Raw genomic sequence first — 57,018 nt, 5'->3', positions numbered from 1 at the left:
GCATGCGCAAGGAAGGCTTCAAGCTGGCGATAGACGATTTCGGCGCCGGTCACGGCGAGATGAAGCTGCTCTGCGATTTTCCGCTGGATTACCTGAAGATCGACCGGCATTTCATCCACGGCGTCGACCATCTTCCCCGCAAGCAGCATCTCGTCCGCAACATCGTCAACATCGCCCATGTTCTCGGCGTCCGGGTCATTGCCGAAGGCATCGAAACGGAAGCGGAATTTCTGACCTGCCGTGAATTCGGCGTCGATCTGGTGCAGGGCTGGCTGATCGCCAGGCCCACGGTCTTCACCAGCGAGCTGCCCGAAAGCTTTCCGCATCTCAACCGCATCGGCGTGACGCGGCGCAGCAGCCAGACGCTCGATGAAATCCTCATTCGCCGGGAAATCGAGCGGCTTCCCACCGTCTTCGAACATGATAGCGTCGACAATGTCTTCGAACTGTTCCGCCGAAACCCGCAGCAGGCTTTCTTCCCCGTGCTCAACGCCAATGGCGAACCGCGCGGCGTCATCAACGAATATCACCTCAAGGAATATATCTACCGGCCCTTCGGCCGCGACCTGCTCAAGAACAAGATCTATGAGCGCACCATATCCCATTTCGTCGACCCCGCGCCGATCGTGGGTCTCGATGCCGACGCCGACCAGCTGATGAACATGTTTGCCAGCATGGGTGGCAGCGCCTGCATCATCCTCACCGAAAACATGCGTTACGCCGGCATCGTTTCCGCCGCTTCGCTCATCAAGGTCATCAATGAAAAACAGCTGAAAATGGCGCAGGACCAGAACCCGCTGACGGCGCTGCCCGGCAACCGCGCCATTGGCGGCTTCATTACCGACAGCTGCAGCGATGGCGATGAGGCGCGCTTCTTCTGTTATTGCGACTTCGACAATTTCAAACCCTTCAACGACAAATATGGTTTCAACGCCGGCGACCACGCCATCACGCTGTTTTCGGCCCTGATGCGACGCTATTTCTTCGCCGGCGACTGCTTTCTCGGACATATTGGCGGCGACGACTTCTTCATCGGCGTGCGCGACTGGACTGTGGAGGAGCTGACGGAAATCCTCGAGCGGCTGCTCAGCGATTTTCACGTCGATGTCGCCGAGCTCTATTCGGATGAAGACCGCGCCGCCGGCTGCATGAAGGGCCAGGACCGCCACGGCAACGAGCGGGACTTCGCGCTGTTGCGCTGCTCGATCGGCGTTCTCACTCTACCGAAGGGGCTGATCATCGCCAATCCTGAACGCATCGGCGGCGAGATCGCCGGCATCAAGGCGGCTGCGAAGGAAAATGACAGCGGCCTCGTCATCCGGGTATTCGGCGAGACAAAATGACACTCGTGACAAAGGGACTTCTTCCCTAAGCGGCGCATCTGACCTACATCTTCAGGCGACGCCGACAAGTGAGGAGTTGCCCCTGGCCATGCCCGATACGACGACCCTGCCCGAAAAAATGCGCTTCATCGACCTTCCCTCCCATGGCGGCCCGGAGGTGATGCGGCTGTCGCACGCGCCTTTGCCCAAGCCCGCGAAAGGCGAGGTTCTGGTGAAGGTCGAGGCGGCGGGCGTCAACCGGCCGGATGTGGCGCAGCGGCAGGGCATCTATCCGCCGCCGAAGGATGCAAGCCCGATCCTCGGCCTTGAAATCGCCGGCGAGGTGGTTGCGCTGGGTGAGGGCTTTACCGAATTCAAGGTGGGTGACAAGGTCTGCGCGCTCGCCAATGGCGGCGGTTATGCGCAATATTGCACCGTGCCGGCCGGGCAGGCCCTGCCCTTCCCCAAGGGTTACGACGCCGTCAAAGCGGCGGCTTTGCCGGAAACCTTCTTCACCGTCTGGGCCAACCTCTTCCAGATGGCAGGCCTCACCGAAGGGGAAAGCGTCCTCATCCATGGCGGCACCAGCGGCATCGGCACAACGGCGATCCAGCTTGCCAAAGCCTTTGGCGCCGAAGTCTATGCCACGGCGGGCTCAGCGGAAAAATGCGAAGCCTGCGTGAAGCTCGGCGCCAGACGGGCGATCAACTATCGTGAGGAAGATTTCGCCGCCGTCATCAAGGCTGAAACCGGCGGCAAGGGCGTCGATGTCGTTCTCGACATGATCGGTGCGGCCTATTTCGAAAAGAACCTTTCTGCACTCGCCAAGGACGGCTGCCTGTCCATCATCGCCTTCCTGGGTGGCGCCGTGGCCGAGAAGGTCAACCTCACCCCCATCATGGTCAAACGCCTCACCGTCACCGGCTCCACCATGCGCCCCCGCACGGCCGACGAAAAACGCGCCATCCGCGACGACCTCGTCGCAGAGGTCTGGCCGCTCATCGAAAGCGGTCAGTTGGCACCTGTCATCAACCGGGTCTTCACGCTGGATGAGGTCGCGGAAGCCCACCGGCTGATGGAAAGCAGCAATCATATCGGCAAGATCGTGATGCGGGTGTCGTGACGCCCGGCGCATCCCTGGAAGTAATCCCTCTTGCATTACTGACGAATCGTACTACCTTCTAGTTATGTTCAACGTATCGGAAGGAGGTGATCCAATGTCTAGTGAGATTTCGGTCTCTGGTGCAGGCAATGGAAAGGGTGTGTTTTCGACGGGGCAACCCTCGGCGTAAAACCTCTTCTGCCTTCGGAACGTTGAGAAACAGTCCCGGGTCTGTAAACAGGACCAAACTCATGGAAGGGTCGCTTCGGCGGCCCTTTTCCGTTTTTGCTTATTGCTTCGACGATTGGGGAAATCCGTGCCTCGCGTGCCGGGGCGGCAAGCTCTATGCTCGATGCTACTCGTGACACGTCTCTTCCGTCATGCCGGGCTTGACCCGGCATCCAGCCGGCGCGCGTCTGCGCGACGAGAGGACTCCTTTCAGCCCAAAGACTTGGGCTGGCTGGATACCGGCTCGAGGCCGGTATGACGGAGAACTGGAGAGAGCGCCGAATAATCGACCGTCAACTGCGGTCACCTCTCCCCTATTTCTTCCCGAACACCTTCCACCGCGTCGGGCGGAAGCGCAGTTCCGCCCCCACCGCCACGGCGGCGTTGAGCGGCACCTCGATTTCTAGGTGATAGGGTTCATGGCCGTTATTGGCGATGTCGATTTCGGCGATGCGGGTGCCTGCGAGGCGGCGACAGGTGGTGACCTTGCCGTAAAGCGCGTCCTTCTCCCCAGTCAGCACCACATCTTCCGGGCGGAAGAAAAGCTCGCCCTCGCCAGAGCCGCTTTCATCGATGCCTATGCTTTCGCCCTGGAACAGCACGTGGCCGTCGCGGATCGTTACCGGCAGGCTGGAGGATTCGCCAATGAAGGAGAAAACGAAGGGCGAGTTGGGCGTGTCGTAGACATCGTCTGCCGTGCCGACCTGTTCGATCTTGCCCTGGCTCATGACGACGACACGGTCGGCCAGTTCCAGCGCCTCTTCCTGATCGTGGGTGACGAAGACGGTGGTGTGACCGGTGCGGTCGTGGAATTCGCGCAGCCAGCGGCGCAGCTCCTTGCGCACCTTGGCGTCGAGCGCGCCGAAGGGTTCATCGAGAAGCAGCACCTTCGGTTCGATGGCGACGGCGCGGGCAAGCGCCACGCGCTGGCGCTGACCGCCGGAAAGCTGCGAGGGGTAACGCTTCTCAAGCCCGGAGAGATGCACCATGTCGAGAAGCTCGGAGACCCGCCTGCGGATTTCGGCCTTCGGCGGACGCTTTCCGGAAGGACGGACCTTGAGGCCGAAGGCGATATTGTCGGCCACCGTCATGTGGCGGAACAGGGCGTAGTGCTGGAACACGAAACCGACATTGCGCTCCTGCACCGTGCGGTGCGAGGCGTCCTCGTTGCCGAAGAAAATCTGGCCGGTCGTCGGCTGCTCGAGACCGGCGATGAGACGCAGCAGCGTCGTCTTGCCGGAACCGGAAGGACCGAGCAGCGCGATCAGCTCGCCGGAACGAATGTCGAGCGACACATCGTTCAGCGCCGGAAAGCGATCGAACTGCTTGGTGATGCCGGAAACTTTCACTTCCATGAAGATGCCTTTCAATGCTTGCCGGCTGCGTTGCCCGCGCCAAAGCGTATTTCGAGAATGGTTTTGAGAATGAGCGTCACCAACGCCAGACCGGCGAGCAGCGTCGCCACCGCAAAGGCCGCGCCCATATTGTACTCATTATAGAGTATCTCGACATGCAGCGGCATGGTGTTGGTCTCGCCGCGAATATGGCCCGAGACCACCGAGACGGCGCCGAACTCGCCCATGGCGCGGGCGTTGCAGAGCAGCACGCCGTAAAGCAGGCCCCATTTGATGTTGGGCAGCGTGACATACCAGAAGGTCTGCCAGCCCGAAGCACCGAGCGAAATCGCCGCCTCCTCGTCGCCATTGCCCTGATCCTGCATCAGCGGGATCAGTTCGCGCGCGACAAAAGGAAAGGTGACAAAGATGGTAGCGAGCACGATGCCCGGCACGGCGAAGAGTATCTCGATGCCGTAGCTCTTCAGCCATGGCCCCAGCACGCTGTGGGATGAGAACAGGATGACATAGACGAGGCCCGATATGACCGGCGAGATCGAAAACGGCAGGTCGATGAGCGTGATCAGGAACGCCTTGCCCTTGAACTCGAATTTCGCAATCGCCCAGGCGGCCATCACCCCGAAGACCAGGTTGAGCGGTACCGAAATGGCGGCGACGAGCAGCGTCAGGCGAATGGCGGAGAGTGCATCCGGCTCGACGATCGCCTCCCAGAAGCTTTCCGCACCCTTGCGGAAGGCTTCGAAGAAGACCGAGACCAGCGGCAGAACCAGAAAAGCAGCGAGGAAGACGAAGGCAATCGCGATCAACGCCAGCCGGGCGGGAAAGCTCTCGCTGGCGGGGTCGCGGAACGGCCGGGGGGACGTGCGGGAAGCGGTCTCAGACATAACCGTACCTCTTGCGGCTCCAGGCCTGAATGAGATTGATGAGGAACAGCATGGCGAACGAGATGATCAGCATGATGGTGGCGATGCCGGTCGCGGCCGCATAATTGAACTCCTCCAGCCGGATGACGATGAGGAGCGGCGCGATTTCCGAGACGTAAGGAATATTGCCGGCGATGAAGATGACCGAACCATATTCGCCGACACCGCGTGCGAAAGCGAGCGCAAAACCCGTGAGGATGGCGGGTGTCAGGCTCGGCAGCAGAACGCGGGTGATGGTCTGGAAACGGTTGGCGCCAAGCGTCGCCGCCACCTCCTCCACCTGCCGGTCGATCTCTTCCATGACCGGCTGCACGGTGCGGACCACGAATGGCAGGCCGATGAAGATCAGTGCGATGACGATACCGGTCGGCGTGAAGGCGATCTTGATGCCGAAGGGTTCGAACAGCGAACCGACCCAGCCGCGATTGGCGTAAAGCGTGGTCAGCGCGATACCGGCCACTGCCGTCGGCAGGGCGAAAGGCAGATCGACGATGGCATCGACGAAGCGGCGGCCGGGAAAACGGTAACGCGTCAGCACCCAGGCGACGATGACACCGAAGACCGCGTTGACGAGCGCGGCAAGAAATGCTGTTCCGAAACTGACACGCAGCGCATTCAGCGTGCGGCTATCCGTGGCAATCGCAATGAAATCTGAAAAACCCAGTTTCGCCGTGGACCAGACAAGGCCGCCAAGCGGAATAAGAATGATGAGAAACAGATAGGTCACTGTGTAACCAAGCGTCAGGCCGAAGCCCGGTATGACGCTCGACTGTCGCCATTTCCACCTGTTTCCGGAAGTATTATTGCTCATCAAGGCTCCGGATAATCTTTAGTTTGGTGCATTTCCGAACAGAAAACCGGGGGCCAGTTTTCCTGAAAATGCTCTCTGGGAGCCGGTGTTCCCCGGCGTTTATTATAAAGTATCGACCGGCACGGTGTCCGGTCGATCAGGCTTTTTTTCTGTTGTCTCAGCGAACGGGCGATTTTCAGCCCATCATCCGCTTACTTTGCAGGCTTGTAAATCTGGTCGAAGATGCCGCCGTCACCGAAATGTTCAGGCTGCGCCTTGGCCCAGCCGCCAAACTGCGGGTCATCGATGGTGACGAGCTTGATGTCGGGCAGCTGCTTGAGCAGATCCTTGGAGACCACAGAGGGATTCGACGGGCGATAGAAGTGCTTTGCCGCAATATTCTGGCCCTCGTCGGAATAGAGATATTGCAGATAGGCTTCCGCCGCCTTGCGGGTGCCCTTGGCGTCGACATTGGCGTCAACCACGGCGACCGGCGGTTCGGCAAGGATCGAGATCGGCGGCACGACGATATCGAAAGCGTCAGCGCCGAATTCCTGGCCGGCGAGATAGGCCTCGTTTTCCCAGGCCAGCAGCACGTCGCCGATCTGGCGCTGTGCGAAGGTGACCGTGGAGCCACGGGCGCCGGTATCGAGAACCGGGGCGCGCTTGTAGAGCTCGCCGACATAGGCCTTGATCTTGTCCTTGTCGCCCTTGAATTCTTCATTCGCCCAGGCCCAGGCCGCGAGATAGTTCCAGCGCGCGCCGCCAGACGTCTTGGGGTTCGGCGTGACGATCTGCACGTCACCCTTCACCAGATCGCCCCAATTATGGATGCCCTTGGGGTTGCCCTTGCGCACCAGGAAAACGATGGTGGAGGTGTAGGGCGAAGAATTATGCGGCAGGCGGGTGCGCCAGTCCTTGTTGATCTTGCCGGAATTCTGGACGATGGCGTCGATATCGCTCTGCAGCGCCAGCGTCACGACGTCCGCTTCCAGACCGTCGATGACCGAACGCGCCTGCTTGCCGGAGCCGCCATGCGACTGCTGGATCGTGACGTCCTCACCGGTGTCGGCCTTCCACTTCTTGGCGAAGGCTTCGTTGAAATCCTTGTAGAGTTCACGGGTCGGATCGTAGGACACGTTGAGCAGCTTGGTCTGCGCGGCGGCCGAGCCAGCGCCGCCAAGTGCCAGTGAGAGGCTAAGCGCAACAACGCTCAAACCGGACAGAAGCTTGGACATCGGTATTCCCTCCTGATTGCGATGGCTTAACTCTACCGGCTGAGTAGAGTTGGTCAATGAGGCCGAATACGATCGAAAAAGTGTTTCCCGAGAGCGTTTCCACGGGCAACAAATACAGCGCAGCATAAGCGAAAGGCGCAACAAGCGTCGTGTAAAACTTTTCTGAATGCAAAAGCATTTCACATTTTTGATGATTTTTTGCCGCGATGGCGAAAAATATTATGGGGTTTTAGACGATTTTTTCGTTTGGAAGGAACGAGGCAAGGGGACCATTACAATCTCCTCATCCGTCATTCCGGCCCTGAGCCGGAATCCAGCCAGCCCAAGTCCTTGGGCTGAAGGAGTCGTTTCGCCGCGCAGACGCGCGTCGGCTAGATTCCGGCTCAAGGCCGGAATGACGGACAGGTTGAGGACCCTCGTTGCAAACTCTCGACAGCGAAACGTGAAAAAAGAACGAGTGTCAGGCCGTCAAAAGCTCGGGCACTTCAACACCCGCCACCGCATCGGCAATGGTGGTGTTGAAAAGGATATTGCGCGTCGCATCGGCCACACGGGCGAAGACGTGGCGGATTTCACATTGCTTCTCGCCGTCGCAATCCTCGCAGCGGCGATAGGCGGTCTGCGACAGGCAGGGCAAGGGGGCAAGCGGCCCGTCGATGAGGCGCAGCACCTCGCCGAAGGTGATATCCGCAGCCGGGCGCGCCAAGAGATAACCGCCCTGCTTGCCGCGCCGGCTTTCGACCAGGCGTTCCTTCTTCATTTCGAGAAGGATCTGTTCCAGAAACTTTTTCGGAATGGCCTGTTCGCGGGCGATGTCGGAAATCTGCACAGGACAGGCGCCGTCGGCCTTGGCCAGCGAAAGGAGCGCCCTCAGCGCATATTTTGCCTTCTGCGAAATCATCGTAAAACCAGTAGATCACAAGCCCGGAAACCCGGCAATTCCGGCTTAGCGCAGAAGTTGTCACAATTCAAATCCAAGCTGCAAAGAAGGTGAACGGGCATCTTTTGCTCATACCACGCGCGCGAGAGGCATTTTTGCTCTTAAGCGCAGCGCACAAAGACTGTCATTTCTGTTCCAAAGGCCGGATTTCAACAATAATCGGCCATGGAAATCCCGGACGTGACAATGACGATCAATTCAGCAAATGCCTCTGCCGATACCGCTTCCCTCGATGCCACGCTTGCCGGGCTCGATCTGGCGGGTCGGCTTTCGTTTATCGCAGGCCTCGGCGGACGCGCAGTTTTCACCACCAGTCTCGGCATCGAGGATCAGGTCATCACGGCGGCCATCGGCACGCATCGCCTGCCTATCGATGTCGTGACGCTGGAGACCGGTCGGCTGTTCAAGGAAACCGTCGATCTCATCGATGAAACCGAAGAGCGTTTCGGCATCGAAATCCGCCGCTTTCGTCCCGAACAGGACGATATCGACGCTTACGCCGAAAAATACGGTCTGAATGGTTTTTACGAAAGCGTCGAAGCCCGTCACGCCTGCTGTCATGTCAGAAAGCTCATCCCGCTCGGCAAGGCGCTGGAAGGCGCTTCCTTCTGGATAACCGGGCTTCGTCGCGGCCAGTCGGGCAATCGCGCCACGACGCCTTTCGCCGAATTCGACGCCGAGCGTAATCTTATCAAGATCAATCCCCTGGCTGACTGGGATATCGACCTCATCCGGGCGCATGTCGCCCAGGAGAACATTCCCGTCAATCCGTTGCACCAGCGCGGTTACCCCTCCATCGGCTGTGAGCCGTGTACGCGCGCCATCAAGCCCGGCGAGCCTGAGCGCGCCGGACGATGGTGGTGGGAAAACGACGAGAAGCGCGAATGCGGTCTTCACGTCGCCGGTGCGGAGCAGACATCCGCCATTTCCGCCATCCCGCAACGATAATCCTTCAGTACATCTCCCGGAGTTCACAATGTCCAACGCAGTCCACGAGACGGACAGCAAGAATACTGTCGCATCCAAGCCGCCGCTCGATCCCCATCTGAAGGCGCTTGAAAACGAAGCTATTCATATTTTCCGCGAAGTCGCCGCCGAATTCGACAACCCTGTCATGCTCTATTCCATCGGCAAGGATTCCTCTGTGCTGCTGCACTTAGCGCGCAAGGCGTTTTTCCCGGGTCGCATTCCCTTCCCGCTGCTGCACGTCAATACCGGCTGGAAGTTCAAGGAAATGATCGAATTCCGCGACAATATCGTCAAGGAATATGATCTCGACCTGATTTCCCATACCAATCCGCGCGGTGCTGCGGAAAAAGTGACGCCCTTCACTCACGGTTCGGCGCTTTACACCGACATCATGAAGACCGAAGCCCTGCGCCAGGCGCTCGACGCCGGCCAGTTCGACGCGGCCTTCGGTGGTGCGCGCCGCGACGAGGAGGCGAGCCGCGCCAAGGAGCGCATCTACTCCTTCCGCACGCCCGACCATAAATGGGACCCGCGCAACCAGCGCCCGGAACTGTGGAATATCTATAACGGCATGGTCCGCAAGGGCGAAAGCGTGCGCGCCTTCCCGCTCTCCAACTGGACCGAAGTGGATATCTGGCGTTACATCGAGGCGGAAAACATTCCGCTGGTGCCCCTCTATTATGCCGCCGAGCGTCCTTACATCGAGCGCGACGGCATGATGATCCTTGCTGAAGACGAGCGTCTGGAGCTGCTGCCCGGCGAAGAGATCAAGCATGGTTCGATCCGCTTCCGCACGCTCGGCTGCTTCCCGCTGACCGGCGCGATCCGGTCCGAGGCGGCGACGCTTCAGGAAGTCATCGCGGAACTCGAAATCGCCACCGTTTCCGAACGGCAGGGCCGCGCGATTGACCGCGACCAGTCCGGCTCCATGGAGAAGAAGAAGCGGGAGGGTTATTTCTGATGACCGCCGCAGCTACCACCAACTCCTCTTCCGCCACCATTCTGCCCTTTGCCGAACATTCGAAGGCGGCGCGCGATACGCGCCCGCTTCGTCTCATCACCTGCGGCAGCGTGGATGATGGCAAGTCGACCCTGATCGGCCGTCTTCTCTGGGATACCAAGGCCGTCAAGGAAGACCAGGCCGCCACCCTGCACCGCGATAGCGGCAAGCAGAACGATCTCGGCCTGCCCGATTTCGCGCTGCTGCTCGACGGTCTTCAGGCGGAGCGCGAACAGGGGATCACCATCGATGTCGCCTATCGTTATTTCGCCACCGACCGGCGCGCCTTCATCGTGGCCGACACACCCGGTCATGAGCAATATACCCGCAACATGGCGACCGGCGCTTCCACCGCCGATCTGGCCGTGCTGCTCGTCGATGCGCGCACCGGCATTCTGGAACAGACCCGCCGCCACGCCACCATCGCGGCGCTGATGGGCATCCGGCAATTCGTGCTGGCCGTCAACAAGATCGACCTGACCAATTACGACAAGGCCGGTTTCGAGCTGATCGCCCATGAGTTCCGCGATTTCGCCTCCAATCTCGGCATCAAGCAGATCACCGCCATTCCGATGTCGGCGCTGAAGGGTGAAAACGTCGTGCTGTCAGGCAAGGCCTCCATGCCCTGGTATGAAGGCCCGACGCTGGTGGAGACACTGGAGCTGGCCACCGTTCGCTCCGCGCAATCCGGCGGCTTCCGCCTGCCGGTGCAGCGCGTCTCGCGCCCCGGTGAGAGCTTCCGCGGTTATCAGGGCACGGTTGCCGGCGGTTCGGTGAAGCCGGGCGACAGCGTCGTCATCCTGCCATCCGGCATGGTCGCGAACGTCAAGCAGATCGTCACTTTCGATCTGGTGCGCAATGCGGCTGTCGCGGGTGATGCGGTTACGCTCGTCCTTGATCGTCAGGTGGACGTGTCGCGCGGCGACATGATCGTCTCCATCGAGGCGCAACCGCAGACGGGCCTTGCCTTCGACGCCCAGATCGTGGCCTTGCAGCCGGGGGGTATCGAGGCAGGCAAGCGCTACTGGCTGAAAAGCGGCAGCCGCCGCCAGCGCGTCAGCGTGCAGCCGGTGAGCCAGCTGAACCTGAAAGAAGGCGAATGGCAGGCGCATGAAACGTCGCTCTCCATGAACGCCATCGGCAAGGTACGGCTTTCCTTTGACGAGACCGCGATCTTCGACGCCTATGAGCAGAACCGGGCGACCGGCTCCTTCATCCTGATCGACCCCGACACCAACAACACGGTTGCGGGCGGCATGATCACCGGCAAGCGCAGCGTTGGCGCGACGGAAGAAGCGGGTGACCGGGTTATCCTGTCCCTGCCCGCCCATCTGGCTGAGAAGCTTCTGGCAAGCGAACTACTGGCCAAGCACCGCGACGAGATCGACATTCGCCGCACGGATAGTGCAACGGCCTCACGGCTGATCGGCGATCTGGACTGAGAATGTCGGCATGAACAGAAAAAGGCGACCGCAATACGGTCGCCTTTTTTGTTGCGGAACCTTTGGTCAGGTACCGCTTAAAACACGAACATATAAAGCAGAATGATCACGAAGATCGGAACGCCCATAGCCCACAGTGCAATACCCTTTAGCATGTTATCCTCCATGTGTTGTGAATGGATAACGGCCGAAGAGCCGTTGCGTTCCCTTTCACAAAGGGAGGATTTCAGGTCAACGGCATGAAAGCCCAATGCTTGTGCGCAAACAAACATCGGGCTTCAATCATTATATAGGGCTAAATGCATCAGCTCTTCGACTTGAACTGAAGGACTCTCGCACAAACTTAAGAGAGCGGGGAGAACCACACTTCAAAAGTATTGGGAAGAATCTTCTTGGACTTTCCGTACGTGTCGCTCATGTCGTTCAATTTGGCCGGCACGGCATTTTCTTTCAGAAACTCGACCAGTCCCACACCCAGAGTGTCACACTCTTCCTTCCTGAAACACCTGACCTCGGTTTGGCGCATCGGCGTGTTCACAAACTCGATGCCGGGCACAAAAACGGCCTGCGGGCTTGGTGATACGGCCCGTGCCTCCAGCATCTCCTCGATCGCCTTGGCCTTTGCTCGATCCACCTCCCGGCTGATCTGAAAAAATACGCGGGCGGGAAGCGCGTTCGAAGCCGTCGCCACCTGCTGGGCGACTTCAGGATTGTTTTGCACGATCTCATTGGCGCTGCTTGTGGCCGCCAGGACGAGAGTCTTGTTGCCGTCTTTACCGACGGAGGTCATTACCGAGTCGTAAAATTCCTTGGGGATGCGTTTCTGCGCAAAATAATGCGATGCGAGGGTGACACCTGCAACCGCGGTGCGGTCCTCCTTGGCAAAGGCCAGGTCGACCACGAGCTTGATATCATCGTTCTGCTGTTTGAAGGCGCCGAACTGATAGCTGACATAAGCGGCGATCGCCGCGAGCGCGATCTTGAAGAAAATATCTACACCAGTGACAAAACCAGGCATCTATACGCCCTCCCCGAAAGCTTTCATTGCGCGTTTTGCCCAAGCAAGACGGCTATTGAGGTGGGGAGCGCCGGGCCGTTCGAACTTTTCCATGAAGCTTTTTGTCGCCTCTTCCAGACTGCCCGTCTTTTTGAGATGCGCCAGAGCGCTTTGCTCGCTGCCATTCAATTCATAGACAAGAAAACCGTAATTGGCCTCGTCGGATTCGGGGGCGTATCCCCGCTGCGCGATCCATTGCATAAAGGCGGTACGGCGAACGCCGGTCCACTGGCACCACCCCCAGCCGCCCTTTGGCGGCTTTACACCGATCTCCTGAAAATGCTTGAAGCCGGCGCATTCATGCCCGATATTGCCCAGGATGCCGCCCGCCTGAAAATCGGTGATGCCGACATCCTTCATCAGATCCGCCATGATTCCAGGGGCCTTCTGGTTGAAAAGATCACCGGAGCCGGACCCCGTGGATTTGGTGGTTTCAGATCGGCTATCGGCTATTTCGCCAGCGCGCGCCTTATCTCTTGAAACAGGCCCGCCTTGCTGTTCTTCCAGCTTCGCGACCTGTTCGGCCATTATCGCCGCATTGACATTGTCCTTCTGCTTAGACCCCGAAGAAGAACCGAAGTGAAACCCGATGACGGTCGCGAAAGCGGTGGCCAGGGCACCGAGAGCGATATTGAAGACCTGATTCTTTTCGACATCCTGCGCCGGAGCGTAAAGCAGCAGATAGACAAGCGCTAAAAATCCAAGCGTGATGACGACCGACAGCAAGGGATTGATCCAGGCCGCCGGATTGCCGGACTTTGCAAGGTCGGCATAGAAGCTTCGGGCGTTCTGGATGCTTTGCAATTCCTCGCGGAACCGTATCATCGCGTCTTCGCGCTCGCGGCCCGCCTCAGCGAATTGTTCTTTCAGCGCCTCAAACTCGATTTCGCGTTTTGCTTCCTCGGCGCGATTTTGCTCTTTTGTCTCGTTCAAGGCGGCGTCCACAAGCGCCTTCTGCAATTGCGCTCTCACCTGCGGATCAGCGTCAACCTTGGCTTGTGCCGCCCCGCCGTCATCGGTCTCGGTCTTCTCTTTGACCACAGCGGCTACTTTCTCCGAAAAGGCTCCGGCCTTGTCTCCGGCAATCAATCGAACCAGGTCCGGGACCAGTGCAATGGCAATGGCAACCAATGGATTCATCTCTAATCCTCAAAAATAGTATGATAGAAAATAATGAAGCTCAGAATGACGGCTTAAAAATCAAAAAAAGCGGCAAAAAAGCCGATATTCCCCCTCAAATCGGAGATGTATACTCAGATCTTACAATATTAATTGCGATTTATATTCTGAATCTGGAAATATTCAATAGAAGAGAATAGCAAAAATTCTCTCAGGCCCCGCGCCGTGTCGCGTCAGCATCGCGTGATGTCGATAAACCAGAAATTGTGAAGATGTGGTGACAGTTTTGCCGCCGCGAATGGCGAAGAATGCAAGGGCTCTTTGTTGCCGAAGCCGGGAACTGCTGAGATTGTGAAGAAGAAGCCGTCGGGACAGGGCTTAAGCTGGTCGGAGTGAGAGGATTCGAACCTCCGACCCCCACGTCCCGAACGTGGTGCGCTACCAGACTGCGCTACACTCCGTGACCAGCGGCGCTTCTATAGACCAGCCTCCGGCGTTCGACAAGCGGCATCTTGCATTTTTTATGACAAGTTTTCGCGGTGCGGCGAAGGGCGGCGGCCAAGTGCCTGTTGCGCGGGACAGCATGCTGGAAAACGTTACAAAAAAGCAATTGTGGCAGGAAATTTTCGTCAAGCCGCATACCTCCCCTGCCCGTCGCCGTCAAATCTGCTAGGGGAACGGAATGACCGGCGGGAAGCCGGACACGGCACAAAGGACATTTCACCATGCTATTTCGCAGCGTAACGCTTGCAGCGTTTGCCATTGCGCTCTCGGCCTGCACCACCTCCACGGGCGGCTCCACCCCTTCCTTCACCCAGAAGAGCCCCGTGGAAACGCGGTGGGTCGGTCAGTCGGCAGGTATTTTCTTCGCAAAATTCGGCCCGCCGCTGAGCGACACGGAGACAGGCAGCTCGACCGTCTATAATTGGCGCGGCGGCTACAAGAAGGCCACCATTCCGGCCAAGTTCGAAGAGGGCAAGGACGGCAAGAAGGGTCGCCAGATCTCGCCTGCCCGCACCGCCTCGCTCTCCTGCACGGTGCAGCTCGTCGTTTCCAGCGACTACAAGATCACCTCGGTGCGCACGGTCTCCGACCGTCCCGGCGTCAACGGTCCGAGCTACTGCGCGGAATTCCTCGCCGCAAACTGAGTTTTCAGCCCGAAGACAGAAAACAAGGCCCGCCCGAACCGGCGGGCCTTTCACTTTTTGGGGACTATTGTCATTTTTCTGAAAAAATTTTCGCCCATCGCGGCGCGGCGCGGTCGCCGCCGTCTGGCAAAGGGTGGATCACCCAGCTTTTCGCGACATCCGGCGCGCAGGCCCTTTTCAACCGTTTGAAAGCCGCGCCTAATCTTCGCAACCCTAAAAAATGACGATCGGCAAAGCCGTGAAATTCACCGTTGCGACCTTATGTCCCGGCAAAACCCCTGCAAAAACGCCTGAACTGGAGTGAATGAGTCCGGGTTGTGCCGGTTTACGCTTTGCTATAACGGGGCGTTCGGGAGGAATGTTTTTAACACAAAACAAGAATCAGGTATGGCCGTGACTCCCATCGATCAAGACAAATCCCAGCTCACTGATCTTTCCCAGGAAACCACCCTTTCCCACGCGATCCCGATGAACCGCCGACAGGTTCTGGGCGGTGCGCTCGCCGGGATTGCCGCAGCGGCGCTGCCCTCTTCCCCGCTTCTCGCCAACACGGCTGCCAAGAAGGTCGACGTGCTTCTGATCGGCGGCGGCATCATGAGCGCGACGCTCGGTGTGTGGCTGCGTGAACTCGAACCCACCTGGTCGATGCAGATGCTGGAGCGGCTGGATGGCGTGGCGCTTGAAAGCTCGAACGGCTGGAACAATGCCGGCACCGGCCACTCGGCGCTTGCCGAACTCAACTACACACCGGAAGACGACAACGGCAACATCAAGATCAGCCAGGCCGTCAACATCAATGAATCCTTCCAGATTTCCCGACAGTTCTGGGCATGGCAGGTGCGTAACGGCGTTTTGAAGAACCCGCGCTCCTTTATCAACCACACGCCGCATATGAGCTTCGTCTGGGGTGATGAAAACGTCGCCTATCTGGAAAAGCGCTATCAGGCGCTCAAAGCCAGCCCGCTGTTCGCCGGCATGGAATATTCCACCGATCCCGAGCAGATCAAGAAGTGGGTGCCGCTGATGATGGAAGGCCGCGATCCTTCCCAGAAGATCGGCGCGACATGGTCGCCGCTCGGCACCGACATGGAATTCGGCGAAATCACCCGGCAATTCGTATCGCATCTGCAGGGCGACCAGAATTTCGACCTTCAGGTCAATAGCGAGGTTTCCGACATCCAGCGCAATGCCGATGGCAGCTGGCGCGTGACCTATGCCAACACCAAGACCGATGCCGAACAGGTGGTGGATGCGAAATTCGTGTTCATCGGCGCCGGCGGCGGCGCACTGCATCTGCTGCAGATGTCCGGCATTCCGGAAGCGGACGACTATGCCGGCTTCCCGGTGGGCGGCTCGTTCCTCATCAACGAAAATCCTGACGTGACGATGCAGCATCTGGCCAAGGCCTATGGCAAGGCCTCGGTCGGCTCGCCGCCCATGTCGGTGCCGCATCTCGATACCCGCGTGCTGGGTGGCAAGCGTGTCATCCTGTTCGGACCTTTCGCCACCTTCTCGACCAAGTTCCTGAAGGAAGGCTCCTATTTCGATCTCGTCTCCTCCGTGACGACCAGCAATGCCTGGCCGATGGTGCGGGTGGGCATCGATGAATATCCGCTGGTGGAATATCTCGCCGGCCAGCTGATGATGTCGGATGACGACCGTTTTGCCGCGCTGAAGGAATATTTCCCGAATGCCAAGCAGGGCGAATGGCGCCTGTGGCAGGCCGGCCAGCGCGTGCAGATCATCAAGCGCGACGAAGAAAAGGGCGGCGTTCTGCGGCTCGGCACCGAAGTCGTCGCCGCCAAGGACGGCAGCATCGCCGGCCTGCTCGGCGCTTCGCCGGGCGCTTCCACGGCCGCCCCGATCATGCTCAGCGTTCTGGAAAAGGTCTTCAAGGACAAGGTGGCGACGCCTGAATGGCAGGCCAAGATCCGCCAGATCGTGCCGAGCTACGGCACGAAGCTCAATGACGACCCGGAAAAGGTGCAGCAGGAATGGGCCTATACCGCCGAACACCTGCAGCTGCCCACCCCGCCGCAGATCGACCTTGAGGCGCTGAAGGGCGCCGGTGCGGCGCCTGCGGGTGCGCCGGTGAAGAAGGTGCCGGATATCGCGCTTTAAGGCTTGAGTGCGATTTAGGATTGGACGCCGCGTGTCTCTGGATGCGCGGCGTTTTTTGCGTGGCTGATTGCGACCTCTCACTCTCGTACTGAAGGCAAAGTCAGCGGAGAACAACCGAAATGGAGTTTGACGCGACGCTCTACAAAGCCCGAGCGAACTGGATTGGGCAAAAAATTGTGACTGCTACACCAGCCTGATATTGCAGGACTAAAACCGCCCTTGTCGCGACCTTTTTTATTGACTATGCCATTTGCTGAATCGCAATCTTAAATAGGCACAAGGAAACATCATTGCAACTTAGTTACCGCGCTACAGCACGTTTCTTGCATCGTCATTTTATTCGATTGGCTTGGACGACAACACAACAAAGATGGACCACTGTTGGAGCTTTATTTGGGCTTATATTTGCGCTGTTTCTTCCCGGTTTTGGCATTGCTAGTGCCGGTCGAGGATTAGCAGGATGGATTGTCGCAGTCCCATTGTTCGTTCTGTTGTTCGGTCTTGCAGGAAATCGGTTTGGAATAGCACGAGAAAAGGCAGCAGCCCTTCGAAAGGCGCCATCCGACACAGTAAAATGATGTGTAGGGCGATCTCAATTTAGTGAGTGATGGCTAAATCTTTTGCGATCTCGCGCGAGCCAAGCCACGAAAGATAAAGCATTGGCTGGGGCGCCAGGATTCGAACCTGGGAATGCCGGTACCAAAAACCGGTGCCTTACCGCTTGGCGACGCCCCAACAGGGCAGCGTGGGCGAAACGACGCTGCCTGAACCGGGCCTGATTAGCAAAGCCTGCCCGGCCCGGCAATGACCCGGCGACTTATTTTTTCACAAAATCCAAGCTTTTTGGATGCCGTGCCTGACATGGCATGTTAGGGCTTGGCGATGGCGCGGCTGAGGCCGTGGCTCTGGGTGGCATGGCATTTTTCAGGAGGTCTCGATGGCGGACCCGGCATTCGATCTCGATTTCCAGCCGGCCTATGGCGAGGCGGTTCCCGTCGCCCCGCTCATTCAGCGCATCACCGTCAACAATCCCTCCGCCTTCACCTTCCATGGCACCAACTCCTATATTGTCGGCGACCGTTCCGTCGCCGTCATCGATCCCGGCCCGGAGGATGAGGCGCATTTTCAGGCGCTGATGGCAGCGCTTGATGGCCGCGAGGTCACCCATATCTTCGTCAGCCACACCCATCGCGATCACTCGCCACTCGCCCGGCGGCTGAAGGAGGCGACCGGGGCGCTGACGGTGGCGGAAGGCCCGCACCGGGCCGCCCGGCCGCTGCATGTGGGGGAGACCAATCCCTTTGCCGAAAGCTCCGATACCGCTTTTGCGCCCGATATCGCGCTTGGCGACGGGCAGAGCCTTTCCGGCGACGGCTGGCAGCTTACCGCGCTGCATACGCCGGGACACACCGCCAACCACGCCGCCTTCGCGCTTGATGGCAGCGGCATCGTCTTTTCCGCCGATCATGTGATGGCCTGGGCCACCACCATCGTCGCGCCGCCGGATGGGGCGATGAGCGATTACATGGCCTCGCTGGAACGGCTGCTCACCCGCGATGACCGGCTGTTCCTGCCCGGCCATGGCGGCCCGGTCACCGATCCCGCCGCCTTCATGCGGGGCTTGCGCGCCCATCGGCGCATGCGGGAAAAGGCGGTTTTGAAGCGCATCAAAGATGGAGACCGGCGGATCGCCGATATGGTGAAGGTCATCTATGCCAGCACCGACAAGCGCCTGCATGGGGCGGCAGCCCTTTCCGTTCTGGCACATATCGAAGACCTGATCGAAAAGGGTGAGGTGCGGACGGATGGTGCGCCGTCGCTGCTGGGGGAATATTTCCCGGCGTAGCGGGTATTTCTGGCACGCGACATTTCAGGGCGCGTTGTGACCTCGCCTCTCACTCTACTCCCTGATTGGATCGACCGGGTGCCGCCTGTTTCTTCTCCCCGCCGGGGAGAAGGAACAGGCGGCACACTCTCGTTTCTTATCAAGAGCGTAGCGTCAGCGACACATCAATTGTCGTTCAACCCCTGCATTTCCGCATCCAGCGCATCGAGATAGGCTTCGGCAATCGCAGCCCCCATGCCGAGATCGTGCGGGCCATAGCGGGAGGCGACGCGGACGTCGACGATGGTGGTTTCCGCCTCTTCCTTGAGGCGGATGAGGATATCGAAACGCAGGCCCCAGATGCGCGTGCGGGTTTCGCCCTGCATCAACACCACGCCGCTGCCGTTAAAGAAGGTGGGTTGTGGCGCTTCTGCCGGGCGGGCCATGGGCACCGGCACGATGGATGGCAAATCCTCCACCGGCCCTTCTTCGGCGGGCGGCGTCTTGTCCTGTTCGGGAACGCCAGCCGAGGGGGCTTCGACCGCGCCGATAACACCCCTGGTGTGGGCGATACGAATATTCTGGGCTGCCGCCATTTTTTTGGCGGCGGCATAGATGCGATCTATCGCACCTTCATAACGGCGTCCGGCGAGGCTGGCATAGGCCTCGGCCTGCGCGTCGCGGTCTTGCCTCGCAATGGTTGCGGGCCGTATCAGCCATTGCTGATTGGCCGCGGGCGTCACCAGCCATTCCGGCACATCGGACAGATCGGTGGAGATGTCGTAAATCTTTGGCTGCTGCCAGTAAAGAAATGCACCATAACCGACGACGCCGAGCGGCGGGGCCGCGAGAAGCAGCGCCGCCAGCGCCGAAAGGCCACCGCGTGCGCCTTTTGTCCAGAGTCGTTCAAGGCCGATCAGCGCCAGAAGCACGGCCACCAGCGCGATGCCAGCGGCGATCATAAGCAGCCCGACAAGATCCGGCGTCGTCAACGGCCCGAAACGGTGAATTCCGCCGGCGATGAGAAAAAGCACAAGCGCCGCAAGACCAAGATAGCGGGAAAGATAGGCTGCAACTGAAAAAGGGCGGACGAAACGCACAGTCATGGAAGCGGATATCCGTAAGATCGCATTGGCGTAAAAGCGCTGCACCCGAAATCTGGCAAGGGAATCACCTGCATATGATGTCATAGACCGGATTTGCGGCGAGGAAAACAAAGGAGGAGGCGATGCCTGCGCTAAAGCATGCAAACCCGCCGTCATGCCGGTCCCCGGAACAAGCCCGAGGATGATCCGGCATCCAACCACGGCGCGCCTGCGCCGTGAGGAGTGAAGCTTTGCGATCAAGGACCTGGTCGCGCTGGACCCCTGATCAGGTTGGGGTGACGGACTATGACGCACGACACCGCGGAACCATAGGCACCAGGCCTCCGGCATCAAAGGCGACGAGGATCGGAATATTTTTCCGCTTTTCCTCACTTTAAGAGAATAATGCATCCGTAGCGTAACAAATACGCAAGCTCATCCCTTAATTGCTGAGGAAATCGGCGTATTCTGCGTCACTTCCCTCGAGAATGCGTGTAAAACGTGCATCATTCTCGCTTTCTTGCATAAAAAAGAGACACGCCATGTCACAGGCAACGACGCCCGCCCGGTCTTCCGGGTCTAAACCCTTTTACCGCAATTTCGGCTTTCAGGTTCTGATCGCCATGGTCATCGGCCTGCTGCTCGGCCTCGTTGCACGCAACATCGGTCCGGATGCCGCCGGCAGCCCCAACTGGCTTTCGGTGACGCTGCAGACCATCGGCAGCATTTTCGTGCAGCTTTTGCGCGCGCTGGTTCCACCACTGATCTTCACGGCCATCGTTGCCTCCATCGCCAATCTCAAGAACCTCTCCAATGCGGCGAAGCTCGTCTGGCAGACACTTCTCTGGTTCGCCATCACCGCACTGATCGCCGTTGTCATCGGCATCGTGCTCGGCCTCGTCATTCAGCCCGGCGTCAACACGGCGATTGCCAATACGGCAGCGGCGGCACCTTCTTCCACCGGTTCCTGGCTGGATTTCCTGAAGGGCCTTGTGCCGGCCAATGTCTTCGGCCTCGAAGCGTCTACCAAGCTCAATAATGGCGCGGCCAGCACCTCGTTGAACTTCAACGTGCTGCAGCTGCTCGTCGTCTCGATCGCTTTCGGCGTCGCGGCACTGAAAGCGGGCAAGGCGGCAGAGCCGTTCCTCGCCTTCAACCAGTCGCTGCTCGCCATCGTGCGGAAAATCCTGTGGTGGGTCATTCGCCTCACCCCCATCGGCACCATCGGCCTGCTTGGCCGCGCGGTTGACCAATATGGCTGGACCACGCTGTCGCAGCTCGGCTGGTATGCGGCAGCCGTCTATATCGGTCTGGCACTGGTGCTTTTCGTGGTCTATCCGGCGCTGCTTCTCGCCCATGGCCTGAAGCCGTCGCGCTTCTTTGCGGGCGCATGGCCGGCCATCCAGCTCGCCTTCGTGTCGCGTTCCTCCATCGGCACGCTTCCCGTCACCGAAACCGTGACGGAAAAGAGCCTCGGGGTGCCGCGCGAATATGCCGCCTTCTCCGTGCCGCTCGGCGCCACCACCAAGATGGACGGCTGCGCCGCCATCTATCCGGCGATTTCGGCGATTTTCATCGCGCAGTTCTTCCAGGTGCCGCTCGGCATCCAGGAATATGTGCTGATCGTCTTCGTCTCCGTGCTCGGTTCCGCCGCAACCGCCGGCCTCACGGGCGCGGTGGTGATGCTGACGCTGACGCTTTCCACGCTCGGCCTGCCGCTTGAAGGTGTGGGCCTGCTGCTCGCCATCGACCCGATCCTCGATATGGGCCGCACGGCGGTCAACGTCGCCGGCCAGGCGCTGGTGCCCACCATCGTCGCCAAGCGCGAAGGCATTCTGGATGAAGCCGTCTATAACAACGCCAAGGACATCGATGCGCTCGATGACCGGGAGGTTGCGGCGGCCTGACATCCGTTCATATGAAGGGCGGTCGCAGTTCTGCGGCCGCCATCTTTCCAATGCAACTTTCCGCCCCAACGCGGCTTTTCCCCACATGAAAACAGGCGTATCAATCGCGGCAATAAAGTGCCGTACGGCTGTCATGTTCAAGGGAGAAACAAAATGCGCGTTTCCATCGTCTTCGGTGCGCTTGCCGCCATGCTGGCGCTCACCGCCTGCCAGACGTTGACGCCGGAAGAGCGCCGGGCGCGGGATGAGGCGACATGCCGGGGTTATGGTTTCCGCCCCGGGACGGACCCTATGGCCGGTTGCCTTCTCGATCTGGAAATGGACCGCCGCGCCGACAACCGCGCATGGCAGGCGCAGATGAACCGCGACATGTTCTACCGGCCGGTGGTGGTCGAACGTCAGATCATCGTCCGACAGAGCCCCTGACGGGAATGAAGGCGACATTGCTCGCCACCTTGCCCTCATCCCTCTTCGCCGCCAGCGTTGCCTGCGCCGCGGCCAGGCGGGCGATGGGCACGCGGAAGGGCGAGCAGGACACGTAGTCGAGATCGGCATCCTCGCAGAAATGGATCGAGGCCGGATCGCCGCCATGTTCGCCGCAGATGCCGAGCTTCAGTTCCGGCCGCGTCTGGCGGCCGCGTTCGGCGGCGATGCGGATCAATTCCCCCACGCCGTCGAAATCGAGCGAGATGAACGGGTCGCGCTCGATGATGCCCTTGCGCTGATAGGTATTGATGAAACGCGCCGCATCGTCGCGGGAAATGCCGAAGGTGGTCTGCGTCAAATCGTTGGTGCCGAAGGAGAAAAATTCCGCCGCTTCCGCGATCACATGGGCGCGCAGGGCGGCGCGCGGCAGCTCGATCATGGTGCCGGTCAGATATTCGATCTCCATGCCGGTTTCCTGCGCCACCGCTGCGGCGACGCCGTCGATGACCTCGGTAACGTAATCCAGTTCCGCGCGCAGTCCGACCAGCGGCACCATGATTTCGGGCACGACCGGCGCGCCGGTGATGCGTGCTGCGGCAACGGCAGCTTCAAAATGGCGCGCGCCTGCATTTCGGCAATTTCCGGATAGGAAATAGCAAGGCGGCAGCCGCGATGGCCGAGCATGGGGTTGAATTCGTGCAGCGCATCCAGCCGCTGGCGGAACACCGTCTGCGGCATGCCCATGGCGGCGGCCACCTCGACAATCTCGCCATCGGTCTTCGGCAGGAATTCGTGCAGCGGCGGATCGAGCAGGCGGATCGTTACCGGCAGGCCATGCATGATCTGGAAAAGTTCGGTGAAATCCGAGCGCTGCATGGGCAAAAGCTCATCGAGCGCCGCCCGCCTGCCCTTTTCGCTTTCGGCGAGGATCATCTCACGCATCACATGGATGCGGTCGCCCTCGAAGAACATATGCTCGGTGCGGCAGAGACCGATGCCCTCGGCGCCAAAGGCACGGGCGGCACGCGCATCAGCCGGTGTATCGGCATTGGTGCGCACCGTCATGCGGCGCAGCCCGTCGGCCCATTCCATCAGCTTGCCGAAATCGCCCGAGAGTTCCGGCTGTGTCATCGGCACTTCGCCCTTCAGCACCCGGCCGGAGGAACCGTCGATGGTGATGACGTCACCGCGCTTCAGCATACAGCCGACGCCGATCAGCACCTTGTTGCGCATGTCGACGCGCATGGAGCCGGCGCCGGTGACGCAAGGGATGCCCATGCCGCGCGCCACCACGGCGGCGTGGCTGGTCATGCCGCCGCGCGTCGTCAGAATGCCTTCGGCGGCGTGCATGCCGTGAATATCTTCCGGGCTGGTTTCGATACGCACCAGAATGACGCGTCGCCCTTCGGCTTCCGCCGCAACTGCTTCTTCCGAGGTGAAGACGATCTCACCGGTTGCCGCCCCCGGAGAGGCCGGCAGGCCGGAGCCGATCACCGGGCGGGAAATGCCGGGATCGATGGTCGGGTGCAGCAGTTGGTCCAGCGAGGACGGCTCGATACGGCAGACGGCTTCCTCCCTGGAAATCAGCCTTTCCTCGACCATATCGACGGCGATCTTCATGGCGGCGCGGGTGGTGCGCTTGCCGGAGCGGGTCTGGAGCATCCAGAGCTTGCCGCGCTCAATGGTGAATTCCAGATCCTGCATGTCGCGATAGTGGTTTTCCAACCGCCTGCAGATCGCCAGGAATTCACTGAACGCCTCCGGCATCAGCTTTTCCATGGAAGGCTTGTCGGAGCCGGAGACAAGACGCGCGGCCTCGGTGATGGATTGCGGCGTGCGGATGCCCGCCACCACATCTTCGCCTTGAGCATTGACGAGGAATTCGCCGTAAAGCTCCGCCTCTCCCGTCGAAGGGTTGCGAGTAAAGGCGACGCCGGTTGCCGAGGAGGAGCCGAGATTGCCGAAGACCATGGCCTGAACGTTGACGGCCGTGCCCCAGTCTCCCGGAATATTGTGCAGGTGCCGGTAGGTCACGGCGCGGTGGTTGGTCCAGCTGGCGAAGACCGCGCCGATGGCACCCCAGAGCTGGACGTGACAGTCCTGCGGGAAGGCTTCGTCCAGCTCATCCTCGATCAGCTTTTTATAAAGCGAAACGACATGCTGCCATTCGACCGCCGACATATCGGTATCGTATTCGTGGCCGAGGCGGCCTTTCTCGTCCTCGAGAATTTCCTCGAACAATTCGTGGTCGAGGCCCATGACGACATCGGCATACATCTGGATGAAGCGGCGATAACTGTCCCAGGCAAAACGCGCGTCGCCCGCATCATGGCCCAGAGCTTCCACGGTGCGGTCATTGAGGCCGAGGTTCAAAACCGTGTCCATCATGCCGGGCATGGAGGCGCGTGCACCTGATCGGACCGACAGAAGCAGCGGCGAGTGGCTGCCGCCGAAGGTCTTGCCGGTCACGGTTTCCATGCCGTGCAGGCCAGCCATGACCTGCAGCTTCAGCTCTTCGGGAAGATCGCGGCCATTCTTGTGATAAAGGGCGCAGGCATCGGTTATGATGGTGAGGCCGGGGGGAACGGGAAGGCCGAGACTTGCCATTTCGGCAAGGTTCGCGCCCTTGCCGCCCAATATCGCAACGTCACCTGCCCTGCCTTCGGCAGCACCGTTGCCGAAGGTATAAACCCACTTTTTCATTCCACGCTCTCCACCCAGAAGCGTTGTCATTTTTCTATCATCTACAGCATTGGCAGCATGTTGGAAACGCCGCAACGTGCAGTTTACATCGCAGTGCAGCATAATTGCGGCGAATTGCGCGCCAGAATTGCCGCAAAAGCAAAATAACAGCGTTGCTGACGCATTCGTGTAGTGCGGAGAAACGGAGTGTTCCCTAAGCCATCCATATCGCCCAAAAAGAGATTATTCATGCAATTTACTCGCCGCCATACGTTGAAATTTGCCGGAATTTCTTGCGCCGCCACAGCCCTTGCCGGCGCGCTCAGAGCAGAAGGCGGCTCGCCGCCCTTGGCAAATGCGGGCGCCGCCCTTCCTTTTGCGCTGACAACCCCCATGCATATCGGCCAGGCGGCTCTTCGGGTCCGCGAACTCGATCCGATGATAGATTATTACCGTTCCGTGCTGGGGCTGAACGAAGTGGAGCGCACATCGCGCGGCATGACGCTCGGCGTCGGCACCGTCCCGCTGCTTGATCTCGTCCACAAGCCGGCCGCGGATTACGAAAGTCCCACCTCCGCCGGCCTGTTTCACATCGCCTATCTGATGCCGAGCCGCAAGGATCTGGCGCGATGGCTGGTGCATGCGGCGCTCAGGCAGGTGCCGCTTTCCGGTTTTGCCGATCACAATGTCAGCGAAGCGATCTATCTCAACGATCCCGAGGGCAACGGCATCGAGGTTTACAGCGACCGGCCGAAGGACACATGGGTGTGGAGCGGGAACGTGGTGAAAATGGGCACCGAACCGCTTGATGTCGATGATCTCGTGACGCTGACCGATACCAAAAAAAGCGATTATGAGGCTGCCCCGTCGGGAATGCGCGTCGGCCATGTTCACCTGCGGGTCGGCGAGATTGCTGGAGCCCGCGCCTTTTACGAAACGGCCGTTGGCCTGCAACCGACACAGGACGCGCGCACCGATGCCTCTTTTCTCTCTTCCGGCGGGTATCATCATCATCTGGCGGTGAATACATGGAACAGCCGTGGCGCGAAGGAACGCAACGCCATGGAAACCGGCCTCGACTGGTTCTCGCTGACCGTTCGCAATCCCGCCGATCTGGAGGCGCAGAAAACGCGGCTGCGAGCGGCCGGTTACGTGCTGGTGGAGATGGAGAACAATGTCGTGGAGGCGATTGATCCATGGGGCACGCGGCTGCGGCTGGTGCCCGCTTGAGTGGGTGGTAAATTTGAGCCCCAGGTGTGCATCGCGGGAAGCGTATAAGGTCAAGACTGACGTAACGGGAGGCTCAAGGCCGACCGGGATTCCTGGCATTCCTCCTTCCGTCATTCCGGCCTTGAGCCGGAATCCAGTCGACGCGCGTCGGCACGACGGGAAGAGTCCTTTCAGCCCAAGGACTTGGGCTGGCTGGATACCGGCTCAAGGCCGGTATGACGGCAGTGGGCGATGCTGGCCCAGAACTACAATCCCAACACCACAGTCCAATTTCCCGGAATTTTCCTCGCAAAAAAGAAAGCCTTGCGAGGCCACGGCAGCGGCCTCGCAAGGCATTCCATCCGGTACAGGAAACCGGATGGGGGGTCTGAAAGAACCCTGATCCCTTTCAAGAAGACATAGCAAAACGCTGCGCATTGTCGCCCACCCGAATGGGTGATGCGGCCAGATAAATTCGCGATGGACAAAGCTGGGAGCCGGCCCTGGAAATGAAACTCAGACGGCTTCGCGAAGCTGCTCGGCGGTCTGCAAATCCACGGATACCAGTTGCGACACGCCCTGTTCGGCCATGGTGACGCCGAAGAGGCGGTTCATGCGCGCCATGGTGATGGGATTGTGGGTGATGATGACGAAACGGGTCTCCGTGGAGGCCACCATCTCGTCCATCAGGTTGCAATAACGCTCGACATTGTGGTCGTCGAGCGGCGCGTCCACCTCGTCCAGCACGCAGATGGGCGCGGGATTGGTGAGGAAGACCGCGAAGATCAGCGCCATGGCCGTCAGCGCCTGCTCGCCGCCGGACAGCAGCGTCATGGTCTGCGGTTTCTTGCCCGGCGGGCGGGCGAGGATTTCCAGGCCCGCTTCCAGCGGATCGTCGGATTCGATCAGCTGCAATTCCGCCGTGCCGCCACCGAAGAGATGGGTGAACAACCGCTGGAACTGCGAATTGACCACATCGAAAGCCGCAATCAGCCGTTCACGGCCTTCGCGGTTGAGGTTCTGGATGCCGGCGCGTAGCTTGCGCACGGCGTCGATGATGTCGTCGCGCTCCTTGATCAACGCCTCGAGCTTGGCGGAAAGCTCGGCCTGCTCTTCCTCGGCGCGCAGATTGACCGCGCCAAGCCGCTCGCGTTCGATCTTCAGCCGGTCGAGATCGCGCTCGACATCGCGAATATCCGGCTTTGGCTGGTCCGGGCCAAGGCCGGTCAGGCGGAAGGCCATATGCGGCTCGGTATTCAGCGTTTCGCGGATGCGGTGTTCGGTTTCCTGGCGCTTTTCGCGGGCGGAAACCAGCCGTTCTTCGGCACGGCCGCGCTTTTCGCGCGCTTCGGCCAGTTCGGAAAGGGCTGTTGCCGCCACCCGGTCGGCAGCGCGCTGCAGGTTTTCCGCCTCGGCCAGCCGGTCGGCGGCCCCGCGGCGAGCCTCTTCGGTCTTCTGCAATTCATTGAGCAGGTTGCGGCGTTTCTCGTCGAATTCTTCCGGCGCTATGTCCAGCTCGGCGATTTCCTCGCGCGCCTCTTCCTCGCGTTCGCGCAATGTCGCGATGTGATCGGCCGCACTTGCCGCACGCGACTGCCAGGTGGAGCGCTCCTGCCCGATTGCCTGAATTCTGCGCTGGCGACTTTCGGCCTCGCGGCTCACACCCTCATGGCGGGCGCGGGCCTCCGCCAAAAGGCTGCGATCGGTCGCGACTTCAAGCTGGCTTTCGCGCAGCCGCAGATCCAGCACGGAAAGATCGGGCGCGTCTTCCATTTCGATGCGGGCGTTTTCCTCCTGAACGGCGATTTCGTCGATCTGCGCGCCGATCTGGTTCAGGGCTTCGGACACGATATCGCGCCGGCGCAGCAGATCGCCCGAAGCCCTTTCGGCTGATGTCAGCGCCTCGCGCGCCTCGGCAAGATGGCGGGTCGCAAGCCGGCTTCTGTCGCGCACGTCCGAGAGCCGCAATTCGCTGCTGCGGATTTCTTCGGTTTTCGCGGCAAGCTGGTCTTCGGCCTCGTCCAGAATGGAGCGGGCCTCATCCAGTTCTGTCTCGATTTCAGCGAGGCGGTTCTTCTGCGACAGGCGAAGTGCTGCGGCACCCGGCGCATCGGCACTGGCGATGTGGCCGTCCCAGCGCAACAGCGCGCCTTCGCGCGTCACCAGCCGCTGGCCGGCCTTCAGATGCGGCAGCAGACGCAGGGCTTCCGCAGTGTTGGCGACGACGCCGATCTGCGCCAAAGCGCGGCGCAGGGCTTCCGGCGCCTGCGCATAATCCAGAAGCGGTTTCGCGCCCTGTGGCAGGGCGGGATCGCCCGCCCCGTCGCCATTGCCGGCCCAATAGGCGGGCGCGGCGGGATCGAGCGGGCTTTCGAGATCGTCGCCGAGGGCGGCACCCAGTGCCGCCTCGAAACCGCGCTCCACCGTCATTTCTTCCGCCACCGGCGTGAAACTGCCATTGGCGGCAGCGCTGGAGGCAAGGATTTTGGTGATGGTGCGCGCTTCGGTGTCCAGCGCGTTCAGCCGGTTCCGCGCCGTTTCCAGCGGCGCGCGCGCCAGCGCTTCGGCGGAACGCGCCTCGGCGACGGCAGCTTCAGCTTCCTCCACCACGATCAGGGCATCTTCGACCGCGATCTCCGCCGCCTCGACCGCTTCGCGCCGTTCGGAAGGATCGGGAAGGCCGGAGAGTTTTTCGTCGATGGCATCGATCTCCGCCGATGCCTCCTGCGACTGCCGCTCCAGCCTCAGCTTGCGATCAGAAAGATCACGGATTGCCCGCTCCAACTGCTGGCGCGCGGCGGCGGCTTCGGCCCGTTCGGCGGTAATCGCGGTGAAGATGGCTTCGCTTTCCGCAAGCTTGATAGCCGCAGCTTCGAAGGCTTCGCGCATTTCTTCGGCATGGCGGCCGGAATCGGAGAGGATTTCCAGAAGCTCGACCTCTTCCTCATCGAGCCGTGCGAGTATCTGGGCATTATCGGAAACCAGCCGTTCCTCGCGGATGATATCCTCGCCGAGCTGCGACAGGCGGCGGGCCAGCTCGTCGCGGCGGCGCAGCAGGCGGTTCGCCTCGTCATCCAGCTGGGTGCGGGCAATTTGCAGGCGTTGCAGGGCGGCGGCGACTTTCGCCTCGTCCTCGCGCAATTCCGGCAGTTTCAGGCTGGCGATTCCCTGCTGCTTGGCCGCCTCCATCTGCGCCTGCGCCTTTTCGGCAACGATATTGGTCGCCTGATTGAGCGCGCTTTCCGCCTCGCCTTCGGCTTCCTTCGCCTCGACCCAGCGAATATGCAGCAGGGTCGCTTCGCGGGCGCGGATATCGGCCGAGAGCATCTTGAAACGGTTGGCCTGCCGCGCCTGGCGTTTCAGGCTTTCGATCTGGCTTTCCAGCTGGGCGGTGACGTCTTCCAGCCGCTCCAGATTGGTCTCGGCGGCGCGCAGGCGAAGCTCGGCTTCGTGGCGGCGGGAATGCAGGCCGGAAATGCCGGCCGCCTCTTCCAGCAGCTGGCGGCGGGCCTGCGGCTTGGCATTGATGAGCTCGCCGATACGGCCCTGCCCAACCATGGAGGGCGAGCGGGCGCCGGTGGAGGCGTCCGCAAACAGAAGCTGCACATCCTTGGCGCGCGCCTCCTTGCCGTTGATGCGGTAAACGGAGCCGTTTTCGCGCTCGATGCGGCGTGTGACCTGAATTTCATCGGCATCGTTGAAGGCGGCAGGCGCGGTGCGGTCGGAATTGTCGAGATAAAGGCCGACTTCGGCGGTATTGCGGGCCGGGCGATTGCCGGAGCCGGAGAAGATGACGTCATCCATGCCGGAGGCGCGCATGTTCTTGTAGGAGTTTTCGCCCATCACCCAGCGCAGCGCTTCGACCAGATTGGACTTGCCGCAGCCATTCGGACCGACAACGCCGGTAAGCCCCGGCTCGATGATGAATTCGGAAGGTTCGACGAAGGACTTGAAACCGACGACGCGGAGCTTGTTGAACTTCATGCCGTCATGCTCCGGCCGGAAGACAGGCAATAAAAAACGGGCGAACGGAAGTATCCGCCGCCCGTTTCTCTTGGGGTTCGGCGATCAGAGCAGCTTGTCGATGACAGCCGACATGTTTTCAACCGACATGTCTCCCGCATATTTCTTGCCGTTGATGATGAAAGTCGGCGTGGAGTTGACGCCGAATTCCGTCGCACCGCGTTGCATGGTTGCGTTCACATCATCCAGAAGTTTCTGGTTCGTCAAGCAGGCCTCGAAAGACTCCTGTGAGAAACCGGCCATTTTCGACAATTGCAGCAGGGCGGCACGGGCATCCTGTGCCGTGGCCCAGCTCTGCTGCTGCTTGAACAGCATGGAAACGAACGGGAAATACTGACCTTCCGGTGCGCAGCGCGCCAGCATGAAGGCGGCCGCCGCACGCGGATCGAACGGGAATTCGCGGATGACGAAATAGACCTTGCCGGTATCGATGTATTTCTTCTTGATCTCGTCAAAGGTCTTGTTGTGGAAGTTGGCGCAATGCGGGCAGGTCATCGACATATATTCGACGATCTTGACGGGTGCGTTGGCATCGCCGAGCGCCGCTTCCGGCAGCGGGCCGGGCTTCAGCACCGCAGCCATATCCACATCACCGGTGGATTCAGGCAGTTCCTGCGCTTCGGCGATACCGGGCGCGAAGGCGAACGGCAGGGCCGTGGCAACGGCAGCAAGGGCAACGCCGCCGAGAAGGCTGCGACGGGAAATGGTCAGTTCGGGAAAATGCATGAAAGCACCTGTTGGTAATAGACTCTATTGTCCGTTGATTCCGATATAGCGACGGCCTGTTCATCACAAGCGGGGTTTTGAACTCTTCTTGTCAAAGAATTGTGACCAGTCAAGGACGGCGCCGTCACATCAAATCGTCCTGCGCCCCGGCTTTTTCTGCAACACCGCCGTGCCAAGCCTCTCCACCGCCTTGCGCAGCGCCTCGCTCTCGATGCCATTCATCATGTCATCGAGACGTTTTGCCGCATCGCCGCGCAGGGGCTGCGGTTTGCGCCTGCGGGTGATGGTTTGCGAGACCGGCTTCTGCACGATCCTGATCTGGCGCACCGCCGGAAAGCCGAAAAAGCCGTTGATGCGCGCAATCAGTTCGCCCTGAGCATGGGTGAGGAACAGGGCGCGTGCACCTTCGCAGGCAATCGTCAGCACGCCCGGCTGATAACCGCCGCGATCCGGCCCCTCGTCGCGGCGCGGCCAGGTGATCTTTTCCGGGCGGGTGCAATCGGCGAAGTCATCACCGGCGATCTCGTCCCAGGAGCCGAGCAGCGCCGTGTTGATGCCCGCCCGTTTCGACAGCACGGGGTCCATGATGCCGTTGGCGACTTCGGCGATCTGCACGACGCCCTTGCGGAATGAATTTGCGGGTTTCTTCATGCTCTCCTCGACAGAGGCCAATTGACCTCAAGCGGTCGCGCCATCGTCATCTTCTTCGCCGCGCAACAGCGCCCGGAATCGTCGCCAGTCCCGGCAGGCCCCCAAGCTTATCATTCTGACCGCCAAACATCCAAAGAGGAAATATCCGCCAGCCAAAATCTTCAGATGTCCTATTCCCGGCTTATCCGAGATAGCGGCGATCACCAACATGCAGATCAGCACGACGGACAGATATATCCACAGGCCGTGGCAGAAAATCGCCCAGAAACCGGATTCGAGAATACGAAAACGGCGGGAGGGCTTTCCCCGCATCTTTTCCAGCTGGCGGATTTCGCGGATCAGGCGCGCCACCACAAAGGCCACGCTGTTTTCATGCCCGAAACACAGCCGGCCGATATGGTTCAGCAACCACCCGATCAGGCACAGGGCCAGCAAAACTCCGATAGTGTACTGGAGCGGCGGGGGTATCATTTCCAGCAGCGCGTTTGGCATGGGTTCGTTCCTCCTGAATCGAATGGGGGAATTCTATGTCAGAGCGCTCATTGCAGGATACGGTTTTCCACGCCGTCGCAACGGGTATCCTGTTGCAGATTGCCGCGCCGTCTCTATGTTCAGCGGCGATGAACACAGATGCGCGACAACACATATCCCATCCGACAGCGGAACAACTTCTCGCATGGTATGACCGGCACCATCGCGAACTGCCATGGCGCACGTCCCCCGCCATGGCGGCCCGGGGAAAACGCGCCGATCCCTATCATGTCTGGCTGTCGGAGGTCATGCTGCAGCAGACGACGGTGCAGGCGGTCAAACCCTATTTCCTGAAGTTTCTCGCCGCCTGGCCAAGCGTCAGCGATCTGGCTGCGGCGCCGGTCGAGGATGTCATGGCAGCCTGGGCGGGGCTTGGTTATTACGCCCGCGCCCGCAACCTTAAAAAATGCGCCGAAGCCGTGGCGCGCGAGCATGGCGGCGTCTTTCCGGATACCGAAGAGGGTCTGAAGCAACTGCCCGGCATCGGCGATTATACATCGGCCGCCGTCGCGGCCATCGCGTTCAACCGGCAGGCGGCGGTGATGGACGGCAATGTGGAGCGCGTCATCTCCCGCCTCTTCGCGATCGATGCTCCCCTGCCCGGCTCAAAGCCCGCCATGAAAGCGAAGGTGGCCGCGCTTACCCCTTCCGACCGGCCCGGCGATTTCGCCCAGGCGATGATGGATCTCGGCGCAACGATCTGCACGCCGAAACGGCCGGCCTGCGCGCTCTGTCCGTTCAACGGCCACTGTCTTGCGCTTGCCCATGACGAGCCGGAGCGTTTTCCGGTCAAGGCGGCGAAGAAGGCAAAGCCGGTGCGGCTCGGGGCCGCCTTCGTGGCGGTGAATGCGAGCGGTGAAATCCTGCTCCGGCGGCGCATCGAAAGCGGGCTTCTCGGCGGCATGACCGAGGTGCCGACAACGGCATGGACCGCGCGCATGGACGGCGGCACGGAGGCGAGCCATGCGCCTTTTGCCGCCGGTTGGCAGGCGGCGGGCGTCATCGTGCATGTCTTCACCCATTTCGAACTGCGGCTCACCGTCTATCGCGCGCAGGTGCCGGATAGCCTCAAAACCGGGCCGGATGACGGATGGTGGGAGCCGGTTACAAATCTTGACGCACAGGCGTTGCCAACGGTGATGAAAAAAGTCATCGCCCAAGCTATTCCATCCGCATTCGATGAACGCAGGAAATTTCGATGACTAAGATTGAGCATATCGTATTCGACATCGGTAAGGTGTTGATCCATTACGATCCGCATATTCCCTATAGCCGCCTCATTCCCGATGCCGACGAGCGCAAATGGTTCTTCGAAAACGTCTGCACCCATGACTGGAACCTCGAACAGGATCGCGGACGCCGCTGGGAGGATGCCGAGGCGTTGCTGATGGAACAGTTTCCGGAACGGGAAGAGCATATCCGCGCCTTCCGCAAGTTCTGGCACGAGATGGTCTCGCATTCCTATGACGACAGCGTCGCCATCATGGTTGCCCTGATCGACAGCGGCCATGACGTGACGATGCTGACCAACTTCGCCTCCGACACGTTTCGCGAGGCGCAGAAGATGTTTCCCTTCCTGACGCTGCCGCGCGGCGTGACGGTCTCCGGCGACGTGAAGCTCCTGAAACCGGATGTGGCGATCTACGATCTGCACGCGAAGGAATTCGGCCTTAACCCCGCCGCCAGCATTTTCATCGACGATACATTGGTGAATGTGGAAGGTGCTAAGGCTGCGGGCTGGCAGGCGGTGCATTTTACCGGTGCCGAGAAGCTGAAGCAGGACCTGCGGGCGCACGGTGTGGATGTCTGAGAATGATGGAACGGGCAGCTCCGATGGAGTTGCCCGTTCCTTGCGGTTTTCCCGAAAGCCGGGGCTCAGCCCCTTGCGAAGGGGATGGCGACATAGGTTTGCGAATCGCCGCGCTGGATGAGCAGCAGAACGGATTTGCGACCTGCCTTGCCCGCCTGCGCAATCGCAGCCTTGGCGTCACCCGCCGATTTCACCTTCGCCTGATTGACCGAGACGATCACGTCGCCCGCCTGCAAGCCGGCCTCGGCGGCGGGTTTCGAGGGCGCGACACTTTCGACGATAGCGCCCTTTTCATCCTGCGGCAGGCTGAGGGCTTCGCGGACCGCCGGGGTGATGTCGGCCAGCCCGATCCCGATCATCGGCAGGGACTGCGATGAGGCGTCGCCTTTCTGCTGACCGTTATCCGCGGAGGATTGCGCGCTCTGGCCTTCATTGCCTCCCACGGTCAGAAGCAGGTCCCTGCTTTCTCCCTGGCGCCAGACAGTGACATGTTCCTTCTGGCCGGGCGACAGATCGGCAACCATGCGCGACAGGTCGCGCGGCGACTTGATCGCCTGTCCACCCAGAGAGGTAATGACATCACCACTCTTGATGCCGGCCCGGCCTGCCGGCGTGCCGGTGTCGACCCTGGCGACCAGCGCGCCCTCCGCTGCCGTCAGACCGATGGCATTGGCCACGTCAGGCGTCACCGGCTGTATCTGGACACCGATGAAGCCATGCTGGATCGACCCATCCTTCATGAGGCGGACGACGACATTCTGGGCCTGATCGGAGGGAATGGCGAAACCGACACCGACGCTGCCGCCATTCGGCGAATAGATCGCGGTGTTGATGCCGACCACCTTGCCTTCGACATCGACCAGCGGGCCACCGGAGTTGCCGTGGTTGATCGGCGCGTCGATCTGGATGAAGTCGTCATAGGGCCCACTGTGCAGATCGCGGCCACGGGCAGAAACGATGCCGGCCGTGACCGTGGTGCCGATGCCGAAGGGATTGCCGATGGCAAGGATCTGATCGCCGGCCTTGAGCCTGTCCGAGTCACCCCAGGAAATGACCGCGAGCGGTCTGGGAGAAACCACCTTCAAGACGGCGAGATCGGATTTCGGATCGGCGCCGACGAGCTTGGCGGGAAGCTCGGTGCCATCATCCAGCGTCACCTTGATGGCGGTGGCATTATCGATGACATGGTTATTGGTGACGATATAGCCATCCGGCGAGATGATGAAGCCGGAACCCAGCGCTTCCGCAGTCTGCGACTGGCGCTGTTGCGGCATGGGAATGCCCTGCTCGCCGAAGAACTGGCGGAACTGCTGGTCAAACGGCGTCGTATCGTCCGTCGCCTGTTCCTGCGTTTTCATTTCGGTGGTGATGGTCACCACCGCCGGCTTGTCGGCGGCGACGATGCCGGCGAAGGAGCCGCCCGAGGTCACGGGACCGGGGATGGCCGATAATCCGGCCTGGGCGAAAGCGGGTGTGTTGTGCAGAAAGACGGGCATCGCAAGCGGAGCGGCGACAAAGGCCGCGCCAAGCAAAGCCGCGATGCGATATCTGCGAAGAATACTGGTCATGACGTTTCTCCTTTCGAGGGCATGCTTGCGGCCGTGACGGTCAGGGGAGCAGGCGGGGCCGCACCCCATGCAGCCGGCAGGCGCATGGTTTTGAGTTTCCAATCGTTCTTTCGAAATCCGCACGACCCCGTGGGGAAATCCTGGAGCCGGAGAGCGGGTTCGCGCCCCGTCACCGCTCTCCGGCGCGATCTGCGGCAGCATGGCCGATCCTCGTCAGGTGAGGACCGCAAGCCTCTGTCAGCTCATGCGGACGATGTTCCGATCAAGTTGCCGGACTTCGCCCTGAAGGGTGTTAAATGCCTTCATGGGAAGGTAGCCATGATGCATGTCGGCGGTTTTGAGTGCCTGGGTGCGGATTGCGGACGATTCATTTTCGAGCCGGTTGAAAGCGCCTGCGCTCAACCTGCCCTGCTGGCGTTCGAAATCGATCCGGTGGTCGGCGACACGCAGCTCATGAAGCACACGAACCAGATGCGGTCTCTGCCCGTAAGCGGCAGGGCCGGTATAGTTCATGTACATGTCATTCATGAACAGGTCGTCATCGTTGTGACGGAAGAAATGTCTCCCGCCCCGGTCGACATCATGGGACCGTTCACTGTGCATTCCGCCGGAGCCGGAATGTTCGCCATGCGAATGTCCGGCCGCGAAAGCGCCGCCCGTGGCCGTCGCCAGAATGAAGGATGCTATTGTGACTGTCTTGAAAAGCGAGCGCATGGCACGCCTCCTTATTCATCGCGCGCAATGGCCCGCGAATCCGGCTGTCTCGCATCGTCGCGTCGCGATTTTTTTGGTCGCCGGCGACACTCAGCCTGGAAGAATATGTACTCCCCGCCATGTATAGCGTCACGTTAATCTTCCGTAACGCGCAGGACATCTATCGTTAAGGCTGGGGAACCCGGCGCAGGCGCCATGACGGGGTCGGAGAGGCCCGTGAAAACCCGGAAAAGAAAATTGGCGCAGGCGGAAATGGCGGTCTCCAGCCTGCGCCAGTCCTGCCGCAAGCGGCATGGGACAGCAATGTTCCTGCGATCTTTCCGAAACGGTTTTTCACAACCACTGCTTTGCATCAGACACTATGGCCGGTCTCTTGCGCGAAACTTGTCTGGCTAAAATAAAATATTCGAAAATACCAACGCCCGACACCGAGGTGCCGGGCGTTGGTCGTTCTCCATCCGGGACTGAAGGTACTAAACCGGACGGAGACGTATCCTGACAAGGGCGGGCGGTGGATCGTCGGTCTCCAGCCTCTGCGGCTTTTGACTATTCAGCCTTTGCCATTTCACTGCGGATGATCGCTCTCAAATCATCGATCGGCTTCAATTCGTCGCCATCTTCGAAATGCCAGAACGTCCATCCGTTGCATGCGTCGAGACCCTGCACCTTTGCGCCGAGGCGGTGAATGGAGCCGGCGGTCCCGGCGGATGCCAGAGTACCATCGGCACGAATAATGGCGCTATAACGGCGTCTTGCATCGGTCAGTACCTGGCCCGGGCGGACGAGGCCGCTTTCCACCAGCGTGTTGAAGGCAACGCGCGGTTCGGCCTTCTTGCCGGTCATCACGGTCAGTTCCGCCTTGCCGAGCGGCTCGACGGCGGCGATGCGGGCCGATGCCGCATCGATATAATCCTGTTCGCGCTCGATGCCGACGAAGTGGCGACCGAGACGTTTTGCGACCGCACCCGTGGTGCCGGAACCGAAGAACGGGTCGAGCACGATGTCACCCGGCTTGGTGGAGGCCATGATGATGCGCGCCAGCAGCGCTTCCGGCTTCTGGGTGGGATGCACCTTCTTGCCGTCGTCACCCTTCAGACGCTCATGACCGCTGCAGATCGGGAACAGCCAGTCGGAGCGCATCTGCACATCGTCATTGGAGGCCTTCAGCGCATCGTAATTGAAGGTGTAGTTCTTGGCTTTCGGATCGCGGCTGGCCCAGATCATGGTCTCATGGGCGTTCTGGAACCGGCGACCCTTGAAATTCGGCATGGGATTGGTCTTGCGCCAGACGATGTCGTTCAGGATCCAGAAATCGAGGTTCTGGAGCATGGAGCCGACACGGAAGATATTGTGGTAGGAGCCGATGACCCAGATGGTGCCGTTCGGTTTCAGCACACGGCGGCAGGCGAGCAGCCAGGCGCGGGTGAAAGCGTCATAGGCCTCGAAGGAGGCGAACTGGTCCCACTCGTCATCGACGGCATCGACCAGCGACTGATCGGGCCGGTGCAGCGTGCCGCCAAGCTGGAGATTATAGGGCGGATCGGCGAAAATCGCATCGACCGACTGGCTCGGGAGGGCATCCAAGGCAGCGACACAATCACCTTTGATGATGCTGTCTTTCCAGGCGTCGCTCTCGCCCGCACGATCAAAACCGGCACGCCGAAAATCGGCCAGCGGAAAAACTGCTGCCATTGGTACTCGCTCCATACGCTTACTCTCTACTGATGCTTATGGTTACCGAAGATGGTTATCAAAGCCTGAACAAGTCACGGAAAATGCAAAATAAATGGCTGTTGAAGCGTGCATGGCGGATTTGCGGCGGCGCATGGGGAACCCGAAGTCCCGTAAAAACGTTGTGCACAACGGGTTGTCCTGTTCCGCCTATCGGTGCGGCAGGGAGACCGGCAATAACGGGGGTAATCCGAATGGGGTCCATGATGCGAACGGCTTCTTTTTCAATGCATGTCGTTTCCGCCGTTCTTCTGATGGCAGCATTGCCGTCGCCATTGCGGGCGCAGGAGCCGGCACCGCAATTTAATGTCGTGACCGACGCCGTGATGTTCGATGGCGGCCCCTCGCTGGGCAACAGCGACAAAGTGCGATGGGATTTCTACAAGGCCGACCGGGCCGGAGCGCGCACCGATGTCAATGCCGGCGGATCCTATGACGCCACTTTCGAGGCGAAGCTGCCCGCCGGCAAATATGTCGGCGTCGCGGCGCTCGGCAATGTCATCAGCGAAATAGCCTTCGAGGTGAAGGACGGAAGCGTCGCGAGGCCGAAGGTTAATTTCAACGCGGCGGAACTGACTGTCGTGCCGAAACGCAGTCCCGGCGGCGATGTGGAAACGCAGGCAAAGACCGACATCACCAAGGGCGATTTCAAGGATAGCGTTTACGGCCAGAACACGGTCTTCGTACCCGCGGGCGACGTGCTCCTCACCGGCAGCATCGGCCCGGCACGGGCGCAGGAAACGCTTGCCGTCAAGGCGGGCGAAAAGATCAGCCACGAGCTCGTCATCCCGAGCGGCGTGGTTGTCGCCAAAGCGGTCTATGCGCAGGGCGGCAAGGCGGTGGAGACGGACGATATCCGTTTCGAGGCGCTTTCAGCCAAGGAGACGCTGGATGGCACCCGCCAGACCATCAACGGCATTTACGGCACCGGCAAAATCATGGAAATGCCCGCCGGCGATTTCGTGATGCGCGCCCGTCTCGGCAAGGTCACGGTGGAGCAGCCCTTCACCGTGACCGCCGGAAAACGCACCGAAATCAACATTGACCTCGATGCGGGTGTTTTGGCGATCACCGCACCGGGTGCGGAGCGGATCGATATCGTCGAAACGACCAAGGACCTTCAGGGCACGCAAAAGGAAATTTCCGGACGGTACGGCACCGGGCATCAGGAGACGCTGCATCCCGGCGATTATTCGGTGAAGGTGAGCTACGACGAGAAGTCCGGTCGCGAGCCGAAGGAGATCAAGGCGACGGTCAAGGCCGCCGAGAGAACCGAGACGAATGTGCCGGAGTAGGCCTCGGCCGTCGCCCGGCCTGAGGCTCTGGCCGTTCGCCGATTTTCACACCTGAGAAGCCTGACGCCGCGATACGGTCGCACAGCCTTATCCACTGACAGCCTCGACAGGCCTGCCTGATCTCGCCTGCGGCGAAAGCCAGACGCATCTTCGCGAGAAAGTCAGGCGTCGCCTGCAGCCGCTTGCCGGCGGTCAGTACCTCGCCCAAAAGCACTGACACCGAAAGGCGGGCCGTCTCATCCCGCTGCACCACGCCTTCGTTGAAACAGTGGGCATGGCTTTCACACAGCAGGCCTTCGCAAATATCATCCGGCCCATCCACCAGCTCGATATCTTCCGCGCCGGCATTCAGGCGGGCGGCGACGCGGTCGTAATTTTCGACGAAGCCGGACGTATAACCTTTGCCCACATAGGTGAGCATACAGAGAAGATGGTGGGGCCGGAGGCGGACGGTCACGGGCCCGCCCTATCCGACGATCGCGAAGGCGTCGCGCACCGAGCCGGACGAGGTGCGGATCGCCTTGCGACCGATCCATTGCACGTGGCCGTCAAGGATACGCACCGCCTCTTCGGCGCGGCCGCCGCGCAGCGCATCGATGATCGCGCGGTGATCGGTATCGGTGCGGCGCTCCCACCCGGCCCGCCAGGCGGAAAACAGGAAGCGGGCGCTCGCCGCATGCAGACCGTCGATCGCCTCCATCAGGCGCGGCATGTTGCAGGGCGCGGTGATGAGGCGATGGAAGCGGCGGTTCGCCTCCTCCCAATGCTGCACATCGACGGCGCTATCGCCTTCCAGTGTCGCGGCTTCCGCCTGGTCGAGAATGGCTGACGTCATGTTGGGAATGGCGTGGCGCAGCGCCAGAACCTCAAGGGCTGCGCGCATTTCCGCAACTTCGCGCACATCGTCAAGGCCGAAATCCGCAACCCGGACACCCCGGCGCGGAATGCTGGCGGCCAGCCCCTGCGCTTCCAGTCGGCGGAACGCCTCGCGCACAGGCACATGCGAAGCGCCGAATTCGGCAGCGATGTGATCCTGCCGCAACCGTTCGCCCGGCGACAGTTCTCCGCGAACGATGCGGTCAGCGAGCGTGCGGCTGATGCGTGCGGCAATGGTGTCTTCAGGCGTGGTTTTCACTGGCTTTGGCATAACATCCCATAACGCATCTGGCGCGACTGTGTGTAGTGCTTTTTGCACGCGGCAAATGCGCAAAGCCGAATATTCGCAGCCGCACAGTTTCCTGCCCAACCGGCAAGCTATGAGCCTGATGGGACCGACCCTTGCGGGTCAGCCAGTTGAGCTTGGCGTGGACATGGTCTAAAAGCCCCCCGCATCACTTTTTCCCGGCAAATCCGATACAGGGAGCGCCCATGAGCGGCTTCGACCTCATTATTTTCGACTGTGACGGCGTTCTGGTCGATTCCGAAATCATCGCCGCACAGGTGGAGTCCCGCCTTTTGACCGAGGCCGGTTATCCGATATCCGTCGAGGAAATGGGCGAACGCTTTGCCGGCATGACCTGGAAGAACATTCTTCTGCAGGTGGAAAGCGAAGCCAGCATCCCGCTCTCCGCTTCCCTGCTCGACAAGTCGGAAAAGCTGCTCGACATGCGGCTGGAACGCGACGTGAAGATCATCGAAGGCGTGAAATTCGCGCTGTCTCGCCTGACGACGCCGCGTTGCATCTGCTCGAATTCCTCGAGCCACCGGCTCGACATGATGCTGACGAAAGTGGGCCTGAAGCCCTATTTCGCGCCGCATATCTATTCTGCCAAGGATCTCGGCGCCGACCGCGTGAAGCCGAAGCCCGACATCTTCCTGCATGGCGCGGCACAGTTCGGCGTCTCCCCCGACCGCGTCGTCGTGGTCGAGGATTCCGTGCACGGCATCCATGGCGCAAGAGCCGCCGGCATGCGCGTCATCGGTTTCACCGGCGCATCCCACACCTATCCGAGCCATGCCGACCGGCTGACGGATGCGGGCGCCGAAACGGTGATCTCGCGCATGCAGGACCTGCCGGCCGTGATTGCGGCAATGGCGGAGTGGGAAGGCGCTTTTTGACGAGGTAGCTGTGGTTACATCCCAGACACAAAAGGAATTCGTACCCGGCCAAGGCTATACCGAAGCGGACTGGGATGCTGTCGACTTTCCCGAGATGTCGGATGGAGAGCTCGCAAATGCGCGCCCCGCCAGGGACGTTTTGCCGCCAGCTTTTTTTGAGGCTGTGGAGGAGTATCGAAACTCTCGTCTCCGCCCGTCAGCGGAGAAAGCAACGGCCGTGGGAAAACCCTCCGCTTAAAACGCATGGAAAGTCGTAGACTTCTCCTCCGTCATGCCGGACTTGATCCGGCATCCAGTCACGGCGCGTCTGCGCCGTGAGAAGAGTCTTTTGCGATCAATGACTTGATCGCGCTGGACCCCGGATCAAGTCCGGGGTGACGGAATTCGCACCTTTGCGCGCAATCAGAACCGAAGCCTGCCGAGCAGCCTCCGGTTTTTACATTTCGCCCGTCAAATCACCGGCGCTTGGTCTTTGCCTTGGCGCTCTCGCCGCCGAAGCCGATATAGACGCTGACCGACTTCGGTGCGCCGCCCGGACCGTTGGGAATGGCCACATGGTCGTTGTTGAAAATGAACTGCGTGCCGGCTCCGCCTGCCGGGACATCGATGGCGAAATTGGTCGTTTCGCCGTAGATTTCGCCGTCGCCATCCTTCACCGTCACGCGGATCGGAACTGTCACGCGGCCGGGCTTCGCCATCGGGCCGGGAACGAGACGACCCTGCGCCAGCACGTTCACCGTCAGCGTGGCTTCGTTTGCGGTGCATGAGCGCGTCGTATCCGACAGCGAGACCTGATAGGCGAGCTTCTGCGGGTCGTCCTTGGCGCCGCCGGCATAGACCCGGTGAACGGCGTTGGCGTCGAGAACCGTCACGGTCGGGCAGTTGGCCTGCACCACCGGGGTGACGGCATTGGCCTGCGCGGCCGGAGGGTTGACGGCAAGCGAGTCCGACGGATTGGAGGAATTACATCCTGCAACGACGGCCAGAAGCGACATCGCGGCGGACAAACGCAAGAAATTCCCTGACACTCTTCTAATTCCCTCTCCATTGTCCCGGAACAGAACCGGAGACGCTGTTTATTGACCTTTCACGCAGGTTGGCGATGGTCTATAGCAGCGACGCCGGAAAAAATCGATTGGCATGTTCGGTTTTGCTTGAATTTTCAGAAAAGCCCTTCATTACCTCGCCAATCGCCTCATTCCGGTGAGACGTTGCGGACAAAGACGCCGGCAAGATCGGTAACGGACAAGGGACTATCTCGTGAAATATGTATCGACCCGGGGTTCGGCCCCTTCGCTTGGTTTCTGCGACGCGCTTCTGGCGGGCCTTGGCCGTGACGGCGGGCTTTACGTGCCGCGCGAATGGCCCTCCATGTCGAAAAAGGAAATCCGCAATCTGCGCGGCAAGTCCTACCAGGACGTCGCCTTCGAGGTTCTCTACCGTTTCACCGGCGGTGAAATTCCGGCCGACAAGTTCAGGGCGATGATCGACGACGCCTATTCCACTTTCCGGCATCCGGCCGTCGTGCCGTTGACCCAGACCGGTCCGAACACCTTCGTGCTGGAACTTTTCCACGGCACCACGCTCGCCTTCAAGGACGTGGCGATGCAGCTTCTCGCCCGCCTGATGGACTATACGCTTTCCGAGCGCGGCGAGCGCGCCACCATTGTCGGCGCAACCTCGGGCGATACCGGCGGTGCTGCGATAGACGCCTTTGCCGGGCGCGAGCGCACTGACATCTTCATCCTTTTCCCGAATGGCAAGGTCTCTCCGGTGCAGCAGCGCCAGATGACGACCTCCACCGCTTCCAACGTGCATGCGCTGGCGATCAACGGCAATTTCGACGATTGCCAGACGCTGGTGAAGGAGATGTTCAACGACGTGAAGTTCCGCGACAGCGTGAAGCTTTCCGGCGTCAACTCCATCAACTGGGCGCGCATCATGGCGCAGGTTGTCTATTATTTCACCGCGTCGCTGTCGCTCGGCGGCCCTGACCGGAAGGTGTCCTTTACCGTTCCAACCGGCAATTTCGGCGATATCTTTGCCGGTTACGTCGCCAAGAAGATGGGCCTGCCGATCGACAAGCTCGTCATCGCCACCAATGACAACGACATTCTGGCGCGCACGCTGAAGACCGGCCGTTACGAGATGCGCGGCGTCAAGCCCACCACCTCGCCTTCGATGGACATCCAGATTTCTTCCAACTTCGAGCGCCTGCTGTTTGAAGCCTATGACCGCGATTCAGCGGCGGTGAAGGCATCGATGGACGGTCTGAAGCAGTCCGGTGCATTTGAAATTCCGCCGAAGGCACTGAAATTCATCAAGAAGGATTTCCGTGCGGGCCGCGCCACCGAAAAGCAGGTGGCCGCGACCATTCGCGAGACGCTTGAGAAGACCGGCTACCTGATTGACCCCCATACGGCAACCGGCGTTTTCGTGGCGGAAAAGCACGAAAAAGCGGGAAGCCCGATGGTGGTTCTGTCTACCGCCCATCCGGCTAAATTCCCGGCCGCTGTAAAATCCGCTTGCGCAATCGAGCCTGCGCTTCCAGTATGGTTAGCTGACATTATGAACCGGGAGGAGCGTTTCGACATTCTGGACGCAGAGCTGAAAGCCGTGGAAACCTTCATCGGCCAACATGCACGCGCCGGCAAATAGAGACGCGGAAAGACGTTGAGTATGAGAGTTAATGTGACCCGGCTTTCGTCCGGGTTGACCGTTGTGACGGAAAGAATGCCGCATCTCGAAAGCGTTGCTCTTGGGGTGTGGATCAAATCCGGATCCCGCAACGAGACGACTGCCGAACACGGCATCGCCCATCTACTCGAGCATATGGCGTTCAAGGGCACGGCGCGGCGTACCGCCCGGCAGATCGCCGAAGAGATCGAAAATGTCGGCGGCGAAGTCAACGCCGCGACATCCACGGAAACAACCTCCTATTATGCCCGCGTCCTGAAAGACCACGTCCCCCTCGCCGTCGATATTCTTGCCGACATCCTGACGGAATCGCTGTTCGACGAAGAGGAACTGGAGCGGGAGAAAAACGTCATCCTGCAGGAAATCGGCGCTGCGACCGATACGCCCGACGACGTGATCTTCGACAATTTCTCCGGTGTCGCCTATCGCGACCAGACTATCGGCCGGCCGATCCTCGGTACGCCTGATACCGTGCAATCCTTCACCACCGGCCAGATCAGGCATTATCTCGCCCGCAACTACACGACGGACCGCATTTTCGTCGTGGCGGCCGGTGCTGTCGATCACGAGAGCTTCGTGAAGCAGGTGGAAGAACGTTTCGCCTCGTTGCCGCAACTGCCCGTCACCACGCCGGTTCTCGAAAAGGCCGTTTATACCGGCGGTGAAATCCGCGAGACCCGCGACCTGATGGACGCGCAGGTGCTTCTGGGTTTCGAGGGCAAGGCCTATCACGCCCGCGATTTCTATTGTTCGCAGATCCTCGCCAATATCCTCGGCGGCGGCATGTCATCGCGTCTTTTCCAGGAAGTGCGCGAATATCGCGGCCTCTGCTATTCCGTCTACGCGTTTCACTGGGGCTTTTCCGACACGGGCATTTTCGGCGTACACGCGGCCACCGGCGGCAACGATCTGCCGGAACTGGTGCCGGTCATTCTGGAAGAACTGCGCAAGTCCTCGCAGACCATCCATCAGGAAGAAATCGACCGGGCGCGCGCGCAAATCCGCGCCCAATTGCTGATGGGACAGGAAAGCCCGGCGGCCCGCGCCGGCCAGATGGCCCGGCAGATGATGCTCTACGGCCGGCCCATTCCCAATGAGGAGATGATGGAGCGCCTTGGCGACATTACCCGCGAACGGCTGACCGATCTTGCGGGACGGCTGTTTTTCGATACAGTTCCGACATTGTCCGCAATTGGCCCGCTCGAACATCTGCCGCCTCTTTCAGACATCACTGCCGCGCTTTCCGCGCAGCAGCCCGCAAGGATAAAGGCGAACGGCTAAGCGTGGCGGTTTCTTCCGCACGGGGATGGTGAATGCTGCGTTTTCTTTCCCGACATAATGACACGCCCGAACTGCGCAGCGCCGACCATCTTCTCAGACTGCCGCGCTATGGCGATTTCAAGCAATGGCACGTCCTGCGGTCGGAAAGCCGGCAGTTTCTCCAGCCCTGGGAGCCAAGCTGGCGTCCGGACGAATTGACGGAAGGCTCTTTCCGGATGCGTGTGGTGCGCAACGGCCAGGAATTTTCCTCCGGTACCGCCGTTTCGTTTCTGCTGTTCGAAAAGGAGACCCTGCTGGTCGGCGGCATCACAATCGGTTACATCCGCCGGGGCGCCGCGCAAAGCTGCATGATCGGCTACTGGATAGGCGAACGCCACGCCGCCAAAGGCCATATGTCTGCCGCATTAAAATTGGTAATACCATACATCTTCAACGGACTTCAGTTGCACCGTATCGAGGCAGCCTGTATTCCGGAAAACTTCAAAAGCATCCGGCTTCTCGAAAATGCCGGGTTCCAGCGGGAAGGTCTCTTGCGGGAATATCTGAAAATCAATGGCCAATGGCGGGATCATATGATGTTTTCCCTTCTTGCCGACAAGCAAAGCTCCGGCGGAACGAAGTACGATACATGACCTACAATCACACTGCGCCTTGCCTGTCGAAACGTCTGGCGGCAATCGCACTGGCTGCGCCGTTTTTCCTGCTATTCCTGCTTTTTGCTTCCTATTCCTACGCCTTCGAGCCGGTGAAGATTTCCCGTGACGATACGGCGCTTGATCTGACTGCCACCACCGATATCTACGCCAATCAGGGCGAGGCCTTTCAGGTTTCCACCGCCCCCGGACCAGACGGCATCCGCCGCCGTATCGAGGTGCGCGCCAGTTCCACGGATCACCAGGGCGACTGGGCGGTATTCGCGCTCGCCAACGTCTCCGAAGAGCAGCTGGAGCGCGTCATCGTCGCCCCGCATTTCCGTCTGGTGAACTCCAAACTGTTCTGGCCCGATCTCGGCTCGCAGCGCATCATCGCGATCACACCGAGCGAAGGCTTTGCGCTGGACCGGCAGCCAAGCCCGGATGCCGACGTGTTCCGCATCACGCTCAATCCCGGCTCCGTCATCACCTTCGTCGCCGAGCTATCGACGCCGCAATTGCCGCAGATCTATCTGTGGGAACCGGAAGCCTACAAGGACACGATCAACGCGTTCACGCTCTATCGCGGCATCGTGCTCGGCATTGCCGGCCTTCTGGCCGTGCTTCTGACCATTCTGTTCGTGGTGAAGGGAACCTCGGTTCTGCCGGCCTCCGCCGCACTTGCCTGGGCCGTGCTTGCCTATATCTGCGTTGATTTCGGCTTTCTTGAAAAGCTCATCACCGTCACATCCAGCGATCAGCGAATATGGAGGGCGGGCGCGGAAGTGGCGCTCGCCTCCAGCTTCGTGGTCTTTCTCTTCACCTATCTCAATCTCAACCGATGGCATGCGCATCTGGGTTACGCGACTTTTGCCTGGGTGGTGGGTCTGGCGCTGCTGTTTGGCGTGGCGATCTACGATCCATCGGTTGCCTCCGGTATTGCCCGCGTGTCCTTCGCGCTCACCGCAACGGCCGGTATCGCGCTCATCATCTATCTCGGCTTCAACCGTTACGACCGGGCGATCCTGCTCGTTCCCTCCTGGGCGCTTATTCTCGTCTGGCTGTTCGGCAGCTGGCTGACGGTAACGGGGCAACTGGACAACGACATCGTGCAGCCGGCGCTTGGCGGCGGACTGGTGCTGATCGTGCTGCTGATCGGCTTTACCGTGATCCAGCATGCCTTTGCCGGCAGCGCCTATCAGCAGGGCCTGTTCTCTGACCTTGAACGCCAGTCGCTGGCGCTGACGGGCAGCGGCGATACCGTGTGGGACTGGGACGTGACGCGCGACCGCATCGTCACCACGCCCGACATTTCCAACCGGCTGGGGCTGGAACCCGGCACCATGCATGGTGCTGCGCGCAACTGGCTGCCGCGCCTGCACCCTGACGATCGCGACCGCTTCAAGGCGACGCTCGACGTGCTGCTCGACCATCGCAAGGGCCGCCTCAACCACGAATTCCGCATTCGCGCCGAAGACGGGCATTTCCACTGGCTGCAAATCCGCGCCCGTCCGGTTCTCGGCTCCAACGGCGAAATCATCCGCTGCGTCGGCACGATTACCGACATTACCGAGCAGAAGAATTCGGTCGAGCGGCTGTTGCAGGATGCGATGAACGACAATCTGACCGGACTTCCGAACCGGCAGGTTTTCCTCGACCGCCTGCAATCGATCCTCAATCTTTCTCCCGATAGCGAGGGTGTGCGCCCGACCGTGATGGCGATCGATATCGACCGCTACAAGCTGGTCAACGATACGCTCGGCATTGCCGCGGGCGACAATATTCTCATCGCGCTGACGCGGCGCCTGCGCCGCCTGTTGAAACCGCAGGATACGCTGGCGCGCCTCGGTGGCGATGAGTTCGGCCTGATCCTGACCTCCGAGCGCGATCCGCAGCGTGTGGCGGATTTCGCCGATGCGGTGAACAAGGCGATCATGGTGCCGATCAATTTCGCCAATCGCGAAATCATCCTCACCGCCTCCATCGGCCTCGTCTCGTGGATCGACCAGCAGGAAAGTGCGGCCGGACTTTTGAGTGACGCGGAACTTGCCATGTATCGCGCCAAGCGCGCCGGCGGCAACCGTGTCGAGCCGTTCCGCCCCGCCTTCCGCACCTCCGGCACTGACCGCCTGCAGATGGAAAGCGACCTTCGCCGCGCCATCGAGCGCAAGGAGCTGTCGCTTGCCTATCAGCCGATCGTCAAGCTCGACGATGGCGAGCTGGCCGGCTTCGAGGCACTGATGCGCTGGGAACATCCCAAGCGCGGCAATATTCCGCCGAGCGAGTTCATTCCCATTGCGGAAGCTTCCGGCCTGATCGAGCCGCTCGGCATGTTCGCACTGGAGCGGGCGGCGACCGATCTGATGGACTGGCAGCATGCCATCGAGAAGATGCCGATCTTCATTTCCGTCAATATTTCCAGCGCGCAATTGCTGAACAACGAATTGTATAATGATGTGCGCAGCATGCTGACGCGCACCCGCTGCAATCCACAGCAGCTGAAGCTGGAGCTGACGGAATCCGTCGTCATGGAAAACCCGGAACAGGCGCGGCTGGTGCTTTCCAAGCTGAAGGAAACGGGCCTGAGCCTCGCCATGGATGATTTCGGCACCGGCTATTCGTCGCTTGCCTATCTCACCCGCTTCCCCTTCGATACGATAAAGCTCGATAAGGCGCTGGTGGCCAATACCAGCGACAAGCGCAATGTACTCCTGCGCTCCGTCATCGCCATGGCCCGCGCGCTCGACATGCAGGTGGTGGCAGAAGGCATCGAGACGCCGGAAGATGCGGCGGAATTGTCGCGCATGAATTGCCATTTTGGCCAGAGCTTCCTGTTCGGAACACCGGTCTCGGGCGATGCGGCGCTGAAGCTTCTCAGGGAGCGGTTCCAGCCGACGAAGCGGGCTTCATAAGGGGGATAGGTTGCAGTAGTAGCGCATTCCCCCCTCCCCCTCTACCTAACGCGAGGTCATCCTCGGGCTTGACCCGAGGATCCATTGTCGCAGGTGGTTGTGGATCCTCGGGTCAAGCCCGAGGATGACGTCGAGGGTAAGGCGTTCCTTACTGAACCATCATCACCGGCTGTGCATCCGCCGCCACCCTCCCATGCAGGAGGTCGTGAATGAATTCCATCTTCGTCACCACCGGCGGCGTCAGCACGAAGGGATAGAGGTCCGCCTCCCCCATGCTGCGCTGGATGGAATTGATGGCGACGCTGAGCGGAATCCAGGCCTTGACCAGTTGCGCGGCGCTGCGGGCCTTGTAGGGATCGAACGTCACCTCTGCGGCCATTTCCTCATGTCCGTCCGGATCGATCGCCACACCGAAGGCGCGCGCCGTTTCGAGCGTGTCGACGATATGCAGGTAATGGGCGAAACATTCGGCGAAATCTTCCCATGGGTGGACGGAGGCATAGGAGCTTATGAAATTCTCCTGCCAGTCGGGCCGCGGTCCCTGCTCGTAATTGCGTTGCAGCGCCGCCGCATAATCCTCGCGCTCGTCACCGAACACGGCGCGGCAGGCTTCCAGCCGGTTCTCATCGCGCACCAGCTTGTTCCAGATGAAATGCCCGACCTCGTGGCGGAAATGGCCGAGCATGGTGCGGTAGGGCTCGTTCATGTTGGCGCGCACCTGCTCGCGCGTCGCATCATCGGCTTCCGCCGCACGGATGGCGATCAGGCCCTCATCGTGACCGGTCATGGCGGGAATGACAGAACCGTCGGGCGCCACCTCATCGACCAGAAAGTCGAAGACCAGCCCACCCGCAGGATCGGCATCCCGGTTGGGATGCGGCAGGCCGAGCCGCAAGATCGAATAAAACAGATGGCGCTGCGCCTGGCTGAGACGTCGCCACTGTTCGATCCCCTGCTCGGTCGCGATATCAGGCACCAGACGATTATGGCTGCAGGCCGGACAAAAGGCGCTGTCACTTTCCGCCGGGACAGACCAGTTGCAGATGTCATTCACCTCATTGGCGCAGAAACGCACCTGCTTTTCCGGCTGGGCAACGATCTGCCAGTTCGGCTCGCCCGCGGGTGCAAGCGCTTCCATGGAAAGGCGTTCCGGCACGAAGGCCAGACGATGACCGCAGGAGACGCAGAAACGATTGTCGAAATGGACCGGCTGGCCGCAGGAAGCGCAGGAGAAAAGCTTCATCGATGAAACCCTTGCGATGGATCAGGTGGGGTGGAGGCAAACGTAGAATATCAACACGAACGGCGTAACAAGCCGGACGTTCCGGCCCCTCAGACGACAAGAGCGCATGTGCTGTCACACATGCGCTCCGAGCGCCGCATCGTCAGAGAGGCGCAATCCGTCGGGCGAGATTACATCCGATCAACGGCGCCCTTGACGGCATCCTTGGCCTTGCCAACGTTTTTCTGGATCTTGCCCTTTGTTTCCTGGGCCGCACCCTTGGCGCGCAACTCGTTGTTGCCGGTCGCTTCGCCGACGCTCTTCTTGACCTTGCCGGCGACTTCGTTGGCTTTACCGGCGATCTTGTCTGATGTGCTACCCATGTCACTGCTCCCTAGTTTAACCGCACTGTCTTGTCCGGCTTTCCGGGTGACTAACGTGAGGGAGCAAGGTTTGGTTCCAGCCGGCAGACGCGTGAAAGCGGCGGAAAACTCAGGCGTGGCCGGCATCGGGCGAGAGCATGCGCGGGTCGACGCCCATCAACGCAAGCGCGCGCTCATATTTATTGTCCAGTCCGCGGTCGAAGATCAGCTCTTCGGCGGCCGGGCAATTCAGCCAGCCATTATTGGCGATCTCGTTTTCCAACTGCCCCGGTCCCCAGCCGGCATAACCCAGCAGCATGGTGGCCCTTTGCGGGCCGCGGCCGTTGGAAATGGCGCGGACGATATCGAGCGTCGCCGTCAGGGAAATGTCGTCGCTGACCGGAATGCTGGATTCGCTCAGGTAATCATCCGAATGCAGCACGAAGCCCCGACCGGATTCGACCGGACCGCCGCACTGTATCGGAAATTCACGGGTGCGGTTGGGCAGCATGATGGCGTCGTTGCTATCAACCAGTTTCAGATGCAGCAGAATATCGGTGAAGGTGATCTGCTGCGGACGGTTGATGATGAAGCCCATGGCACCGGCATCCGAATGGGCGCAGATATAGATTACCGAACGGGCAAAATTGCCATCGTCCAGCCCCGGCATCGCGATGAGGAACTGACCATCGAGAAAGCCACGTTCGCGTTTGTCCATCAGGGTTGAAAAGCTCACCGGCGCCTCCAGCAGGCCGAATTCCGTTCTTGAACGGAAAAGGCGTTCGCACTTCGACAGGGAACAGGATGCGGCATAGCGCCCGATCAATCAACCGAAAATGATGAACCGCACGAATTCGTAACTGGTCCGCCGGGCGATGTTGGGTTAGACGGAAAGAATGAGCTTCAGGACATTCTTTCGATTTTCACATCTTCGCTTCCTCGCCGCATTCGCCGCCGTCCTCGGCAGCGGGCAAGCCGCCCGGGCAGAGATTACCGACTGGGCCAGAAGCGAAGGCGGCCAGATGCGCGTGGCAAGCCTTGCGATGGATGCGGACGGCGTGGTGCGCGGCGTGCTGCAGATCGAGCCGAAAGACGGCTGGATAACCTATTGGCGGGAGCCGGGAGAAGCCGGCATACCGCCTCAGATCAGGCTCGACCCGGCAAGCGGTGTCAGCCTTACCACCATGGCCTACCCGGTTCCGAAGCTGATTGAAAACGGCGACATTACCGATATCGGCTATGATCACGCCGTCAGCCTTCCCTTCCAGCTGAAAGCCGCCGACACATCCGCAGGCGGGAAGATCGACCTCACCGCCTTCATCGGCGTCTGCCAGAATATCTGTATCCCTTTCGAGGCGACGTTTTCGATCGACCGCGGCCAGGCGGGCGATGATGACGGCGAAGAACGACGATTGCTGGAAGAGGCGCGCGAGACGCTGCCCGAAGCCGCATCCGACGATTTCAAGGTGACCGATTTCCACATCACGCCCGACAAGACCATGCTTGGCGTGCAGCTGCAGCTTCCGGAAAACGCACCGAAGGAGACCGAAATCTTCATCGCCGGTCCCTCGGGCTTTGCCTATTACGAACCGCAGAACCTGGTGCGCGACAAGCGCAAGCTCTCTTTCTACATGAACATCAAGGGCCTGCCGAAAACCTATCAGGTGCAGGGCAATAGCTGGCCGATTCTGGTCAAATCCGGCGACCGGGCCATGGAGACGATGCTGAATTTCCCGAAGCCCTGATGGGTTTTGCCGCCACGCTTGAGCGATCGCCTCCGCAGTGGAATTTCCCGCGAAAACCGCATGACACGTTTCATTTGGTTGCTCTATAGTCGCGCGAACCGAACGGCTACAGGAGCACGGACATGACCATCAAGATCGGCGAAAAACTGCCTTCCGCAACCTTCAAGGAAAAGACGGCCGACGGCCCGGTGGAAACCACCACGGACGCGCTTTTCGGCGGCAAGAAGGTGGTTCTCTTCGCCGTGCCCGGCGCTTTCACCCCCACCTGCTCGCTGAACCACCTGCCGGGCTATCTTGAAAACCGCGACACCATTCTCTCAAAAGGCGTGGATGACATCGCCGTTGTCGCCGTCAATGACTGGCACGTTATGGGCGCATGGGCGCAATCGTCCGGCGGTCAGGGCAAAATCCACTTCCTCGCCGACTGGGATGCCTCTTTCACCAAGGCACTTGGCCTTGATGCCGACCTTTCCGGCGGCGGCCTCGGTGTGCGCTCCAAGCGCTATTCGATGCTGGTCGAAGACGGCGTGGTGAAGTCGCTCAACGTGGAAGAAAACCCCGGTCAGGCGACGGTTTCGGCCGCTGCTGCGATGATCGAGCAGCTTTGAGGGCAGGTGGCTTAGTCTCTCCGTCATGCCGGACTTGATCCGGCATCCAGCCACGGCGCGTCTGCGCCTTGATAAGAGTCTTTTGCGATCAAGGACTTGATCGCACTGGACCCCGGATCAAGTCCGGGGTGACGGTGTATCGACTGACACGACATCGCCAAACGCATCAACGCTGCTTTTAGCGACAAAACAAAAAGGGCGGCCAAGCCGCCCTTCCCTCAGACATTCATATCAAACACCAGAAGCCCGGCCAGACCGCCATCGGTCAGCGACACGAGGCGCTCGCCGACTTCCATATGCTGGGGATGGGCGAGGTAATCGTCGCGGGCCTCGGGGCTTTCAAGCGTCACGATAAAACCGTCGACGAAACCGCCATTCAGGCCCTCGGGCGAAACATTCTGGCCGTATTTTACATCGATGATGCCCGGTATCACGTCCTTCAGGGCCGCAATCGCTTCGAACACCGCTTGTTTTTCAGAGGATGCCGTCGCAGCCTTGAAGCGCAAAAATACACAATGCAGGATCATCCGAATTCCTCTCCTCCGCCGGACTGTCCGGCTGTTTGACGACAAGATAAATCGGGTTTCAGTTTTCACAACCCCGGATTAGATATGGCCCGGATTACACAGGCCGAATAAGACAGGTTTCCATTACCGCCGTTTGAAGGGCTCCATGCCCTTGCGCGCCAGTTCATCGGCGCGCTCGTTTTCCGGGTGGCCGGCATGGCCCTTGACCCAATGCAGCGTTACCTTGTGGCGCTCCTGCGCCGCTTCCAGCGCCTGCCACAGCTCGACATTCTTGACCGGCTTGTTATCGGCGGTTTTCCAGCCCTTCTTTTTCCAGCCGAAAATCCATTTGGTGATGCCGTCTTTCACATAGGCGCTGTCGGTATAAAGATCGACCTCGCAGGGGCTTTTCAGCGCGTTGAGCGCCGAAATCGCCGCCAGCAGTTCCATGCGGTTATTGGTGGTCTCGGCCTCGCCGCCGGAGAGTTCCTTCTCCACCTCACCATAACGCAGCACGGCACCCCAGCCGCCGGGACCGGGATTGCCGGAGCAGGCGCCATCGGTGAAAATATCGACATGTTTCATTCGCCGGCCAGCCCATATTCGGCGACATTGGCGATGGAGCGGTGGAACCGCAGCTTGCGCAGATATTCCAGCGGATCTTTTTTCACCACCAGCGCGCCGGCCGGCGTCGTCAGCCAGTCGTAAAGCCGCGTCAGGAAGAAACGCAGCGCCGAACCGCGCGCCAGAAGCGGCAGCGCCTCCAGTTCCGCCTCACTCAGCGGGCGCACCGACTGGTAACCCTCCAAGAGCGCCTTGCCCTTGGTGACGTTATAAGCGCCATCCTTTTCGAAGCACCAGGCATTGAGGCAGATCGACACGTCATAAGCGAGCAGATCGTTGCAGGCGAAGTAAAAATCAATCAGACCCGAAAGCTCGTCGCCGAGGAAAAACACATTGTCCTGAAACAGATCGGCATGGATGACGCCGGCTGGCAGATCCTTCGGCCAATGGGCGGCGAGATAATCGATCTCGGGGCGAATCTCGTCTTTCAGGCCCTTCTCCACCTCGTCGGCGCGGTCTTCGGATTTGTCCCAAAGCACCTTCCAGCCCTCGACGGAGAGTGCGTTCGGCCGTCTGATTTCGAACCCCTCGCCCGCCAGATGCATGGCGGCCATCGCCTTGCCGACTTCGCGGCAGTGCTTCGCTTCCGGCTTTCTCAGCCACATGCCTTCAAGGAAGGAGATAAGCGCCGCCGGCCGGCCCGACAGTTCGCCCAGCAACGCGCCATCCTTGCGCGGCAGCGGCAGGGGGCAGGACAGGCCCTTGGCGGCCAGATGCTGCATCAGGCCGAGGAAGAAAGGCAGATCGTTTTTTTCCACGCGCTTTTCATAAAGCGTCAGGATCAGCGGGTCCTTGGTGGTGTGCAGCAGGAAATTGGAGTTTTCGACGCCTTCGGCAATGCCCTTATAGGAAGTGAGGCTGCCGACGTCATATTGCGTGAGGAAATTCCTCAGATCATCTTCGGTGATGTCCGTATAAACTGCCAATTTCAAATCTCTTGATGAAGGAAAGGGTGAAAATCTGGGGTGAGAATGACGGATGCAACGCGAAGGCCAGCCGCATTGACCGTCATTCCGTTTCAGGCACCGGCGGCGGTTTTCGGCGGAAGCGCATTGCTGGCATTGCCGTTGACGAAAGCCATGTCGTCCGTCGTCAGTTCGATACTGCGCAGCTCGCGATTGACGAGGAAATGTTCCGTTTCCTCCACCGTGACGGCCAGATCGAGCGTCGTGTCGAACCGCGCCTTGAAAGCTTCGATGATCTCATCGACGATGACTTCCGGTGCGGAGGCGCCAGCCGAAAGACCAACGGTGCGGATATCGCCGATCGCATCCCAGTCGATTTCCGCCGCACGCTGTACCAGCACGGAATGTTTGGCGCCGGCGCGCAGCGCCACTTCCACCAGCCGCTTGGAATTGGAGGAATTGGGGGCGCCAACGACGATGAACAGATCGCAGCCGGGCGCCGCCTGCTTTACCGCATCCTGACGGTTGGTGGTTGCGTAACAGATGCTGTCGGCGGCAGGCGCCTGAATGGCCGGGAAGCGTTCCTGCAGCCTGGCGATGACGCCGGCGGTATCATCGACCGACAGTGTCGTCTGGGTAACGAAACCGAGGTTTTCACGGTCCACCGGCTCATAAACACCCGCATCCTCCACCGTCTCGACCAGCGAGACCGTGCCTTCGGGCAGCTGACCCATGGTACCGATGACCTCAGGGTGACCGGCATGGCCGATCAGCACGACATGGCGGCCGAGGCGCTGGTGGCGCATGGCCTGTTTGTGCACCTTGGAGACCAGCGGGCATGTGGCATCGAGATAAAAAAGGTTGCGCGCCTGCGCGTCTTCAGGCACGGATTTCGGCACGCCATGGGCGGAAAAGACCACCGGCTGCTCGCGGTGCTCGACGGGGATCTCATGCAGCTCCTCGACGAAGACCGCGCCCTTGGCTTCAAGCCCTTCCACCACATAGCGATTATGCACGATTTCATGGCGAACATAGACCGGCGCGCCATAGGCCTTCAGCGCCAGCACAACGATCTGGATCGCCCGGTCCACGCCCGCGCAAAAGCCGCGCGGTCCGCACAGCCTTATTGTCAAAGGGGGTTTGGAAACGGCGATGTTCATTCCTGCTCCTTGGCCTGCTCCTTGGCCTTGCCCGATAACCAGCCATTATCGGACGGCACGTGCTTTATTCACCCTGCGCCTTACCGTTCCGGAAATAGGCAAAACCGGCGACGATGACAAGGGCCACCGCCAGGCCATACCACGTTATCGCATATTGCAGGTGATTGTTGGGCAAATCTATCAGCGTCACGCCACCTTCAGGCCAGCCTCCGGGATTGGGCGCATTATCGGCATCGACGAAGAGGTGGACCAGCCGGTCCGACGGGATATTGACGCTCGAGGCCATCGCCGCCAGATCCTTCCAATAGAAGATGTTCTTGGCGACATCATTATCCGGCAGCAGGGAAGATGGTTTAGTGACGAGCGGCGCGCGCGCCAGTCCGGTGATCGTCACCTCGCCGGCAACCTGGCCGTCGGGGCGCTCTGCCGGTTCCTTCATCTCGAAGGGCACGAAGCCGCGATTGACGAAGAGAATTCGGCCATCGGCAAGCGTCAGCGGCGTATAGATATAATAGCCGGTTCTGCCCTGATGGGTGGCGAAGAAATGCCGTTCGCGGGCGTGATCGAACGTGCCGGAAAGGCTGACCCTGCGATATTCTATCTCGCCGCCGCTTTTTGTAATGGTCTCGATGTCGGAGAGCGTGGCCGGGCTTGCGCTCCGCCGCTCCTCGATATCGGCCATCAGGGCCTCTTTCCAATAGAGCCGCTTCACCTGCCAGGTGCCCAGCCCGAGCAGGATGGCAAGTGCCAGCAGGACAAGCGGCGCAGCAAACCAGACCCGTCTTTCCGCCGCCTTCATGTGGGAAACATCATTCACGATCAAGCCTGCCTTCGCTTGCATTGTTGCGGTATTGCAGCGCAATCATGATCCCTTTCAGCTTGCGCAGCAGCACGAGCGAGACAATCACCGTGAAAGGCAACCAGAGCATGACATGCACCCAGACGGGCGGGCCAAAACGCTGATCGAACCAGAGCGCCAGACCGACGACCAGAAAACCCACAATCAGCATGACGAAGACGGCCGGGCCATCACCCGCATCGGCAAAGCCATAATCCAGCCCGCAGGCGCTGCAGGCCGGTTTCGGCGTCAGGAAACCGTCGAACAGCCGGCCGTTACCACAACGCGGGCAGCAGCCTTTCAAGCCCACCTTGATGGGATCAACAGGCGCAAAATTGCCGTTTGATGGTTCTGACATGATGACCTCCCGCGAAGTTGCCTAACCCCTCGCCCGTCCTCCTCGGGCTTCACCCGAGGACCCACGATTTCAGCGGGCTATGGATCCTCGGGTCAAGCCCGAGGATGACGTCCAATCTCCTGGAAGCTTGCCTCAGAACCCGGGCACCTGTTGTTGCTCGACGGCGCTGCGAC

At 60.3% G+C, this 57,018-nt stretch carries 48 protein-coding genes, 2 tRNA genes and 1 pseudogene (1 of these 51 running past the window's edge); 21 read left to right on the top strand and 30 right to left on the bottom strand.

Features of this window, described 5'->3' with window-relative positions:
• Both AGR13A_RS03805 and AGR13A_RS03800 read left to right on the top strand, forming a co-directional pair.
• Positions 1-1,343, top strand: the 3' portion of a protein-coding gene (locus tag AGR13A_RS03805; RefSeq protein WP_035218473.1) for a GGDEF domain-containing protein. 460 nt of this gene lie to the left of the window's left edge; the window shows 1,343 of its 1,803 coding nt (coding positions 461-1,803); its start codon lies off the left edge, out of view; the stop codon is at positions 1,341-1,343.
• Between the two features lie 88 nt (positions 1,344-1,431).
• Positions 1,432-2,445, top strand: coding sequence for an NAD(P)H-quinone oxidoreductase (locus AGR13A_RS03800; RefSeq protein ID WP_167377395.1), 1,014 nt, complete (start codon positions 1,432-1,434; stop codon positions 2,443-2,445).
• Between the two features lie 521 nt (positions 2,446-2,966).
• On the opposite strand, the gene AGR13A_RS03795 is transcribed toward AGR13A_RS03800, so the two are convergent.
• From AGR13A_RS03795 to AGR13A_RS03775, 5 genes are all read right to left on the bottom strand, one after another.
• A complete protein-coding gene (locus AGR13A_RS03795; RefSeq protein ID WP_035218478.1) occupies positions 2,967-4,007 on the bottom strand; it encodes a sulfate/molybdate ABC transporter ATP-binding protein in 1,041 nt (346 codons plus the stop codon).
• Between the two features lie 11 nt (positions 4,008-4,018).
• Positions 4,019-4,891 (bottom strand): sulfate ABC transporter permease subunit CysW, encoded by an 873-nt coding sequence (gene cysW / locus AGR13A_RS03790; RefSeq protein ID WP_020812516.1) that lies wholly within the window; start codon positions 4,889-4,891, stop codon positions 4,019-4,021.
• Complete coding sequence (gene cysT / locus AGR13A_RS03785) at positions 4,884-5,741, bottom strand: sulfate ABC transporter permease subunit CysT (RefSeq protein ID WP_003494311.1); 858 nt, start codon at positions 5,739-5,741, stop codon at positions 4,884-4,886. Before cysT ends, cysW begins: the two co-directional genes overlap by 8 nt.
• 191 nt (positions 5,742-5,932) lie before the next feature.
• Positions 5,933-6,958: a sulfate ABC transporter substrate-binding protein gene (locus AGR13A_RS03780; RefSeq protein ID WP_080833744.1), complete on the bottom strand. Its 1,026-nt coding sequence runs from the start codon at positions 6,956-6,958 to the stop codon at positions 5,933-5,935.
• Between the two features lie 460 nt (positions 6,959-7,418).
• Positions 7,419-7,859, bottom strand: coding sequence for an RrF2 family transcriptional regulator (locus AGR13A_RS03775; RefSeq protein ID WP_003520468.1), 441 nt, complete (start codon positions 7,857-7,859; stop codon positions 7,419-7,421).
• A gap of 204 nt (positions 7,860-8,063) precedes the next feature.
• Here AGR13A_RS03775 and AGR13A_RS03770 point away from each other — a divergent pair, with 204 nt between their 5' ends.
• The 3 genes from AGR13A_RS03770 to cysN are packed head-to-tail and all read left to right on the top strand — an operon-like array spanning position 8,064 to position 11,309.
• Complete coding sequence (locus AGR13A_RS03770; protein ID WP_167377394.1) at positions 8,064-8,846, top strand: phosphoadenylyl-sulfate reductase; 783 nt, start codon at positions 8,064-8,066, stop codon at positions 8,844-8,846.
• A 28-nt stretch (positions 8,847-8,874) separates the two neighbouring features.
• The gene (gene cysD, locus AGR13A_RS03765) at positions 8,875-9,828 is read left to right on the top strand and encodes a sulfate adenylyltransferase subunit CysD (protein ID WP_080833743.1); all 954 of its coding nucleotides are present in this window, start codon (positions 8,875-8,877) and stop codon (positions 9,826-9,828) included.
• Positions 9,828-11,309: a sulfate adenylyltransferase subunit CysN gene (cysN, locus tag AGR13A_RS03760; protein ID WP_080833741.1), complete on the top strand. Its 1,482-nt coding sequence runs from the start codon at positions 9,828-9,830 to the stop codon at positions 11,307-11,309. Before cysD ends, cysN begins: the two co-directional genes overlap by 1 nt.
• Before the next feature lie 343 nt (positions 11,310-11,652).
• Here cysN and AGR13A_RS03750 read toward each other — a convergent pair whose 3' ends face one another.
• From AGR13A_RS03750 to AGR13A_RS03740, 3 genes are all read right to left on the bottom strand, one after another.
• Positions 11,653-12,327 (bottom strand): hypothetical protein, encoded by a 675-nt coding sequence (locus tag AGR13A_RS03750; RefSeq protein WP_080833736.1) that lies wholly within the window; start codon positions 12,325-12,327, stop codon positions 11,653-11,655.
• On the bottom strand, positions 12,328-13,506 hold the full coding sequence (locus AGR13A_RS03745) for a phage tail tip lysozyme (protein WP_080833734.1): 1,179 nt from the start codon (positions 13,504-13,506) through the stop codon (positions 12,328-12,330).
• Positions 13,507-13,869: 363 nt separating this feature from the next.
• Positions 13,870-13,946 (bottom strand) — tRNA-Pro (locus tag AGR13A_RS03740).
• 264 nt (positions 13,947-14,210) lie between these two features.
• Here AGR13A_RS03740 and AGR13A_RS03735 point away from each other — a divergent pair.
• Positions 14,211-14,633 (top strand): hypothetical protein, encoded by a 423-nt coding sequence (locus tag AGR13A_RS03735; RefSeq protein WP_035218492.1) that lies wholly within the window; start codon positions 14,211-14,213, stop codon positions 14,631-14,633.
• A gap of 387 nt (positions 14,634-15,020) precedes the next feature.
• Positions 15,021-16,754: a malate dehydrogenase (quinone) gene (gene mqo, locus AGR13A_RS03730; RefSeq protein ID WP_167377393.1), complete on the top strand. Its 1,734-nt coding sequence runs from the start codon at positions 15,021-15,023 to the stop codon at positions 16,752-16,754.
• A 660-nt stretch (positions 16,755-17,414) separates the two neighbouring features.
• Here the strand turns inward: mqo and AGR13A_RS03725 are convergent.
• Positions 17,415-17,489, bottom strand: a tRNA-Gln gene (locus AGR13A_RS03725).
• 202 nt (positions 17,490-17,691) lie between these two features.
• Between AGR13A_RS03725 and AGR13A_RS03720 the strand changes: the two genes are divergently transcribed.
• Positions 17,692-18,600 carry an MBL fold metallo-hydrolase gene (locus AGR13A_RS03720; protein WP_080833732.1) on the top strand — a complete coding sequence of 303 codons (909 nt, stop codon included), beginning with the start codon at positions 17,692-17,694 and terminating at the stop codon, positions 18,598-18,600.
• Between the two features lie 164 nt (positions 18,601-18,764).
• On the opposite strand, the gene AGR13A_RS03715 is transcribed toward AGR13A_RS03720, so the two are convergent.
• Positions 18,765-19,685, bottom strand: coding sequence for a DUF1499 domain-containing protein (locus AGR13A_RS03715; RefSeq protein WP_080836496.1), 921 nt, complete (start codon positions 19,683-19,685; stop codon positions 18,765-18,767).
• 521 nt (positions 19,686-20,206) lie between these two features.
• Between AGR13A_RS03715 and AGR13A_RS03710 the strand changes: the two genes are divergently transcribed.
• Both AGR13A_RS03710 and AGR13A_RS03705 read left to right on the top strand, forming a co-directional pair.
• Positions 20,207-21,571 (top strand): dicarboxylate/amino acid:cation symporter, encoded by a 1,365-nt coding sequence (locus tag AGR13A_RS03710; protein ID WP_035218499.1) that lies wholly within the window; start codon positions 20,207-20,209, stop codon positions 21,569-21,571.
• A 153-nt stretch (positions 21,572-21,724) separates the two neighbouring features.
• Positions 21,725-21,997, top strand: coding sequence for a hypothetical protein (locus tag AGR13A_RS03705; RefSeq protein ID WP_035218501.1), 273 nt, complete (start codon positions 21,725-21,727; stop codon positions 21,995-21,997).
• Here the strand turns inward: AGR13A_RS03705 and ppdK are convergent.
• Positions 21,975-24,700: pseudogene (gene ppdK / locus AGR13A_RS03700) on the bottom strand (pyruvate, phosphate dikinase). The gene AGR13A_RS03705 and the pseudogene ppdK sit on opposite strands and share 23 nt — an antisense overlap.
• Before the next feature lie 228 nt (positions 24,701-24,928).
• Between ppdK and AGR13A_RS03695 the strand changes: the two are divergent.
• Positions 24,929-25,909 (top strand): VOC family protein, encoded by a 981-nt coding sequence (locus tag AGR13A_RS03695; RefSeq protein WP_080833730.1) that lies wholly within the window; start codon positions 24,929-24,931, stop codon positions 25,907-25,909.
• A 495-nt stretch (positions 25,910-26,404) separates the two neighbouring features.
• Here the strand turns inward: AGR13A_RS03695 and AGR13A_RS03690 are convergent, their stop codons facing one another.
• The 4 genes from AGR13A_RS03690 to AGR13A_RS03675 all read right to left on the bottom strand — a co-directional run bounded on the left by AGR13A_RS03690 (position 26,405) and on the right by AGR13A_RS03675 (position 31,780).
• Positions 26,405-29,872, bottom strand: a complete 3,468-nt coding sequence (locus AGR13A_RS03690) for a chromosome segregation SMC family protein (RefSeq protein WP_080833729.1) — start codon at positions 29,870-29,872, stop codon at positions 26,405-26,407.
• A gap of 84 nt (positions 29,873-29,956) precedes the next feature.
• Positions 29,957-30,637 (bottom strand): DsbA family protein, encoded by a 681-nt coding sequence (locus AGR13A_RS03685; RefSeq protein WP_080833727.1) that lies wholly within the window; start codon positions 30,635-30,637, stop codon positions 29,957-29,959.
• Positions 30,638-30,766: 129 nt separating this feature from the next.
• Positions 30,767-31,288, bottom strand: coding sequence for a DUF721 domain-containing protein (locus tag AGR13A_RS03680; protein ID WP_080833725.1), 522 nt, complete (start codon positions 31,286-31,288; stop codon positions 30,767-30,769).
• A 27-nt stretch (positions 31,289-31,315) separates the two neighbouring features.
• Positions 31,316-31,780, bottom strand: a complete 465-nt coding sequence (locus AGR13A_RS03675; RefSeq protein ID WP_080833723.1) for a hypothetical protein — start codon at positions 31,778-31,780, stop codon at positions 31,316-31,318.
• Positions 31,781-31,908: 128 nt separating this feature from the next.
• Between AGR13A_RS03675 and mutY the strand changes: the two genes are divergently transcribed.
• Together mutY and AGR13A_RS03665 are read left to right on the top strand one after the other, a co-directional pair.
• The gene (gene mutY / locus AGR13A_RS03670) at positions 31,909-33,021 is read left to right on the top strand and encodes an A/G-specific adenine glycosylase (protein ID WP_080833721.1); all 1,113 of its coding nucleotides are present in this window, start codon (positions 31,909-31,911) and stop codon (positions 33,019-33,021) included.
• Positions 33,018-33,629, top strand: coding sequence for an HAD family hydrolase (locus tag AGR13A_RS03665; protein WP_080833719.1), 612 nt, complete (start codon positions 33,018-33,020; stop codon positions 33,627-33,629). The genes mutY and AGR13A_RS03665 overlap by 4 nt, the downstream gene beginning before the upstream one ends.
• Positions 33,630-33,694: 65 nt before the next feature.
• On the opposite strand, the gene AGR13A_RS03660 is transcribed toward AGR13A_RS03665, so the two are convergent.
• The 3 genes from AGR13A_RS03660 to AGR13A_RS03650 all read right to left on the bottom strand — a co-directional run bounded on the left by AGR13A_RS03660 (position 33,695) and on the right by AGR13A_RS03650 (position 37,603).
• Positions 33,695-35,197, bottom strand: coding sequence for a DegQ family serine endoprotease (locus AGR13A_RS03660; protein WP_080833717.1), 1,503 nt, complete (start codon positions 35,195-35,197; stop codon positions 33,695-33,697).
• Positions 35,198-35,434: 237 nt separating this feature from the next.
• Positions 35,435-35,911, bottom strand: coding sequence for a hypothetical protein (locus AGR13A_RS03655; protein ID WP_080833715.1), 477 nt, complete (start codon positions 35,909-35,911; stop codon positions 35,435-35,437).
• Positions 35,912-36,457: 546 nt separating this feature from the next.
• Positions 36,458-37,603: a site-specific DNA-methyltransferase gene (locus tag AGR13A_RS03650; RefSeq protein ID WP_035218524.1), complete on the bottom strand. Its 1,146-nt coding sequence runs from the start codon at positions 37,601-37,603 to the stop codon at positions 36,458-36,460.
• 233 nt (positions 37,604-37,836) lie between these two features.
• Here AGR13A_RS03650 and AGR13A_RS03640 point away from each other — a divergent pair, with 233 nt between their 5' ends.
• A complete protein-coding gene (locus AGR13A_RS03640; RefSeq protein WP_080833714.1) occupies positions 37,837-38,937 on the top strand; it encodes a hypothetical protein in 1,101 nt (366 codons plus the stop codon).
• Here the strand turns inward: AGR13A_RS03640 and AGR13A_RS03635 are convergent.
• A complete protein-coding gene (locus tag AGR13A_RS03635) occupies positions 38,897-39,358 on the bottom strand; it encodes a DUF1284 domain-containing protein (RefSeq protein ID WP_080833712.1) in 462 nt (153 codons plus the stop codon). The genes AGR13A_RS03640 and AGR13A_RS03635 overlap by 41 nt on opposite strands.
• 45 nt (positions 39,359-39,403) lie before the next feature.
• A complete protein-coding gene (locus tag AGR13A_RS03630) occupies positions 39,404-40,084 on the bottom strand; it encodes a GntR family transcriptional regulator (RefSeq protein WP_035218528.1) in 681 nt (226 codons plus the stop codon).
• A 221-nt stretch (positions 40,085-40,305) separates the two neighbouring features.
• Here AGR13A_RS03630 and AGR13A_RS03625 point away from each other — a divergent pair, with 221 nt between their 5' ends.
• Positions 40,306-40,995 carry an HAD family hydrolase gene (locus AGR13A_RS03625; RefSeq protein WP_003520496.1) on the top strand — a complete coding sequence of 230 codons (690 nt, stop codon included), beginning with the start codon at positions 40,306-40,308 and terminating at the stop codon, positions 40,993-40,995.
• Between the two features lie 455 nt (positions 40,996-41,450).
• Here AGR13A_RS03625 and AGR13A_RS03615 read toward each other — a convergent pair whose 3' ends face one another.
• Positions 41,451-41,990 carry a PilZ domain-containing protein gene (locus AGR13A_RS03615; RefSeq protein ID WP_167377515.1) on the bottom strand — a complete coding sequence of 180 codons (540 nt, stop codon included), beginning with the start codon at positions 41,988-41,990 and terminating at the stop codon, positions 41,451-41,453.
• A gap of 265 nt (positions 41,991-42,255) precedes the next feature.
• Between AGR13A_RS03615 and thrC the strand changes: the two genes are divergently transcribed.
• The 4 genes from thrC to AGR13A_RS03595 are packed head-to-tail and all read left to right on the top strand — an operon-like array spanning position 42,256 to position 48,517.
• Positions 42,256-43,653, top strand: a complete 1,398-nt coding sequence (thrC, locus tag AGR13A_RS03610; RefSeq protein WP_080833706.1) for a threonine synthase — start codon at positions 42,256-42,258, stop codon at positions 43,651-43,653.
• 21 nt (positions 43,654-43,674) lie between these two features.
• Positions 43,675-44,973, top strand: coding sequence for a M16 family metallopeptidase (locus AGR13A_RS03605; RefSeq protein ID WP_035218531.1), 1,299 nt, complete (start codon positions 43,675-43,677; stop codon positions 44,971-44,973).
• Between the two features lie 32 nt (positions 44,974-45,005).
• Complete coding sequence (locus AGR13A_RS03600; protein ID WP_080833704.1) at positions 45,006-45,605, top strand: GNAT family N-acetyltransferase; 600 nt, start codon at positions 45,006-45,008, stop codon at positions 45,603-45,605.
• The gene (locus AGR13A_RS03595; protein WP_035218536.1) at positions 45,602-48,517 is read left to right on the top strand and encodes an EAL domain-containing protein; all 2,916 of its coding nucleotides are present in this window, start codon (positions 45,602-45,604) and stop codon (positions 48,515-48,517) included. Before AGR13A_RS03600 ends, AGR13A_RS03595 begins: the two co-directional genes overlap by 4 nt.
• A 148-nt stretch (positions 48,518-48,665) precedes the next feature.
• Here AGR13A_RS03595 and AGR13A_RS03590 read toward each other — a convergent pair whose 3' ends face one another.
• From AGR13A_RS03590 to AGR13A_RS03580, 3 genes are all read right to left on the bottom strand, one after another.
• On the bottom strand, positions 48,666-49,760 hold the full coding sequence (locus AGR13A_RS03590) for a zinc-binding metallopeptidase family protein (protein WP_035218539.1): 1,095 nt from the start codon (positions 49,758-49,760) through the stop codon (positions 48,666-48,668).
• Between the two features lie 170 nt (positions 49,761-49,930).
• Complete coding sequence (locus AGR13A_RS03585; RefSeq protein WP_035218542.1) at positions 49,931-50,122, bottom strand: CsbD family protein; 192 nt, start codon at positions 50,120-50,122, stop codon at positions 49,931-49,933.
• A 109-nt stretch (positions 50,123-50,231) separates the two neighbouring features.
• Entirely contained in the window at positions 50,232-50,837 is a 606-nt protein-coding gene (locus tag AGR13A_RS03580; RefSeq protein WP_035218992.1) for a YqgE/AlgH family protein, read from the bottom strand.
• 160 nt (positions 50,838-50,997) lie between these two features.
• On the opposite strand from AGR13A_RS03580, the gene AGR13A_RS03575 reads away from it, so the two are divergent.
• Both AGR13A_RS03575 and AGR13A_RS03570 read left to right on the top strand, forming a co-directional pair.
• On the top strand, positions 50,998-51,846 hold the full coding sequence (locus tag AGR13A_RS03575; protein ID WP_080833703.1) for a protein-disulfide reductase DsbD domain-containing protein: 849 nt from the start codon (positions 50,998-51,000) through the stop codon (positions 51,844-51,846).
• Positions 51,847-51,968: 122 nt separating this feature from the next.
• Entirely contained in the window at positions 51,969-52,454 is a 486-nt protein-coding gene (locus AGR13A_RS03570; RefSeq protein WP_035218546.1) for a peroxiredoxin, read from the top strand.
• A 218-nt stretch (positions 52,455-52,672) separates the two neighbouring features.
• Here AGR13A_RS03570 and AGR13A_RS03565 read toward each other — a convergent pair whose 3' ends face one another.
• The 6 genes from AGR13A_RS03565 to AGR13A_RS03540 form a co-directional block, all read right to left on the bottom strand.
• Positions 52,673-52,981, bottom strand: coding sequence for a Dabb family protein (locus AGR13A_RS03565; RefSeq protein ID WP_035218547.1), 309 nt, complete (start codon positions 52,979-52,981; stop codon positions 52,673-52,675).
• Positions 52,982-53,104: 123 nt separating this feature from the next.
• On the bottom strand, positions 53,105-53,545 hold the full coding sequence (gene rnhA / locus AGR13A_RS03560; RefSeq protein ID WP_003494262.1) for a ribonuclease HI: 441 nt from the start codon (positions 53,543-53,545) through the stop codon (positions 53,105-53,107).
• Positions 53,542-54,510 (bottom strand): homoserine kinase, encoded by a 969-nt coding sequence (locus AGR13A_RS03555; RefSeq protein ID WP_080836492.1) that lies wholly within the window; start codon positions 54,508-54,510, stop codon positions 53,542-53,544. The genes rnhA and AGR13A_RS03555 overlap by 4 nt, the downstream gene beginning before the upstream one ends.
• Before the next feature lie 92 nt (positions 54,511-54,602).
• Positions 54,603-55,649 carry a 4-hydroxy-3-methylbut-2-enyl diphosphate reductase gene (gene ispH / locus AGR13A_RS03550; RefSeq protein ID WP_035218548.1) on the bottom strand — a complete coding sequence of 349 codons (1,047 nt, stop codon included), beginning with the start codon at positions 55,647-55,649 and terminating at the stop codon, positions 54,603-54,605.
• A 64-nt stretch (positions 55,650-55,713) separates the two neighbouring features.
• The gene (locus AGR13A_RS03545) at positions 55,714-56,448 is read right to left on the bottom strand and encodes an SURF1 family protein (RefSeq protein WP_080836490.1); all 735 of its coding nucleotides are present in this window, start codon (positions 56,446-56,448) and stop codon (positions 55,714-55,716) included.
• A 10-nt stretch (positions 56,449-56,458) separates the two neighbouring features.
• Positions 56,459-56,845 carry a DUF983 domain-containing protein gene (locus tag AGR13A_RS03540; RefSeq protein WP_080833701.1) on the bottom strand — a complete coding sequence of 129 codons (387 nt, stop codon included), beginning with the start codon at positions 56,843-56,845 and terminating at the stop codon, positions 56,459-56,461.
• Positions 56,846-57,018 lie beyond the last annotated feature (173 nt).

The sequence above is a fragment of the Agrobacterium genomosp. 13 str. CFBP 6927 genome (genome assembly GCA_900012615.1).
Taxonomy (GTDB): domain Bacteria; phylum Pseudomonadota; class Alphaproteobacteria; order Rhizobiales; family Rhizobiaceae; genus Agrobacterium.
Note: the sequence above shows the minus strand (reverse complement) of the source record. Positions and strands in the feature narration are given on the sequence as shown.

Excerpts from the sequence above, each read along its gene's own strand:
- AGR13A_RS03800 (WP_167377395.1), top strand. The coding sequence starts at position 1,432 with ATGCCCGATACGACGACCCTGCCCGAAAAAATGCGCTTCATCGACCTT.
- AGR13A_RS03795 (WP_035218478.1), bottom strand. The coding sequence starts at position 4,007 with ATGGAAGTGAAAGTTTCCGGCATCACCAAGCAGTTCGATCGCTTTCCG.
- cysW (WP_020812516.1), bottom strand. The coding sequence starts at position 4,891 with ATGTCTGAGACCGCTTCCCGCACGTCCCCCCGGCCGTTCCGCGACCCC.
- cysT (WP_003494311.1), bottom strand. The coding sequence starts at position 5,741 with ATGAGCAATAATACTTCCGGAAACAGGTGGAAATGGCGACAGTCGAGC.
- AGR13A_RS03780 (WP_080833744.1), bottom strand. The coding sequence starts at position 6,958 with ATGTCCAAGCTTCTGTCCGGTTTGAGCGTTGTTGCGCTTAGCCTCTCA.
- AGR13A_RS03775 (WP_003520468.1), bottom strand. The coding sequence starts at position 7,859 with ATGATTTCGCAGAAGGCAAAATATGCGCTGAGGGCGCTCCTTTCGCTG.
- AGR13A_RS03770 (WP_167377394.1), top strand. The coding sequence starts at position 8,064 with ATGGAAATCCCGGACGTGACAATGACGATCAATTCAGCAAATGCCTCT.
- cysD (WP_080833743.1), top strand. The coding sequence starts at position 8,875 with ATGTCCAACGCAGTCCACGAGACGGACAGCAAGAATACTGTCGCATCC.
- cysN (WP_080833741.1), top strand. The coding sequence starts at position 9,828 with ATGACCGCCGCAGCTACCACCAACTCCTCTTCCGCCACCATTCTGCCC.
- AGR13A_RS03750 (WP_080833736.1), bottom strand. The coding sequence starts at position 12,327 with ATGCCTGGTTTTGTCACTGGTGTAGATATTTTCTTCAAGATCGCGCTC.
- AGR13A_RS03745 (WP_080833734.1), bottom strand. The coding sequence starts at position 13,506 with ATGAATCCATTGGTTGCCATTGCCATTGCACTGGTCCCGGACCTGGTT.
- AGR13A_RS03735 (WP_035218492.1), top strand. The coding sequence starts at position 14,211 with ATGCTATTTCGCAGCGTAACGCTTGCAGCGTTTGCCATTGCGCTCTCG.
- mqo (WP_167377393.1), top strand. The coding sequence starts at position 15,021 with ATGGCCGTGACTCCCATCGATCAAGACAAATCCCAGCTCACTGATCTT.
- AGR13A_RS03720 (WP_080833732.1), top strand. The coding sequence starts at position 17,692 with ATGGCGGACCCGGCATTCGATCTCGATTTCCAGCCGGCCTATGGCGAG.
- AGR13A_RS03715 (WP_080836496.1), bottom strand. The coding sequence starts at position 19,685 with ATGACTGTGCGTTTCGTCCGCCCTTTTTCAGTTGCAGCCTATCTTTCC.
- AGR13A_RS03710 (WP_035218499.1), top strand. The coding sequence starts at position 20,207 with ATGTCACAGGCAACGACGCCCGCCCGGTCTTCCGGGTCTAAACCCTTT.
- AGR13A_RS03705 (WP_035218501.1), top strand. The coding sequence starts at position 21,725 with ATGCGCGTTTCCATCGTCTTCGGTGCGCTTGCCGCCATGCTGGCGCTC.
- AGR13A_RS03695 (WP_080833730.1), top strand. The coding sequence starts at position 24,929 with ATGCAATTTACTCGCCGCCATACGTTGAAATTTGCCGGAATTTCTTGC.
- AGR13A_RS03690 (WP_080833729.1), bottom strand. The coding sequence starts at position 29,872 with ATGAAGTTCAACAAGCTCCGCGTCGTCGGTTTCAAGTCCTTCGTCGAA.
- AGR13A_RS03685 (WP_080833727.1), bottom strand. The coding sequence starts at position 30,637 with ATGCATTTTCCCGAACTGACCATTTCCCGTCGCAGCCTTCTCGGCGGC.
- AGR13A_RS03680 (WP_080833725.1), bottom strand. The coding sequence starts at position 31,288 with ATGAAGAAACCCGCAAATTCATTCCGCAAGGGCGTCGTGCAGATCGCC.
- AGR13A_RS03675 (WP_080833723.1), bottom strand. The coding sequence starts at position 31,780 with ATGCCAAACGCGCTGCTGGAAATGATACCCCCGCCGCTCCAGTACACT.
- mutY (WP_080833721.1), top strand. The coding sequence starts at position 31,909 with ATGAACACAGATGCGCGACAACACATATCCCATCCGACAGCGGAACAA.
- AGR13A_RS03665 (WP_080833719.1), top strand. The coding sequence starts at position 33,018 with ATGACTAAGATTGAGCATATCGTATTCGACATCGGTAAGGTGTTGATC.
- AGR13A_RS03660 (WP_080833717.1), bottom strand. The coding sequence starts at position 35,197 with ATGACCAGTATTCTTCGCAGATATCGCATCGCGGCTTTGCTTGGCGCG.
- AGR13A_RS03655 (WP_080833715.1), bottom strand. The coding sequence starts at position 35,911 with ATGCGCTCGCTTTTCAAGACAGTCACAATAGCATCCTTCATTCTGGCG.
- AGR13A_RS03650 (WP_035218524.1), bottom strand. The coding sequence starts at position 37,603 with ATGGCAGCAGTTTTTCCGCTGGCCGATTTTCGGCGTGCCGGTTTTGAT.
- AGR13A_RS03640 (WP_080833714.1), top strand. The coding sequence starts at position 37,837 with ATGGGGTCCATGATGCGAACGGCTTCTTTTTCAATGCATGTCGTTTCC.
- AGR13A_RS03635 (WP_080833712.1), bottom strand. The coding sequence starts at position 39,358 with ATGCTCACCTATGTGGGCAAAGGTTATACGTCCGGCTTCGTCGAAAAT.
- AGR13A_RS03630 (WP_035218528.1), bottom strand. The coding sequence starts at position 40,084 with ATGCCAAAGCCAGTGAAAACCACGCCTGAAGACACCATTGCCGCACGC.
- AGR13A_RS03625 (WP_003520496.1), top strand. The coding sequence starts at position 40,306 with ATGAGCGGCTTCGACCTCATTATTTTCGACTGTGACGGCGTTCTGGTC.
- AGR13A_RS03615 (WP_167377515.1), bottom strand. The coding sequence starts at position 41,990 with ATGTCGCTTCTGGCCGTCGTTGCAGGATGTAATTCCTCCAATCCGTCG.
- AGR13A_RS03605 (WP_035218531.1), top strand. The coding sequence starts at position 43,675 with ATGAGAGTTAATGTGACCCGGCTTTCGTCCGGGTTGACCGTTGTGACG.
- AGR13A_RS03600 (WP_080833704.1), top strand. The coding sequence starts at position 45,006 with ATGCTGCGTTTTCTTTCCCGACATAATGACACGCCCGAACTGCGCAGC.
- AGR13A_RS03595 (WP_035218536.1), top strand. The coding sequence starts at position 45,602 with ATGACCTACAATCACACTGCGCCTTGCCTGTCGAAACGTCTGGCGGCA.
- AGR13A_RS03590 (WP_035218539.1), bottom strand. The coding sequence starts at position 49,760 with ATGAAGCTTTTCTCCTGCGCTTCCTGCGGCCAGCCGGTCCATTTCGAC.
- AGR13A_RS03585 (WP_035218542.1), bottom strand. The coding sequence starts at position 50,122 with ATGGGTAGCACATCAGACAAGATCGCCGGTAAAGCCAACGAAGTCGCC.
- AGR13A_RS03575 (WP_080833703.1), top strand. The coding sequence starts at position 50,998 with ATGAGCTTCAGGACATTCTTTCGATTTTCACATCTTCGCTTCCTCGCC.
- AGR13A_RS03570 (WP_035218546.1), top strand. The coding sequence starts at position 51,969 with ATGACCATCAAGATCGGCGAAAAACTGCCTTCCGCAACCTTCAAGGAA.
- AGR13A_RS03565 (WP_035218547.1), bottom strand. The coding sequence starts at position 52,981 with ATGATCCTGCATTGTGTATTTTTGCGCTTCAAGGCTGCGACGGCATCC.
- rnhA (WP_003494262.1), bottom strand. The coding sequence starts at position 53,545 with ATGAAACATGTCGATATTTTCACCGATGGCGCCTGCTCCGGCAATCCC.
- ispH (WP_035218548.1), bottom strand. The coding sequence starts at position 55,649 with ATGAACATCGCCGTTTCCAAACCCCCTTTGACAATAAGGCTGTGCGGA.
- AGR13A_RS03545 (WP_080836490.1), bottom strand. The coding sequence starts at position 56,448 with ATGAAGGCGGCGGAAAGACGGGTCTGGTTTGCTGCGCCGCTTGTCCTG.
- AGR13A_RS03540 (WP_080833701.1), bottom strand. The coding sequence starts at position 56,845 with ATGTCAGAACCATCAAACGGCAATTTTGCGCCTGTTGATCCCATCAAG.